This window comes from Rhodonellum sp. (genome assembly GCF_030656585.1).
GTDB classification, from domain to species: domain Bacteria; phylum Bacteroidota; class Bacteroidia; order Cytophagales; family Cyclobacteriaceae; genus Rhodonellum; species Rhodonellum psychrophilum.
In genome coordinates this window covers 115,344-173,014 of sequence record NZ_JAUSPP010000013.1, presented here as the reverse complement: position 1 = coordinate 173,014, position 57,671 = coordinate 115,344, and the positions used below count along the sequence as shown (strand labels likewise).

Genomic DNA, 57,671 nt, shown 5'->3' with positions numbered 1-57,671 from the left:
GGATGGGGCGATCATGTGATCCGATCCGCCATTTCGCCTTACATAGATATATCCTTCTGCGGTGATGTAATTGACAAACCAGCTGATCTCGTCGGCATGGGCTTCAATGACAACTTTAAATTCTGCCTCTGGATTGATCACTCCAACAGCAGTGCCATAGTTGTCAGTGAAATGGGTGTCCACGAAAGGTCTGATGTAATCCAGCCAAATCTGTTGCCCTGAAGCTTCAAATCCAGTTGGGGAGGCATTGTTTAGGTAAGTGTATAAAAACTCTTCGTTTTCTGTCATGGTTTTGAATAAATATGGGAAGTAGGTGAATTCGATTCATGACTGATTATAGGCTGAATCTTAATTCTTTTCCCAAAATTGAATTTTGATTGTATTATCTGTTTAACCGCTACACTTCTTTTTCGTTCAACAAATCTGTACAAGGCCCAACAAAAGACAATACTTCTGCATTATAAAGGGATATTCCCGTGCTTCTTCCTCGGCAGCTTATCGACCTTGTTTTCGAGCATTTTGAATCCCCTGATTAGTTTTTCACGGGTTTGGGAAGGCAAAATGACTTCATCGATAAATCCTCTATGTGCAGCGCGGTACGGATTGGCAAATTTGGAAGTATATTCCTCTACTTTCTCCTGTAGTTTAGCTTCAGGATCCACTGCTTCCGCAATTTCCCTTTTGAAAATGATTTCTGCAGCCCCTTTTGCCCCCATCACGGCTATTTCAGCAGTTGGCCAGGCAAAGTTCAAATCCGCTCCGATATGCTTGGAGTTCATCACATCGTAGGCTCCGCCATAGGCTTTCCTGGTGATTACTGTAATCCTTGGAACAGTAGCTTCAGAGAATGCATAGAGTAATTTGGCTCCATTGGTGATGATCCCATTCCATTCCTGATCCGTCCCTGGAAGGAAACCCGGCACATCCACCAATACCAACAAAGGGACGTTGAAGCAGTCACAAAACCTGACAAACCTCGCCGCTTTGACAGAGGCGTCATTGTCCAGGACCCCGGCCATGGATTGTGGCTGATTCCCAACCACTCCGATACTTCTTCCGGCTATCCTTGCGAATCCAACTACAATATTGTCCGCGAAATTTTTATGGACTTCCAAGAAAGATTGCTCATCCACAATCCCAGTGATTACTTCCCGGATGTCGTACGGTTGGTTTGGGTTTTCTGGAATAATCGTATCCAATGAAATCCTGCTTTCATCCTCTTTCATTTCATAAGGATAAACGGGAGCTGTATCCTCACAATTTTGAGGTACATAACTCAGCAATTGCTTGATATGCTGGATACATTCCAGTTCATTGGCACAGGCAAAATGGGTCACCCCGCTTTTAGAACTATGGGTACTGGCGCCCCCGAGTTCCTCTGCCGTCACATTTTCATGGGTGACGGTTTTGACGACATTAGGCCCTGTCACAAACATGTAGGATGTGTTTTCGACCATCAAGATGAAATCCGTAATGGCTGGTGAATAAACAGCTCCTCCCGCACAGGGTCCCATTATGGCGGAAAGCTGTGGAATCACTCCGGAGGCCAAGGTGTTCCTATAAAAAATATCTGCATAGCCACCCAAGGAAACCACGCCTTCTTGTATTCGAGCTCCTCCGGAGTCGTTAAGACCAATCACAGGAGCTCCGTTTTTCATGGCCATATCCATGATTTTGCATATTTTTTCGGCATGTGTTTCAGAAAGAGAACCCCCAAAAACGGTAAAATCCTGAGAATAAACATAGGTCAACCGGCCATTGATTTCTCCATATCCCGTAATTACCCCGTCTCCCAAGTAATGTTCTTTGTCCAATCCAAAATCCTTTGCACGGTGCATCACAAATTTGTCGATTTCCTGAAAACTGCCTTCATCCAAAAGGAAATGGATACGTTCCCTTGCAGTAAGCTTTCCCTTTTTATGTTGCGCCGCTATTCTGGCTTCGCCTCCGCCAAGAAGTGCTTCTTCATTTTTCTGATTGAGCAGCGCTATTTTATCCTTATTGCCTGGCAACGTATAAACACCTTTGATTTGGCTATCCATGATTCTAAAGTTATTTGGTTTTGTTCAAATATAAGGAGGGTATGATTATTGATGAAATATTTATTCATGAACCTAATATCATTTTTATAGAAAGCTGATTTTTAGTGATCTATTGATCTTCCTTTTTAAATAAACTTTCTATATTCGCACAACTAAATTTCAAGCCGTCATGGGTATAAGAAAGACAGCTATCATTGACATGGGGACCAATACATTTCATCTGTTATTGGTGCACTTGTCTGTGGACAATTTTGAAACAATTTTTAAGGAAAAGATACCCGTAAAAATTGGTCAAGGGGGAATAAGTCGAAACACTATCACACCTGATGCCCAAAAAAGGGCTATTCATACCCTTCAACATTTCAAAAATCTAATTGACGGGGAGGGTATCCAAGAAATATATGCCTTTGCTACCAGTGCTGTAAGAAATGCAGACAATGGTCAGGATTTTGTCCAAATAATAAAGGAGCTGATCGACATTGATGTGAAAGTAATCGACGGGGAGCAAGAAGCACATTTGATTTACGAAGGAATCCGATTCAGCGGCTCTCTCAACGGAGACACCAATCTGATGATGGATATCGGAGGAGGCTCTGTGGAATTCATCATTGGAAACGATCAAGAAGCTTTTTGGAAACAAAGTTTTGAAATTGGGGGGCAAAGAATGTTGGATCTGTTTCATTACCATGACCCAATTCTCCCGGAAGAAGTGGAAAAGCTCACCGATTTTTTGGGTGAAAAACTGATTGATCTGGTTTATGCCATTTCAAAATTCAAACCCACGGGTTTTGTAGGTGCATCTGGCACATTCGATACACTTTCGGATATGTATTACGCTGCGCTTCACCAATCAAAAACGAACCGTGAGAACGTCTTTCAGTTGCCAAAGGAAGAGTTTGAAATCATCGCAGAAAAACTCCTTACGCTAAACAAAGAAGCCCGCCTTAAAATACCCGGGATGATTCCCATGCGTGTGGACATGATCGTAGTGGCAAGCTGTCTGATCACGTACATACTGAGATTTGTCCCTGTAGAAACTTTGATTTGCTCCAATTATGCCTTGAAAGAAGGTGTTATTGCCCAGCTGATCAAAAAACACTCCCTTTGGGAAAATACTATCCTAAAGGAAAACCAATAAAAGACCGGGAAAAATCCGGTTTTCATCCATTGACTTTAATCATAGAATGAAATTCTCTTTCGAACAATTATTCAAATTCACCAAAAGCATTTTCATAAAAATCGGCTGCCCCGAAGAAGAAGCAGAAACAGCTGCAAAGGTATTGCTCTCTGCAGACCTTCGCGGGGTGGATTCCCATGGAGTGGCGCGTCTTTCTGGCTATGTCAGGTTGTGGGAAGCCAATAGAATCAATGCCAAACCCTCCATCAAAATCATACACGAAACCCCAAGCACTGCTGTGGTCGACGGTGACGGCGGATTGGGCCTGGTCGTTGCCCCTTTTGCCATGCAGGTGGCCATTGACAAAGCAAAAATAGCAGGGACAGGATGGGTCTCGGTAAAAAACTCCAACCATTACGGCATTGCCGGCCAGCATGCCATGATGGCATTGGAACATGACATGATCGGGATTTCCATGACGAATGCCAGCCCTCTGGTCAGCCCTACGTTTTCGACGGAGAGATTGCTCGGTACCAACCCCATAGCAGTGGCGATTCCGGCAAAATCCCAACCTCCATTCGTCGCTGACTTTGCCTCCACCACTGCCGCAAATGGCAAACTGGAAATATTGAAAAGAAAAAGTGAAGAAGCGCCTCTTGGCTGGATCCAGGATAAAAACGGAAATCCTACCACCAGTCCGGATGGTGTAAAGGATGGGGGGGCATTGTTGCCCCTTGGCGGAGATCGGGAACATGGTTCGCACAAAGGGTATGCCTTAGGCGCAATAGTGGATATATTCTCGGCAGTACTCTCCGGCGCGAATTATGGGCCTTGGGTTCCTCCTTTTGTAGCTTTTCTTCAGCCTGACCCCAACCCTGTAGGTGAAGGTCTTGGTCATTTTTTTGGTGCCATGCGCATAGATGCTTTTAGGCCAGCCGATGAATTCAAATCCAATATGGACATCTGGATCAATCGCTTCAGAAAAGCAGAGACCATTTCCGGCCAAGAAAAAGTCCTGATCCCTGGTGATCCTGAAAGGGAATTGGAAGCGGAAAGGAGATCAATTGGCATTCCTTTGTTGAAACCCGTTGAGGAGGATTTAAGGGCTTTGGGAGAAAAATTCGGAGTGGAGTTTTAGCAAAAAAACAATCAAAATTTTCACGGAGTCAAGGGCCAATGAATACAGTAGGATTCATTGGCTCTTGACTTTAGTAGCTTTATTTTTTATCCCCCCTTTATCAAGGGAGAAATATAAAAACGTTTTTACGCATAAAACCTTTGCAATATTCCATTTCTTTCAACCACCCATCAAATCCGATTTGTTTGGTTTTGACCTTTTTGTAAATTGAATGGTGTAATCTCAAATCCATGCCTAAATTAACCCAAAAACCTATGAATTCCACATCTCTGAATCGCCGTCAATTTTTGAAAGAAAGTTCCGCCGCCACACTTGTCTTGGCCAGTATGGGCATGATGAGCATGGATTTCATCAAGACGGAAAAGCCCCTTAGCGTAGCCTTAATCGGCACAGGCTGGTACGGCAAAAGCGACTTGTTTCGTCTGATACAAATTTCAGATGTTGAAGTGGAAGCGCTTTGCGACGTAGATAGCAATCTTTTGAAGGAAGCCGGAGAAATGGTCTCAAAACGACAAAAATCAGGAAAAACGCCAAAGCTTTATAAGGATTACAGAGAATTGCTCGCCAATCACAAATTGGATATTGTGGTTATCGGGACACCCGATCATTGGCATGCGTTACAAGCCATCGCCGCCATCCAATCTGGAGCGCATGTGTATCTTCAAAAGCCAATATCTGTTGATGTCATTGAAGGAGAGGCGGTAGTCGCTGCTGCAAGAAAATACAATAAAAAAGTACAGGTGGGTGTTCAGCGAAGAAGCACCCCCCATTTGATAGAATCCAAAAAGAAAGTAATCCAAGGAGGAATGCTGGGCAAAATCTCACACGTGGAAATATGCTGTTATTATCACATGAAGGCCAATGGAAATCCCCCTGAACAACCTGTACCGGATTTTTTGGATTATGAGCTCTGGACAGGACCGGCACCATTGCGGCCATACGATGGAATCCCGCATACCCGCTGGTGGAGAACTTTTATGGAATATGGAAATGGCATCATGGGAGATATGTGCGTGCACATGTTTGACTGTGTCCGCTGGATGCTGGACCTGGGTTGGCCGAACAAAATCAGCTCCACTGGCGGAATTTATGTCCAAAAAGAAGGGAAATCCAATATTTCAGATACCCAAACCGCCCTTTTTGAATACAATGAAATGAATGTGGTATGGCAACACAGAAGCTGGGGCAATCCTGTGGATCCTGACTATCCTTGGGCATTCAAGATTTTTGGCGAAAAAGGTATGCTGGCAGGAAGTCCGATGCGTGCAGATTTCACGCCTTACGGAGATGGGGAAAAGATCCACTGGGATGCTTTGTATGAAAAAGAAGAATATCCCGAAGATTTGAAAGAGGACCGAATTGAACTCCAAGCTGCTCCTGCGACCAGAAGGCAATTTCAAAACCTAATCCAGTCCATGGAATCCGGAGAAAAGCCTGTAGCAGATATCTTGGAAGGTCATATTTCATCCGCTTCTTGTATTCTCGCCAATATTTCCATGGAACTGGGGAGGCCACTGATCTATGACCCCGTGAAAATGGAAATTCCCGGTGATCCGGAAGCAACCGCTTTGTTGCGAAGACCTTATAGAAGCCCTTGGATACATCCAGAACCCAATAAAGTATGATCATAAATGCAGGAAGCAGCCCATATCAAGGGCTGCTTTTTTTACGGGCGCAATTTTTTAGATTGAATTCCCTACCTTATGTTCGTACACATTAATATTTTTTAACCCTTGACATCCACTACGATTCAATCCAAGGATGTATCTACCTGACAATCAATATATTGTTTATTTCTTCTAACTTCATCCTAATGTTGTCAGAAATTAGTCTCCCAATAGTCTGATTTTCTTGCAGTTTCAAAACCCCTAAAAAATCTATTGAATATTTCGGGTTAAACAGCATCTCCTGCTGTAGCATTTATGCATTTTGATACGTTATGGTACCATAAGGTTATTACATAAAAAAATGATCCACGCCAAATTCAACCAAACAATGAAGCCATTGCAAAAAATGATCCGCGCCAAAACCTGGAAGTTCTTTTCCTTGCTTTTTGTATTGGGAATTTCCACCCTCTTGACCGCTTGCCTGAATGATGATGATGACAATCCACTTCCTCCCGCTGCTTATGTATCCTTTTACCATGGTTCTCCAGATGCACCTGGATTGGATATTTTCGTTGATGGCAGAAAAATCAACAACAATCCCTTGAATTACAATGAAACATTACCCTATCAACCATTTTTTCTAGGAAAAAGGAATTTCAGGTTCACTCCCCCAAATGCAGTAAACAGCTTATTGGATTCTGAAATCACATTCGAAGCGGATAAAACTTATTCCATTTTCATCTCTGATTTGTCGAGCAACCTGAAAACATTGGTTTTGGAGGATGATTGGGAAACCCCCACCGCAAACAATGCAAAAATCAGATTTGTGCACCTTTCTCCCGATGCCGCGGATATTGAGGTCGAGATTTCTGGAACAGCAGGACCTTTTGGAGATACATCGGATTTCTTAAATGCGAGTGATTTTGTGAATTTCGAAAAAGGTGTCTTGGACATCACCGTCAAATCAAAAATTACCAATGAAATATTGGTAAGTGCAAATGATGTGGAAATCAAGGGAAAAAGAGTTTATACCCTGGTTCTTCGAGGACAAAAAAGCCAGGCAAGTGGTGACAAACAACTCAGTCTCCAATTGCTTACCAATTTCATTCAATTCTAGGGGATCTTGTTGTCCCTGAAAAAATCAAACCCCAGAAGACTGCTTGGTTTTTTGGGGTTTATTTTTTTATCCAAATAAATCGGAGCTCAAATATCGGTCTCCCCTGTCACAGGTAATACATACAATCAAGCCCGACTCCAGCTCTTCTGCTATTTTTAGCGCAGCGAACAAAGCTCCACCACTGCTCATACCAGCAAGAATTCCTTCTTCTTTCGCCATTCTTCTGGTCATCATGGTAGCCTCGAGCTCACTGACGTCTACGATTCTATCCACTCTTGTCGGGTCAAAAATCTTTGGCAAAAACTCGGGCGACCATCTTCTGATTCCTGGGATATTTGACCCATTGGTGGGCTGGGTTCCCACAATTTGGATATCGGGATTTTGTTCTTTCAGGAATTTTGAGACCCCCATAATGGTGCCGGTAGTACCCATCGCCGAAATAAAATGGGTGATTTTCCCTGCCGTATCTTTCCATATTTCCGGTCCTGTAGTCGAGTAATGTGCCAGATAATTGTCAGGGTTGGAAAATTGGTTAAGCATAAAATACCCTTCATTTTCGGCCATCTCTTCGGCCAATTCCCGGGAATATTCAATGGTTTTCGCTGCTGGGGTCAGAATGACCTTGGCACCATAAGCCTCCATCGAAATCACTCTCTCTTTGGTTGAATTATCAGGCATGATCAAGGTCATTTTCACGCCCAATATATTTGCCACCATAGCCAAAGCGATGCCTGTGTTTCCGCTGGTTGCCTCGACCAACTGATCTCCTTTTTTCACATCTCCTCTTTCAAGGGCTTTACTGATCATGTTGTAGGCTGCACGGTCTTTTACGCTGCCCGCTGGATTTTGTCCTTCAAGTTTGCAAAAAATAGAGACTTTGGGCTTGACTGGGATTTGGATCAACTCCACCAATGGCGTGTTGCCTATGAGTTCAAATAATTTCATTTCCGGTTTTTAAAATGTACATATCCGTTGAATCCGTTCCATCCACATACATTTTGGTTTGGTAATAGATCTTGCTGTTTGGGGGAATGCTCTTGGTCAGCCATACATTTCCACCCACAACAGATCCTTTTCCAATAATGGTTTCCCCCCCAAGAATGGTAGCTCCTGCATAGATCACAACATTATCTTCTATCGTGGGATGTCTTTTTTTATCAGCATCTTCTTTGTTTACACTGAGCGCTCCAAGGGTGACACCTTGGTAAATTTTAACGTGATTGCCAATGCGCGAAGTTTCCCCGATCACCACACCCGTCCCATGATCGATACAAAAGTGGTTTCCTATATTGGCACCAGGATGAATGTCAATGCCCGTCCTGCCATGGGCAAATTCCGTGATCATTCTTGGGATCATGAAGATTCCGGCTTTGAAAAGGAGATTGGCTATTCTGTAAGCTGCTATGGCATAAAAGCCCGGGTAACTCCTGAGTATTTCAGTACGTGATTTTGCCGCCGGATCTCCTGCAAACATCGCATCCACATCCTGATGGATCAAATCATAAACCTGACCAAGATCGTAAAAAAAGGTTTCTGCCAATTTTTGTCCCTCTCCTCTGTGAAGATGAGGGTTATTGGTCAAGATAGTTGAAAATCTGGCTTTAAGGTCCTCTAATCTGGACTCAATTTGCGTTTTTTCATGCAAAATTTCCACAGCATATTCCGGGAAAAGCACTCCCAGAAGTTCCTCGAAAAAATTATGAATCAATTTGGGAGATGGACATTTTGAACATTCCTGATGAGATTTGAAAATTTTATCGACAAGGGTTTTCATGATTACAAATAAAGGGGAAATTACAACACAAAACCCACCCTTATGACATAAGGTTCATTGTATGGAGATCTTTGGTTATCGTAAAGAAGATTGTAGAGGAAGGTGAAATTTGCACCACCTCTATTCCCAAAAGGGGCAAAATATCCCGCCCCAACAAATAAAGAAGGGACCCACTGCCTTTCAAAAACCTCCGTTCTCCTGTTGTAAAGGTCAAAATTCAGGGCTTCATATTCCGTATGGGCAAAAATATTGGGGAAAACATTGTATCTCAAAAAAGTCCTTCCACCATAAAGATTGCTGTTTCCCCCTGCAAATCTTTTGTCCTGGAAGTATTGGTAGGTCATGCCCACCCCTCCTGAGAATTTTTCAGTGAGCATTATTCCAACCAGTGGAGAAACATCAATAAAGGTAATGGTCCCGAATTGTGCGGCAAAATTTCCGCCATAGTACAACCGGTCCTTTATTGGAGGCTTCATTTCTGGGTCATATTCTCTTTGGGAAAATCCTTCACTGATCCCAAACAAAAAAAACATTCCTACAAATGCAATATTTAAAAATCCTTTATTCTTTGACAATGACATACAAATCTTCGGTTTTTCTTTTCATCAAATACCTTTCTCGTGCAAATTTCTCCAAAAGATCATTGTTACTCATCAGCTCCTCTCTGTCCGCTTTGATGACTTCCTTTTTATCTTGGTAGAATTCTTTCTGTTTTTTCAACTCGCTCAATTTGGACCCCAATCTAAACTGACTGACAAAGTCATTGGAATCAATAAATAGCATCCACAATATGAACAGTAGCGTAAAAACAAAATAAAAGTTCTTGGAGTATTTTAAAAACTTGCCCATGGGATTGGTAGATAATTTAAACAAATATAGAAAATTGAAATGAGATCGCGCAAAACAAGACAGTTTTTGGAGGATCTGATAACCCTACCTTTATAACGCCCTTTCCCCTACCATCCTCATTTAGCTCATTTTATCTAAATTTCAAACGAAATCATTCTGGTTTTATTTATATTCATCTCAAAATAAACCAAGAAATATGAATACAAATCTACGCCGATTAGGGGCATGGTTCATCTGCATGGGATTTGGCATGGGCATTCCCACCCTAAATGCCCAACAGATCAAACCATCCACCTCCAAGGCACTTCAGGAAGCCGTCAAAAAACATCAAGAATTAAATCTGGAAACACCTTTCTCCCAATTCCCAGTAAGAAATGTGGGACCTACCAATACCAGTGGTAGAATCGTGGACATTGAGGTCAGTCAGGATTTTAAAACCTACTATATCGCCGCCGCCTCGGGTGGAGTTTGGAAAACAGAAGACAACGGTCAATCCTTCCTTCCTATTTTTGACCATCAAGGTGCGCTTGGCATTGGGGACATGGCACTTTCTCCTTCCGATAATAATATTCTATGGGTGGGGACGGGAGAAAACAATTCCAGCAGATCCACCTATGCAGGTTCTGGCGTGTATAAATCCACAGATGCCGGCAAAAATTGGGAATTTATGGGCCTTCCCTTTTCCCAGCATATTGGTCAAATCCAGATCCATCCCAGTAATCCGGATATCGTTTGGGTCGGATCCATGGGCTCATTGTATTCCAAAAACGACGAAAGAGGACTTTACAAAACCACCGATGGTGGGAAATCCTGGGAAAAAACATTGTACATCGACGACAATACCGGGATCATTGATATCAAAATTGATCCTTCGAATCCCGACGTCATGTTGGCTTCCTCATGGGAGCGCATGCGCCAATCCCATGATTTTGTAGGCAATGGAAAAGGGTCTGCCATCTGGCGTTCGGTAGATGGTGGAGACACTTGGAAAAAAGCGATGGGCGGATTCCCCCAGGATGAATTCGTGGGTAGAATCGGTTTTGATTTCAGCCTTTCCAACCCAAAAATAGTGTATGCTTTGCACGATTATCAAAAAGCCAAAGAGAGTCAGGAAGGACCAAGAGCCCCCGCCGAAAAATCAGACGACCTCACCATGGAGAGCTTTTTGACGATTTCAAATTCGGGAATAGAGAACCTTGAGGATGAAAAACTGAACAAATTTTTGCGAAGCAACCGATTCGCGACAAAGTATAATGCATCGGAAATAAAAAGACTGGTGCGCCAGGGCAAAATAACACCGGCGCAGATCGCGAACTATAATGGTGAGCTAAAGGATGCAAACTCAATATTGTTGAGCAGCTCAGTGATCGGGGCTGAGGTTTATCGGTCTGAAGATTCTGGTATTTCTTGGAAAAAAGTCAACCAACCTGGGCTGGACCGTGTGTACAATTCGTATGGCTACTATTTTGGAGAAGTCCGAGTGAGCACGGAGGATGAAAATGAATTGTTTATTTTGGGTGTTCCATTGCTTGTCTCAAGGGATGGGGGCCAATCATTTGCCAATACGGATTCGATTGGGAACGTGCATTCCGATCATCAGTCCATGTGGATCAATCCAAAAGATGCAAAGCATATCCTTCTGGGAACAGATGGCGGTCTTTACAGTACTTTTGGAGGAGGTGCAAGATGGGACCATCTCAACAAACAGTTGACCATCAGCCAGTTTTACTCTGTGATGGTGGATGAAGCCAGTCCATACAACATTTATGGGGGCATGCAGGACAATGGCGTTTGGTACGGGAAATCGACAGATAAGCCTGAAATTCCATGGAAATCCCTTATGGGCGGAGATGGAATGGTGGTAGCCGTGGATACCAGGACAAATGATGTCGTTTACACGGGTTTTCAATTTGGCAATTATTTCAGAATCAATACTTCTACCAATGAACGTAAATCAGTAACCCCATCACATGACATCGGAAACAAACCAAATCGATGGAATTGGAGAACGCCCGCAACGCTGAGCAAGCACAATCAGGACATCTTGTATATGGGCTCGCAGTACGTGTACAGAAGCCTTGACCGTGGAGACACTTGGGAAACCATTTCACCTGACCTGACCAAAAACCAGAAAAGCGGTAATGTCCCCTTTGCTACACTCACTGTCTTGGAAGAATCGCCATTACAGTATGGGGTAATGTACGCTGGCTCAGACGATGGCAATCTGTGGATCACCAAAGACCATGGAATTACTTGGACCGATATTGCAAAAGGATTGCCTCAAAATCGTTGGGTGAGCAGTGTGACGCCATCCTCGCATGAAGAGGGTTTGGTTTATGTGACTTTGACAGGATACAGGTTTGATGAGTTCACTGCCTTTGTATATCAGAGTAGGGATTATGGAAAAACATGGACGTCCATCTCCGCAAGCCTGCCTGCAGAAGGTGCCAATATCATCAAGGAGGATCTTAAAGACCCAAACATCCTCTATTTGGGTACCGACCATGGCCTTTATGTTTCCTTGGATGGTGGCGTAAATTTCTCTTTGGTTCAAGGAACTATGCCAAACGTTTCCATTTATGACATGGTCATTCAGGAGAAAGAAAATCATCTGGTGGTGGCTACTCACGGAAGAAGCGTTTATGTGATGGACCTTTCACATTTCCATAAAATCGGGGAAAACACAAAGGAAATTCTCTCCTTGGAGATCCCTGAAATCCGGTTGAATTCGAGATGGTCAAATCCAGCTTATTCTGGAGCAAAACCTTCTCAGCAAATTCTGTATTATGTAAAAAATGCAGGAACTGTCCAATTTGTGATCAAAAATGACAAACAGGAAACCGTTAAGTCTTGGAGCCAATCGGCCAAAAAAGGAATCAACAAGACCGAGTGGGATTTGAAACTTGACAAAGAATTGATTCCAAAAGGTAAATACACACTGAATATTTCGAATTCTGGAGGCTCCGAGGAAAGCCTATTTGAAGTGAAGTAAAAATCAACACCATAAAAAAACCAGACCTTTAATTTCCCAGGTCTGGTTTTTTTTATGTTTTAACTTTTTTAGAAAAGCCTAAAACCAGCGGACAAAACAATTTGGTTTTGCCTTTGGTCGGTTTCAAAACCTGCTACGCTCTTGGAGTTTTTACCCAAGGAACTCTCGTATTTCAAATCCAGTATCAAATTGCCAATATCCAAGCCTACCCCAGCTTGATATCCAATGGTTGCATTTCTATAATCCACATCCTGAGCCACCTGAACGGCGTCCTCTATTTTGTAATCCAATAAAATACTTGCAATGGGGCCTGCTTGCAACCTGAAAAAATTCGCGACCTTAAATCCCAGCATCATGGGGATATCCAATCTATTGAAACTCGCATCAATATTGCGCTCTTCTCCAGCGTCATCTTTTTGAATTATTTGCCCCCCTGTGTTGGTGTAGAGAAATTCAGGTTGGATAAAGAACGAACTGCCACCCATCCTGACAAAAGCACCAACGTGATATCCAAGTTTACTGTCTCCTGATGAATATCCTTCCCCATTCACGGCAATATTCCCTTGGGAAACTCCCACTTTGGGACCAATTGAAAAATCCTGAGCCATTGCGGATCCCATCATGCCCAAAAACGAAACTACTAGAAAATATTTTTTCACAAACCTGATTTTTTTTTCCATTTAGAAAAGTAAATCTCCCCATTTTGGCAAGACAATAACACACTAACCAAACGACGGAAAATATAATTTCGTTTGGCTATGAGGGCTTTAATTTAGTGATTTATTTAAAAACCCTTTTGCAATGTCAAATAATTCATGAAAATCCATCGGTTTGGGTAAAAGCCGATCAAATGAAATTAAGCTCGATTTCCTGAAATAATCAATGTCCCCTGCCGTAAACCCAATAATCGGGATGTTGCTGACGGATTTATTCAATTTGATTTCAGCCAAAAGCTGAATGCCATCCATCTCTGGCATCATGATATCGGTTATGACAAGCTTAAACCCTGGCACACGCAACAATATCTCCATGGCTTCAATTCCGTTTTTAGCGGTGAAAACCAAATTGTTATCTTTTTCAAACAACTTTTGAAGTATCAATCTATTGATAGCATCATCGTCGACAACCAGTATTTTCATTAGATCTCCCTTTAAAACGCATTTGAATGCACGAATATCTAAATTTTATATTTAAAAAGCATATTTTTATATGTAAATAAAAAAAGAGACGATAAATCGTCTCTTTTTTTATTTACATATAACTCAAACAATTGATTTGATCATCCTCCTTCTTGTGGTTTTCCAAATACACCCAGCAAATCCATCAAAACAAGGGCAATAACGATAGGGCAAACCCATTTAATAAAGAATATCCATGTGGTCCTCAAAGCCCCTTTAAATACAGGTGATCCAAGGCTCAATTCATCTGCAAAATCCCCGATTTTCTTGGCCCAACCCGTATATAAGGCCAGCATCAAACAAATCACAACAACTGCAAATGTCCCAAACACAAAATCCATTATACTAAAGAAGCCTTTTTGGGGATCCCCCAAAAATGTCATCTCGAGATCCTGAAAATAATTTCCCTCAATCGAAGAAAGTGCAGACGGTATAGAAAGTGCAAACGCACCCAAACCGATGGTCCAAGCTGCCTTTTTCCTACTCCATTTTTTCTCATCAATCAGGAAGGATACCGGTACCTCCAACATGGAAATACTTGAAGTCAATGCTGCCACCAACAACAAAACAAAGAATAGCGCACCAATGAGGTTACCACCAGGCATGGCATCAAATACCAATGGAAGGACTTCAAAAACCAAAGCCGGTCCACCAGCAGGATCTTTCCCTGGCAGCAAGGCAAACAAGGCAGGGAAAACCATCAAGCCGCCCAACAAGGCAACTGAGGTATCCATCCCTGCTATCCAACCGGAAGAGGCTACGATATTGCCGCTTTTGGGTAGATAAGAACCGAATGTGATCATCAAACCCCAACCGACAGACATCGAGAAAAAAGCCTGACCTAAAGCTTGTAAAATTACTTTTGCATTGATTTTGGAAAAGTCAGGGTATAAATAATATTCGATACCTGCGCTAGCGCCTTCAAGCGTAACCGCTCTTCCTGCTATAAAAATAATGATGATGAACAAAACAGGCATCAAAAATTTAGCTGCTTTTTCAATCCCTCCAGAAATACCTCCCAATACCACCCCGATGGTCATCAAGATAAATAAAAGACATAGGGGAATGACATACATTGGTGTTTGTTGAAAATCCTCGAAATCAATAGGGATATTGATCAATTCCGTGAAAATATAACCAATCGTCCAGCCTGCAATGACTGAATAATAACTCAAAACACAGAAACAAACCAAAATACAAAGTACTCCGGCAAGTTGCCAAAATCGATTTCCTCCTGTTGCCCTGATGGCACCTACGGGATTTTTTCTCGAGATTCTTCCCAGAGCGATTTCATTAAGCAATAGTGGCAGTCCAATCAACAACACACAAAGGGCATAAACAAAAACGAAGGCTCCACCACCGTTTTCTCCGGTCAAGTAAGGAAACCTCCAAATATTACCCAATCCAACAGCCGAACCAGCTGCTGCCATAATAAAACCTAAGCTTGAGCCCCACTGGCCCCTACCTTCAGTATTTGAACTTACTGCCATACTTTACCGATTTGTTGATTTTATAAGAAATTTAAAATTTTAAGAATTGGCTAATTTAAGTGGTTTTGCTAAAATAGCAACTCCATACATATAACTTTTCAAAGTTTGTTCAGGCGAATAATACACGCCAAGATCTTTAAAACACGTTTTTTTTTGAGTACTAACATGTGGATTCAACCAACAATTCTGAAATAATCGAAATCAAACGTTAAAACTATTTGTATTCATTGCCGAATTCTTTGGTGATTTTGACTTTGGACATCTTTTCAACACTCACTTTCATATAGACAGGATTGATGGGCTTGTCCCGGTCTCCCGTACTTTCCGCTGCTATTTTATCGATCACATCAATGCCTTTGATCACTTTGCCGAATACAGTGTACTCACCATCCAAATGTGGAGTACCACCTATTGTAGTATAGGCTTTGATTTGCTCGGCGGTAAGCGGTTTTTCAAGTGAAATGCTATAGAAAGCTTCTAGGTCATCTTTCTTTCCGAGCATCAGTTGATTCAAGGCCTCGAACTCCCTTAATTCATAAAGCCTGATATACTCACTTTTCAAATCCAACTGGCTTTCCAATTGGATGTATTTATTGAAAGCATCCTGAAGCAATTTCATATCTGTTACCAACTCTGCCTTCTCGTACACTTTTCCCTGAATAATGTAGAATTGTGACCCGTTGGATTTGCGCTCTGGATTAATATTGTCACCCTGCCTTGCGGCTGCGATCATCCCTTTGCTGTGAAACAATCCAGGCTTGATTTCCGCAGGAATCGTGGGCCATTCGTTCGCCGGCAATTTCTCTTTCCCAAAAACATCTCCTCCCTGAAGCATAAAGGATTGGATCACGCGGTGAAATTCCGTAGAGTCAAATCTTCCCGCTGCTGCCAAGTCGATGAAACTTTGTTTGTGTAATGGCGTTTCGTCAAAAAATACCGCATACATGTCTCCATGTCTCGTCTCAATTTTGACCAAATAGTCCTTTTCTGAGGCACAACCAAAAAGCAAAAGGCCCAGAAGGCCCAAAGCAAAAGTCAAATTCAATTTCCTTTTCATTTTTTCAAAGTGGTTTTGATCTCCTTCAAAATTCTTTCCCCTCCGGATTGGAGTACTTTTTCTGCCAAGAGTTTCCCCAACTCCTCGGCTTGATTGTTTTCCCCCTCCACTTCATGGATGATCCTTTCGGTCCCATCCAAGCTCACAATTCCACCTCTAAGTCTCAGGACTCCATTCTCAACAACTGCCAAAGCAAATACAGGAATACTGCAGCCGCCTTCCAACACCTTCAAATAACTCCTCTCGGCGACCAATCGATATCCTGTTTCCGCATGATGCGTTGCAGCGATTATCTCCGCCCTGATTTTTGGATCAAGATTCACAGCCGCCTCGATCCCGACACTGCCCTGACCAACGGCGGGAGTAAATTCATCCAAGGAAAGCTCATGTCGGATTAGGGGATCAAAACCCATGCGGTGCGCACCAGCATACGCCAGCAAAAGACCATCGCATAGTCCTGCTTCCATCTTTGCTATCCGCGTCTGAAGATTCCCCCTTACCTCCACCGTTTGGATATGGGGATAATAATGCTTGAGGGTGGCAACTCTCCTTGTGGAAGAGGTCCCCAGAACCAAAGGGATACTTGGGTTTTTATAATCAATCCCTTCTCTGTGGCTGAGGATAATATCATTGACTTTCTCCCTTTCGGTAAAAGCAATCAACTCAAATTCCTCAGGAAGGGAGGATTGCATGTCCTTGGCGCTGTGCACCGCAATGTCGATATCACCTGAGGCCAATTGAACCTCAAGCTCTTCGGTAAAAACCCCCTTGCTTCCGATTTTGGCAATGGAAACATCAAGGATTTGGTCCCCCTTGGTGTCGATAGTGATGATTTCTGAGGCCAATCCTTTTGCTTTGAGCAAATCTGCCACATGATAGGCTTGCCAAAGGGCCAATTTACTTCCTCTTGTTCCTATTTTGATAGGTTGCATTATTCTTTGATTTTTCTTTTGACGGTTTTTCTAAGAACCGAATCCTCTATGAATTTGATGATTTCTCCGGCGACATCAATCCCAGTAGCCTTCTCAATGCCTTCCAGTCCAGGCGAACTGTTGACTTCTAGTATCAAAGGACCTCTGGCGGATTGTAACATGTCCACGCCGGCAATATCGAGCCCTAGGACTTTGGCCGCATCAAGCGCTGCTTTTTTCTCTAATCTTGAAAGTTTGATTACCGTCGCTTTTCCGCCACGGTGAAGATTGGATCGGAATTCACCTTCAGCCCCTTGTCTTTTCATGGCGCCTACTACTTTTCCATTGACCACAAAGGCCCTGATGTCGGCACCTTTGGCTTCCTTGATAAATTCCTGAACGATAATTCTGGCTTTTAAACCATGAAAGGCTTCGATTACTGATTGCCCGGCTTTTTTGGTTTCTGCCAAAACCACTCCTAATCCCTGAGTTCCTTCCAGAAGTTTGATGATCAATGGAGCGCCACCGACATGTTCAATCAGCGTTTTTTCTCCACCTTTGGAAAAATTGGTGAAAGCAGTCTTGGGCATGCCTAATCCTTCTTTGGAAAGGATCTGAAGACTCCTGAGTTTATCTCTACTTCTGACGATAGCCTGGGATTCCACGGCCGAAAACACCCCCATCAACTCAAACTGCCTAACCACTGCGGTACCATAAAAGGTAACGGAAGCGCCAATTCTCGGGATAATCGCATCTACGCCCAGCAATTTCTCACCTTTATAAATAATTGAAGGACCTTCCTGCTCAATGATGATGTCACAAAGTGCATGGTTTACGATCAAAGATTCATGACCTGCGGCATGAATCGCTTCGATCAACCTTTTGGTTGAATACAGGTGGGAATTCATGGACAATATAGCTATTCTCATTTCTGTGATTTTTTGGACAAATTGACTTGTTGTACGTCTACTAAAAATCTTCCGTAAAATAATTTTCTACCGAGGAGTATGGCATTCCTCATTTTTGACCGATCCGTGAGGGTGAATTCAGCTTCAAATTCCTCTCCAAACATGACGACCTTCGTGGACACTTTGTACCTAATTTCAGACTGCCCGAAGGAATTCTTCACCTTCTTTTGCGTATAGTCTTCCGTTTGGAGAAGTTGACCATTGTACTTTTTGTCATTCGGAGAAAGGACCTTAAAGAAAAGGATCTTTTTGCCATCAATGGTTTTTTCTTCCGCATATTCACAATGGATGGAGCTGGTGTATGCTCCAGTATCTACTTTTCCCGTCACCATCTTAAGCCCCCAATCGGGAAAGGAAATCCGTTCTCTTCTTCCTATTGTTCTTTTTTCCATCAGGAACCTGATTTGATTTTCATAATATTATACAGTCTGAAGGACAATTCAGCAAACAGTATCTTTGCATTTGCATTCCTTTCCAAATGGTAATGTGCTTCGTTCAAGACCTCATATATTTTGGACATCTTGATTTCATCCAATACATTCACCCCCAATTTTTCTATAAAATCCCTGTCTTCTGAAGCACTACGCATCAAACTGTCCAATTGGGCTTTTTTCAGCAAGACTTCCCGGATCACATTGAGCCCACTTAACAAATAAGCCTTTTGGGATTCTTTATCTGAAGCGGAAAATATTTCGGCGTGCTTGAAAATCTCGTTTATTTTCAATGAAAAACAAAGCCTGAACCAATCCCGCACAAATGAAGTGTTTTCATCCCGCACTTCATCCACAAGGCGGTAGGCTTCCCTCATATTCCCATCAGCCAACTGCGTGACTTGGTCGGCACCTTCCTTGGAACAAAGACCTTCAGTCAACAGATGGTCCCTGACTTCATCATCACTGAATCCCCGCACCATTATTTTTTGGGTTCGAGACAGGATGGTGGTCAACAATTGCTCAGGCTGTGTGGTCACCAACAAAAACAAGGTTTTCTGCGGTGGTTCTTCCAATACTTTGAGCAATGAATTGGCAGCAGAAGGGTGGAGATATTCCGGTGCCCAGATCAACATGATTTTATATCCGCCCTCAAAGGATTTCAAGGAAATTGTTTTGATGATCTGACGTGCGGCTCCCTTTGAGATATTGAGCTGCTTTTTTTCGATGTCGTTGTGGTGAATCCAATCCGAAACGTTTCCATAGGGACTTTCCAAGGCGAATTTCCTAAAAGAACCCACAAAATCGGTTTTCTTCTCCTTTTCTTTGTCCTCTTCCCCACTTTCTTTTCCCTCGCCGGGCATCGGGAAGACAAAATTCATGTCTGGATGAATCAGTTTCGCCATTTTTTGGCAAGCTGGACAGATTCCACAAGCATCGTTTTCTCCTGGCTGTGCACAATGCAGGTATGTTGAAAGTGCCAAAGCCATTTTCAGGTTGGGAGAACCTTCCTGACCATGGAACAAAAGGGCATGTGCTAGATGGTTGTCTTTGACTGCTTGGATGATTTTTTCCTTGGTTTCTTCCAGGCCGGGAATGGATGAAAATAACATAACTTTCTATTGTACTTCTTTGTCCCAAATACGGTAATGCTTGGTCAATTCAAAAACTTTTTGAAGGATTTCTTTTTCTGTCTCATCGTAGGCCAGGCCTCTTCTCTTCATCACGGCGGTAGCTACCTCATCAAATTTTTTCAATTGGAAAGTGGTAAAACCCGAGGCACCACCCCAGGAAAAGGAAGGGATGAAATTCCTTGGATATCCATCGCCAAAAACATTAGCGCCTACGCCTGTGACCGTTCCGGTGTTGAACATCGTGTTGATCCCACACTTGGAATGATCGCCCATCATCAATCCACAAAATTGGAGTCCTGTATTTGAAAAACCTCCCCGGGTATAATCCCAAAGTTTTACCGCGGCATAATTGTTCTTGAGATTGGAGGTATTGGTATCTGCTCCGAGATTGCACCATTCGCCTAACACAGAATTCCCCATAAAGCCATCATGACCTTTGTTGCTATACCCAAAAAGGACAGAATTGGAAACTTCCCCACCAATCTTGGAATGGGGCCCCACAGTAGTATCCCCTCTCATTTTTGCCCCCATATTCACCGTTGACCCCTCACAAAGCGCAAAAGGGCCTCGGATGATGGCTCCTTCTTGGATTTCGGTGTTCTTTCCGATATAAATCGGTCCAGCCTCAGCGTTGAGCACCGCTGCCTTTATATTGGCTCCTTTTTCTATGAAGATTTGACTGGCGTTATAGACAATGGTGTGTGGATCCATAATGGGTTCTGATGCTCTTCCTTTGGTGATGAGGTCAAAATCCTTCCTGATTTCACTGCCATTGAATTGAAAGATGTTCCAGCTTTTTTGGATGATCGTGATCGAACCGGTCATCATGATCAATTCCGTTTCTTTGGAATCATCCGTGTGAAAATCGATTGGGTTATCGGAAAAAATAGCCAAAAGTGTCTGGTTGTACCAAAGTGACTGGTTTGGCTTTAGCGTTTGGATCGTTTTCCACAAATCGGCATCGGGGCAAACTGCTCCGTTGACCAGAAGTGCGGGTTTGTTTTCAAACTGAAATTTCTTGCTGAGGTATTTTTGGGTATGAAAACCCGGCGTCAAACCGGAATACATCCCCCATTTCTCACTGATTTTCATAATCCCAACCCTGATATCAGCGATGGGTCTGGTAAAAGTAAAGGGCAAAAGAGAACCCCTGATCGCGGGGTCATCAAACAGAATCAGATTGTCCATGGCACAAAAATAAAAAAGTCTCCCGGAAAACAACTTTTCGGGAGACTTAACTTTAAGAAGTAAATTTTGACTACTCCTTTTTTGCGTATCTTCTGTTGAACTTCTCAACTCTACCTGCAGTATCCAACAACATTTTCTTGCCAGTATAGAAAGGGTGAGAGTTAGAGCTAACCTCTATTTTGTAAAGTGGATATTCTTTACCGTCTTCCATCTCGATTTTTTCAGTCGTTTCGATGGTAGATTTAGTGATAAACTTATATTCACTGGAAGTGTCATAAAAAACCACTTCTCTGTAGTTAGGATGAATGTCTTTTTTCATTGTATTGCTATTTATCTTTTGATCGCTTTTTCCAAATGAGGCACAAAGTTATCTTTTTTTTGAAAAGCATCCAAACCTCTGCTGGTAATAATTTTAAGTTTATTGTTTCATCAAATTTAACCTCGGGTGGAAAAAGAGCTTTTCAATAAAAAATACGGGCCAAAATCAAGTGCCAACCCTCCTCTTTTTTAAGGACGATAAAAGCGATTCGGATACAAAATTCAAGTTCATTCTCCTTCAATCTCAGCCAAATTCTTTATCAAGGCTACAATCTTCACTTTTATAATTTCTTTTCTATCCTCATGCCAAAATAAAGGACAATAACTTTCCCGCCAAAAAATTCTTCCGAAACACAATTAAAACATTCCCGATTTTTAATAACCCAATGGATCTTTTGTCTACCCCTAAATTCTTTAATCGTCGGTCAAATACTGACAAATGGAAGTTTCTTCCAAATCCCGTTACTTTTTTTAGCTTTACAACATTCTTGCTGGACATCATATGAAAAAAAATCTACTTCTCGCTTTCGCTCTGTTCTTGCTTTTTGAAGTACAATCTTTTGCACAAGGCGCCTATGCTCCCTTTGACAGGGATTATTACCACTTGATAGAGCGGTACGAAATTCGGCAGGGGACGATGAATCCAAGTTTTCATACAGGGTTCAAACCGTATCGGAGGGACCAAATCGCAGCGTTTTTGGATTCACTCAGTACTTCCTCAAAATTGACATCGAGATCGGACAGACAAAATCTTTCCTATTTGGGAAATGACAATTGGGAGTTTTTGAACGATGAGCCCGAAGATTCAAAAACCCCGATCCTAAAAACCTTCTACAGAAAACCAGCTGATTTTTTCCATTACAAAGACTCAATCTTTGACATTCATGTCAACCCAGTCCTTTATCTATCCGGCGGCATCGAACAGGGTTTTGAGGATGCTAGGTTTAGGAATGCCAGGGGAATAGAACTTCGTGGATCCGTAGACAACAAAGTGGCTTTTTACACCTATCTCACCACTACCCAGACCCTTCACCCATCTTGGGTCGGCCAATACGCCAGAAACAATGGAGCGGTGCCCGGCGAAGGTTTTTGGAAAGAATATGGCGCCCAAGGTTTTGGATATTTTTCCGCTAGGGGACATATCAGCTTTAACATCACCAAACATATAGAAGCTCAATTGGGCCATGACCGGAATTTTGTCGGTGAAGGCTATCGCTCGATGATCCTTTCGGATTTTTCAAACCCTTACCTATTTCTGAAACTGAACACCAAAATCTGGAAATTCAATTTCACGAATGTCTTTTCCCAAATGACCGCAGATGTGCGCTACAACAGGGGGAGGCCAACGGATGGCAGATATCCCCAAAAATGGTTTTCGCATCACCGATTGGGAATCAATCTCGGCAAGAAACTCAACATCGGGATATTTGAGTCCGTCATGGCCAATGAATTTGACTGGAATTACTTGAACCCGGTCATTTTTTATCGATGGATTGAGCATCAGTTGGGGACGCCAGATAAGGTCATGCTTGGATTTGACTCCAAGTGGAATTTTTCTCCCGGCATGCAGCTGTATGGCCAATTTGCCTTGGATGAATTTGTGTTCGGTGAATTTTTCGGCATTGACGGAAAAAATTCCCTTCGAAACAAACACAGCATTCAAGCAGGCTTCAAGTACATCGATGCTTTTAAAATCCACAATCTTGACCTGCAACTCGAATTCAACCAGGCAAGACCCTACACCTATCAAGAAAAATTTGAGCACCAGTCCTTTACCAATTATAGGACTCCGCTGACGCATCCCTCGGGTGCTAATTTTAGGGAGGCGATTGCCATCCTGAGATATCAACCCATTCCAAGGTTGTACCTGAATGCCACCGGCATCTATCAATTTTTTGGGACGGATCCAAATAATGAGACGAATTTTGGGGGAAATGTTCTCAAAAACAGGTTGGTCACCAATACAGGTATTGGTTTATTCGGAAATGTCATCGGCCAGGGAATCGAAAACAAAATCATGATGGGAACGCTAAACGCCAGTTATATGGTCAAACAGAATGTTTTTGTGGACTTGAGTCATTCATACAGGAGGCAAACCGCACAAAATTTGGATGCCGCCAGGATATCCAATGTCAGCCAATTGTCTTTGAGAATGAATATTTCAAGACAGGATTTCAATTATTGAGCAAAAGAACAAACTATAAAAAATGTTTAACTTGCCGGATTATTCCAAAGACCCCACATGAAGACCTATCTTAGGATTTTGGCATACGCCAAACCATACGGAAGATTTTTCCCTGTTTACATTGTCTACACGCTTCTTGCCATCATTTTTGGCTTGCTGAACTTCACCCTGCTCAAACCACTTTTCGATGTGATCTTTGAACAGTCCGGACCGGTGACGATGGACAAATATCTGGAAAAACCAGATTTCGCCCTCTCCATCGGCTACATGCTGGATCTCTTCAATTACTACTTTGTGCAGATTGCCACCGAATTCGGGAAATTCGGGACTTTGGTTTATGTCTGCATCATCATTGTGATTTCCGTATTTCTCGCCAACCTTTTTACCTACCTATCTGGTTTGGTTTTGGCAAAAGTAAGAGCGGAGGTCATCAAAAAAATGAGACTGAACATTTTTGACCAAGTCAGCCAGATGCACATTGGGTATTTCTCGAATGAGAGAAAGGGGGATCTCATATCCAAGATGACCAATGACATCCAGGAGGTGGAAAACAGCATTGTGCAATCCCTCAGGGTGGTTTTCAGGGAGCCTGTCACCATTATTCTCTATTTTTCAGTTTTGTTTTTCATGTCACCCAAACTGACACTTTTCACCATTCTGATCATCCCTATTTCGGGAGCCATCATCGGAGGGATCACCAAGCGCTTGAAAAAGACTGCTGTCCAAAGCCAGGAATCTTTGGGAAGGATCGTCAATATCCTTGACGAAACCATTGGGGGAATGCGTGTGATCAAAGCCTTTGGGGCACGGAAATTTATCGTGGACAAATTTGACAAAGAGACCGATTTTTATTCCGACGTGAATATTTCGATGGCCAGGAAAAACGAATTGGCCTCCCCCATTTCTCAATTCCTCGGCGTATCGGTTGTCGCAGGAATCTTGGTTTATGGCGGAAATTTGGTTTTGAACAACAACTCAGATCTGAGCGCCAGTGATTTTATTACCTACATCATCATTTTCACCCAAGTACTCAATCCTGCGAAAGAAATCTCAAGGGCAGCGAGCAGCATTCAGCGGGGCTTGGCTTCTGCGGATAGGATTTTTAAGATCATTGATACTGAAAGTGAAATTCAAAACAAGTCCAATCCGATTTTGACCAAAGAATTCAAAAATGCCATCGAATTCAATCAGGTCAGCTTTCGATATGAAAAAGACGAGGTTCTCAAGAATATCGCTTTTAGACTGGAAAAAGGAAAAACCATTGCGCTCGTAGGGACTTCAGGAGGCGGGAAGTCAACCATTTCCGATCTTTTGCCAAGGTTTTATGATCCAACATCTGGGAAAGTGACTCTGGATGGAGTGGACCTGCGGGAGATTGAGCTTTCCCATTTACGACAGCTCATGGGCGTAGTCACCCAAGAATCCATTTTATTCAACGATACCGTTTTTGACAATATCGCTTTTGGCTTGGAGGGGGTTTCGGAAGAAAAAGTTATTGAAGCCGCAAAAATCGCCAATGCGCATGAATTCATCGTTCAGATGGAAAATGGTTACCAGACTTTCATCGGTGAAAGGGGTTCAAAACTTTCAGGTGGACAAAGACAGCGGTTAAGTATTGCAAGGGCGGTTTTGAAAAACCCCCCAATCCTGATCCTGGACGAAGCAACTTCAGCGTTGGATTCAGAATCCGAAAAATTGGTACAGGAAGCCCTGACCAAATTGATGGCCAATAGAACCACTCTGGTCATTGCCCACCGATTGAGCACCATACAACATGCCGACGAGATTTTGGTGATCCACCAAGGGGAAATCGTCCAAAGGGGCAAACATCTTGAACTGATGATGGAAGAAGGACTTTATAAGAAACTTTCCACAATGCAGTCTGTTTAGTATATTCGGGTATTAATTCTTAAAATCTAAATTACCATGAAAAAATTCAATAGCATTCTTCAACTCCTGGTTGCGCTCTTTTTCGCAATATCTCTTGTTTTTTTTCTATCCTTTGATACCCTGAAGGGTTTGTTTGGTTTGGAAGATTTGACCCCCGGAACTGTTGTGACCCTCCTATTGATAGGACTTGTCCTTTTTTTAATCACTTGGGGAACAACTTCTTTGGTGAACAAAAATTACGAAAGTCAAATTTCAAAAATCGAATTGGAAAAGAAAGAGTTGAAAGCCAAGCTTTATGACTTGGAGCAGGCGCACAAACCTTTGGTTCCAGAAAGAAAACCATTCCAGCCTGAAGAGGAGAAAGAAAGTTCGGTGATCAGACCACGCCAGAATTTCAAGGAATAAAAACTAAGAAAATTTTATTATATCAGTATATTAGGAAATCTTTTGGATTTCCTTTTTTTGTTAAAATCATCTAGGATATGGTAGCGAAGACTTTTGGCAGTGCAGTTTCGGGAGTAAATGCAAAGTTGATTACAATTGAGGTCAATGTGGGACAAGGCACCAGTTTTTTCATGGTAGGACTGCCCGACAGCGCAGTCAAAGAAAGCCAACAGAGAGTTGAGTCAGCGCTAAAATATTTCGGGTACCGAATGCCGAGGCAGAAAGTCGTGATTAACCTTGCCCCTGCTGACATTCGGAAGGAAGGCTCCTCCTATGACCTGCCCATTGGCTTGGGAATCTTAAAAGCTTCCGAACAGGTCTCTTTTCCGGAATTGGAAGAATACGTGATCATGGGAGAACTTTCCCTCGATGGCAAACTCCGGCCCGTCAAAGGAGTACTTCCAATCGCCATAGAAGCACGAAAACAAGGGTTTAAAGGATTCATCTTGCCCCAAGAAAATGCTTTGGAGGCCTCCATTGTAAATAACCTGGATATTATCGGTGTGGAATCCTTGGAAGAAGCCATCGGTTTTTTGGAAGGCCAGATTGACATCAAGCCCACGGTCACCGATACCCGTGATATTTTTTACAATTCATTGGACCATTATGAATTTGACTTCACCGATGTCCAGGGCCAAGAAAACATCAAAAGGGCGATGGAAATCGCTGCCACAGGAGGCCACAATGTCATCATGATCGGTCCTCCAGGGGCGGGCAAGACCATGCTGGCCAAGCGACTTCCATCCATCCTCCCGCCGTTATCCCTTCAGGAGGCATTGGAAACCACCAAAATCCATTCCGTGGCAGGCAAGTTAAGCGGCAATTCTTCCCTGATCGCCCAAAGACCTTTCCGATCTCCGCATCATACCATTAGTGATGTGGCGCTGGTCGGAGGAGGAGGTAACCCGCAACCAGGAGAAATATCCCTTTCGCACAACGGGGTTCTTTTTCTTGACGAACTACCGGAATTCAAAAGGGCTGTTTTGGAGGTTTTGAGGCAACCTTTGGAGGAGCGAAAAGTCACCATTTCACGGGCAAAAATCTCAGTGGATTTTCCCGCCAACTTCATGTTGATCGCCAGCATGAATCCCTGCCCTTGTGGCTACTACAACCATCCAGACAAGGAATGTGTCTGTGGCCCGGGAATTGTCCAGCGGTATCTCAATAAAGTCAGTGGACCCTTGTTGGACAGAATTGATCTCCATGTGGAAGTCACGCCAGTCAAGTTCGAAGAAATGACTTCCACCAGAAAAACTGAATCCAGCAAATCCATCCGGGAACGCGTGATCAAAGGTAGAGATTTGCAAGTGGAAAGGTTTAAGGATTCTCCCGAAGTGTTTTGCAATGCCATGATGCCATCGCATATGGTGAAGGAAATTTGTCAAATTAGTCCAGCTGGAAAAATACTGCTGAAGACTGCTATGGAGCGTTTGGGCCTTTCCGCCAGGGCCTACGACAGGATTCTGAAAGTGGCCAGAACCATTGCGGATCTTGCCTTGAGTGATGACATCAAGGTAGAACATCTTGCTGAAGCCATTCAATACCGAAGTCTAGACAGAGAAGGATGGGCTGGATAAATAAAAATAATTGAAACAATAAAAAATAATTTTTTTTCGTTAAAATCATATAAAAAACAGATTAATTCAAGATTTTGGTGTAAAAAGTTGTCTGTCATCCCAGGATTAAAAAATTCAATTAACTAAAAGAAAAAAGGCTGTGTCAAACACAGCCTTTTTTCTTTTAGGAAAGTGCTTCATTCAAGTCTTCCAAGAGGTCATCCAAATGCTCTAAGCCAACCGAAACCCTGATCAGGTTCTGTGGGGTTTTGCTGTCTGGTCCTTCAGAAGCCGCACGTCTTTCGATAAGACTTTCAACTCCACCTAGGCTTGTGGCATTGGTGAAATATTTCAATTTGGAAATTACCCTGTCGGCTTCGGATGCTCCGCCTTCGACAAGAAAAGAAAGCATTCCACCGAAACCAGTCATTTGATTGGCGGCAATTTCATGTCCGGGATGATCCAGAAGACCAGGATAAAAGACACGCTCGACTTTGGGATGCTGGGCCAAAAAAGTAGCAATGACCCCAGCATGTTCGGCATGTCCCTTCATTCTGTAAGGCAATGTCTTGATGCTTCTCGTCAAATAATAACAATCAAAAGGTGAAGGAACTGCTCCTCCTGTTTTTTGGACATTCAAGATTTTTTTCCAAAAATCATCTTCTTCTTTTGCGATCAACGCACCTCCCAGAATGTCACTGTGTCCACCAAAGTATTTCGTACTGCTGTGCATCACGATATCTGCTCCCAGAAGCAAGGGATTTTGAAATACAGGCGTAGCAAAGGTATTGTCACAAACCACTTTGGCTCCTTTGGCTTTGGCCAGTTTGGAAAGTCTTGAAATGTCGGAGATTTTAAGCAGCGGATTAGAAGGCGTTTCTATCCAAAGCAATTTCGTTTCCGCTTCAAACGCATCTGCCACTTGAACAGGATCAGTCATGTCCACAAAAGTAACGCGAAGTGAATCGTCAAAAATCGTCAACAAGGCATTTCTCAATCCGTGATACATATCATCCGGGGCCACGATATGACTTCCAGCTGGCAATGCTTGGAATACAGCAACGCCCGCAGCATTTCCCGAAGAAAAAGCCGCTGCTGACTTACCCTTTTCCAATTTCGCGAGAAGGCTTTCCAAGGCAAAACGATTGGGATTCTGTGCGCGGGAATAAATCATGGAATCGGGTTGGTGCACAAAGGTGGTGGACAGCGTGATCGGTTGAACGACTGGCTTGTGGGAATCCGTGATGATGTTTCCGGCGTGTATAGCGAGTGTTTCTAATTTCATATCATGCTATTATCCCTAGGGAATGGATCTCAATAATTAAATTTATACTCCGAAATATAAGCATTATATTCTTTCTTGATTTCTCGGCGATAATCACAAAGAAGGTGGCTTTTAATATCCCAATGAAAGAAATTACCTGATTCTATCCACAGATCTTACTAGCAACTCATCCTTTCGGATAAACCTATTGGCAAGCAAATTCATGATCATCCCACCAAATATGGCATAGAAACCAAAAACAAAAGTCCCGTCCTCAGTTGGATTGAACACTTGATTGGCGCTATGGCTGGTCCAGATAATCAGTGCCAAATTCACCACCAAGGCAATGGAATTGATCATGTTCAAAAACATTTGCTTGGTTCTGTTTTTGTATTGGAAAATACTGAAAACCGCCAAGCCCGCCGATAGAATTGCAAGCAATGCAATAAATATTTTGTTTTCCGAAGCCAATACGGCGTTGGTTTGGACATCCAGCGTATCCAAACTCCATGCGGAAAGCACCATCATTTGGGTTTGATCCGCATTGAATTGCTCCCAAATCGGAAAAGAAACCTCAAGTACCATGGCCACAGCCACCAAAAACAGAAAAACAGTTTGAATTCTTTGTATCATTTTTATCTAAATTTCAACAAATAAACAGGGTTAATTGGTTAATCGCAAGGAATGGGAAGTTGAGGGTTTAAATTTAACGGGGAATAGTATCTTTGCACCCGTGAATATAAAAATGAAAAGATATTTTTTGGAACTTGCCTACAAAGGAACCCGTTATCATGGGTGGCAAATCCAGAAAAATGCAACCTCCATACAGGAGTTGTTGGAAAAGGCAATCTCACTTGTGTTGAGAACCCCTACTGCCACCATGGGAAGTGGAAGAACGGATACCGGAGTACATGCGAGTCAGCAGTTCCTTCACTTTGATACGGTGGAGGAATTGGACCCCAAAGATTTTCTGAAAAAGATAAATTCCATTTTGCCAAAAGACGTTGCCGTTTATGCCCTGAGAAGGGTCAGAAGCAATGGACACACGCGATTTGACGCAGAATGGCGAAGTTATGTTTATAAAATTTCACTTCGAAAAAATCCTTTTGAGCAAGACACTTCTTGGCTGTACATTTCCGATTTGGACTTCAAAAAAATGAACGAAGCCGCCAAGATGCTCCTTTCTTATGAGGATTTTCAATGCTTCAGCAAGATTAAGACAGATGTCAACCATTTCAGATGCATTTTAAAAGAAGCTTATTGGGAACAAAATGACCACCAATTGGTATTTCATATTACTTCCAATAGATTTTTGAGAGGAATGGTAAGATCCATTGTAGGAACCTTGATAGAAGTGGGAACCGGTAAGTGGAGTCTTGCAGATTTTAAAAAGATACTCGAAAACAAAGACAGAAACCAAGCGGGTTTTTCAGCCCCCCCACATGGTCTTTTTCTTTGCAAAGTAACTTACCCAGAAAAAATATTTATCTAAACCATTTGAATTTTGAGTCTGGAACAAGAGAATGTAAAAAGTGGTGAAATCATTGACACCAAGGTGCTCAAAAGGCTGTATGATTTTGTACGTCCCTACAAAGGGAAATTTTATTTTTTGATTTTCTTGACTTTGGCCTTGGCAATTCTGGCTCCAACCAGACCTTATTTTATACAGATTGCCATTGATGAGCATGTGGCTATCGGCGACAAACAAGGCTTGATCAATATCGTGTTGCTTTTGATCTTCCTGATGGTGGTCCAAGCAGGAGTGCAGTTTGCACACACCTATATATCAGGTTGGATTGGCCAAGCGATCATTCGGGATATCCGAATCAAGCTTTACAGGCATTTGCTTAAGATGCGCCTCAAATTCTTCGACAACACCCCTATCGGGAGATTGGTCACGCGAAACATTTCCGATGTAGAGACCTTGGCGGATGTTTTCAGTGAGGGATTGGCTGCTATTATTGGGGATTTACTCCAGTTGGTGACCATATTGGGCGTGATGTTTTACATTGATTGGAAACTTACTTTGGTCAGTTTATGCACCTTGCCCTTGTTGATCATCTCCACTTATGTCTTTAAGGAGAAAATAAAAATCACCTTCAATGACGTAAGGAATGCTGTGTCAAACCTGAATTCATTTCTCCAGGAACACATCACCGGAATGACCATCGTCCAGATCTTTAACCGGGAAAAAAAGGAGCATGAAAAATTCAAAGCCATCAACAAGGACCATAGAATAGCCCATGTGAAGTCGGTTTTGTATTATTCCATTTATTTCCCTGTGGCCGAGATTATCCAGGCAATGGGAATAGGATTAGTGGTTTGGTATGGAGCGACGGGCGTATTTGATTTGGAAATACAGATCGGGGTTTTGATTTCCTTTATCATGTACTTACAGCTTTTTTTCAGGCCGATCAGAATGATTGCTGACCGGTACAATACCCTTCAACTCGGAGTGGTCAGCTCTTCCAGAATTTTCAAATTATTGGAAAGCGAAGAAAACATCGCCAATGAAGGGGATTTTCAACCTGAAAAAATCCAGGGGAAAATTCAAATGGAGAACGTATGGTTTGCCTACAATGATGAGGATTGGGTATTGAAAAACATCAATTTGGATGTGAATCATGGGGACACCGTGGCTTTGGTCGGTGCAACAGGCGCCGGAAAATCCTCCATCATCAATCTGCTCAGTCGATTTTACGAAATCAACAAAGGATCGATTAAAATCGATGGTACAGATATAAAAGACTTTGAACTCGCCACCTTGAGAAGGCATATCGGTGTGGTGCATCAGGATGTGTTTTTGTTTTCCGAAACCATCTTTTACAACATCACCTTGGGGAATCCTGACATCACCAGGGAACAAGTCATGCATGCGGCGAAAATGGTCGGTGCAAAAAAATTCATAGAAAGGCTTCCTGGCGGATTGGATTACAATGTGATGGAAAGAGGCGCTACGCTTTCGGTAGGTCAGCGGCAACTGATCTCTTTTGTGAGGGCGATGGTTTACAATCCCGAAATCATTATTTTGGATGAAGCCACGTCTTCTGTGGATACGGAAACTGAGGAACTGATCCAGAAGGCAATCCATAAAATGATGAAAGGTCGAACCTCAATCATCATTGCACACCGACTTTCGACGATCCAAAAAGCAAACAAAATCATCGTTCTCCACCATGGCGAGATCAAGGAGGAAGGTACGCACGAGTCGTTGTTGGCACTGGAAGGCTATTATGCACAGCTCCACCACATGCAATTGAAATCAATGGCTATCTGATAGATAGCCTGTTCCCGCAGAAAAATGCCAAATATTATTCTGAAATTAGGCAATGTTTTCACAACGGGGCTTAATTTTGTTTCGTAGTATCTTTATTATTTAACCAAAAAATTATTAATCGTGAAAAAATTATTAATCCTTGCATTTGCAATGCTGCCACTTTTGACTTTTGGACAGGAAACCGGCATCGGCTTGCGACTCGGAGAACCTTTGTCCATCACTTACAAAACTTTCATCGATGACGTTTTTTCGATTGAGGCCATGGTCGGAAGTGCCGGAGCCAACAGTGCCCAGTATTACCAAAGGGCCTTCAACAACAATCTCCCCGCTCCCAATGCCTTTTATTCTGGACACAGCACCTCAAATTCATTTTCATTCAACTTACGGGGTGCCTATCATGAGGATTTCACAAGCGATCTGAACATTGAGTCAGGATATCTTTTGGGATATGCCGGTGCAGGGGTCCAATTGAGAAGTGTACGCGTAGACTATGCCTATACCAATCCCGTTTCTTCGGGCGCCCCAATATTGCGGGATAGAAGGACAAACATTGATTTCGGACCAGAAATCTTTGGTGGCGCTGAATATTATTTTGATGACCTTCCCATCAATGTCTTTGCGGAAATCGGCTTGTTTATGGAAGTCCTCAACCGGTTTGGACATGTCAGGCTTCAGGGAGCCATCGGAGCCAGATATCTTTTTTAGATTATGAAAAAATGGATCATTGGCGGTTATCTGCTCTTCCTGATTGCTTTGGGATTTTATCAATTTGACAGAATGGGAGGATTCAACGAGATCGTTATTGATATCCAAGAAATCGAAGCCATCGACCTTACAGGAATTTATTTCAAAGGAGTGCCAGAAGATGAAGCAATAGGACTGGCATTTCAAACGATGGGAGATCTTCAATCAAAAGCTTCTGGATCTACACTGCATACCATTTACTTCGTCGAACCTGCTGGTAAAAGAGACACCATGGAAGTCTTTGTGGGTTTGGAAGACCGGTTCATATTGGAAAGTGAAGGGTTTTCGAAGCAATCCTTTCCGGCCGGAACATCTGTTGTTGCCCATATCGAAGCGAATCGGTTCGTGATGCCCTCTCCCAACAAAATAAAACAGAAAATGGAAGCCTTTGCATTGGAGAATGGATTGAATAAACCTAAGGTGTTTATTGATATGCTTTTGGGACCGGATGAAGTGCGTGTAGTCGCACCGATCGTGAAATAAATTTCACGCCAGCCCCTTTTTCATACCCTTGGTACAGTTTTAGATAATAGTTTGAAACTACTTGGGCCGAAACAAACCTTCCCCTTAAGAAATTCGTGTATCCACTTACCTTTAAATTTCAACTCCTATGAAAAAAACACTTATAGCATTCTTGATTACAGGATTTGTAGCACTTCAATCTTGCGAGGGGCCACAAGGACCTGCAGGTTTACCCGGACAAGACGCAACCAATATTGTCAGTGAAGTTTTTGAACAGACTGTAAATTTCACACAGTCGAACAATTATGAGGAAGTGTTTAATTTCACCCCTCCAATCTTTACCAGTGATGTAGTTTTGGTTTTTCTGGAATGGGAAACGCAAAACAACAATTCCATTTGGAGAGCCCTTCCCCAGACCGTTTTCCTCGAAGAAGGAGTGCTTATTTACAACTTTGATTTCAGCAGGCAAGATTTCCGGTTGTTTTTGGAAACCACCTTTAATGCGGGATTATTGCCTGACGTTTTTACGCGAAACCAAAAATTCAGGGTCGTAATCGTTCCTGGAGAATTTGCAAATGCCCGAATCGATTTTTCCGATTATGAAGCGGTCATGAATCTAATAGGAGCTAAGGAAGGGAATGTCGTTGACTTGGACCTTAGAAAATAATTGAAAAAGAGCTTCCTTCGGGAGGCTTTTTTTATTTTTTATCACATCGCCTTGTTTGAATTTTTTGTCGTATATCCCAAAATAAAAATTCTAGCTTATCTTTGCCCCATGCAATTGAAAAACGATTTATTATTAAGGGCTGCCAAAGGTGAACCCGTGGAAAGAACCCCTGTATGGCTGATGCGCCAAGCGGGAAGGATTTTACCGGAGTACCGGGCAGTTAGAGATAGCGTAAGCGGTTTCATAGAACTGGCCCAAACCCCCGATTTGGCGGCCGAAGTGACCATTCAACCCGTGGATATCCTTGGCGTAGATGCGGCCATAATTTTTTCCGATATCTTGGTGATTCCCGAGGCCATGGGCTTGCCCTACGAAATGGTGGAGAAAAGAGGCCCCTACTTCCCAAACACGATCCAATCTGAAAGGGACTTAAAAAAACTCAAAATAGCGAATGGATCACATGACCTTAAATATGTGATCGATGCCATTCTCATTACAAAAAGAGCATTGAACGGAAGAGTTCCCTTGATTGGGTTTGCGGGAGCTCCTTGGACCATTTTTGCCTATATGATCGAAGGGTCTGGAAGCAAAACTTTCTCAAAGGCCAGGGCGATGCTGTACACACATCCCAAGCTTTCTCACCAGTTGCTGCAAATGATCACGGAAAGCACCATCAACTACCTGAAAGCACAGATCAATGCCGGTGTAAATCTCGTCCAGATTTTTGACAGTTGGGCAGGTATATTGCCGCCTAACCACTACGATGAGTTTTCGCTTCGGTACATTTCCCAAATCTGTGATGCCATCACGGAAGTCCCGAAAACGGTTTTTGCCAAAGGTGCTTTTTTTGCAAGGGAAAAAATGGGAGCGCTCAATTGCGAAACCATCGGACTAGATTGGAACATGGGCATTGCCGAATCCAGAAATATGATCGGCCCCAACAAAACCTTGCAGGGAAATTTGGATCCAGCGGCTTTGTATGGCAATGCGAATGAAGTCGAGGCGGCGACCATCGCCATGCTTGACCAATTCAAGGGAACCCGACACATCGCCAACTTAGGCCATGGTGTTTATCCTGACATTGATCCTGAAATGGTGAAGGTATTTGTGAATACGGTGAAAAATTACCGGTAACACAACCTGAATTAAAATAAGAATAAACGGTGGGCTATGGCTCACCGTTATTTTTTTAGGAAATTAGGGAAATCAAATTGCGGTAATCAAATCTCCAATTTGAACTTTTTCACCTCCGAGTAATAACATATTCTGTCCAAACATCACGTTATTTCCAACAGTTCTATATTTTGAGAGGGTCTTGAGGGGTTCTTTGTTTTTGATCCCAGAATTCTGATCTATGGTTGTCATCACACACCTGGCGCAAGGCTTTGTGATTTTGAATGTCGCCTCACCGATCCTGATTTTATCCCAACCGTCTTCTAGAAAAGCTTCTCCGCCCGAAAAGACAAGATTCGGCCGAAACCTATCCATAGGTACAGGAATATCCAATTTTTCATTCAAATCGTCAAGTGAGGATTGTCCAATGATCAAATAAGGCATTCCATCTGCAAAACTCACTTCCTCATTGTGGACTGCATATTTTGGTTTCAGTCTTCTATTGGCCTTTTTGTTCATGACCACAAGTCTACATTTTGTTCTCAATTGACCGGAAAACCATTCATTTATCGCGGCATCCAACACCTGGGCCACTACCTGATCCTCCCAGATTTCCACCCTAATTTCCTCTTCATTTGAATTCTCAAAGGGAATATGGATTTTTTGATTTGGATCCGTTTTAACATTTACCAGCAGCCCATTTGCTTCAAGCTGAACTTGCAAGAGCGCCATTTGAGGAAGGGTCCGCTGGCTGCAAAACAACCCATTTTCGTCCACCAACATCCAACGTCGATCATATTGAAAACCTTTCTCCTCAAGCATGGCTGATTCCAGCCTTATTCCACCCAATGATTTGATGGGGTAAATGTAAATATCCTTTAAAAACATGGCCTTGTATTTCCAGCCAATATAACCAAAAATCGAAAGTTATGACAAGGTTTACTTTGTTCAATCATTGTCCGGAATCTCCCGAATCCTCTCCAATATCCCCGGCGATAATTGAAGTAACGATTTTGTGGTTGGGCTGCACCCCTCTTAAAAAACTTTGGATAGGGAAAACATCAAAGACATTATTTTTTGGAGGAAAAACCAAAATCAAAACAACATTCAATAACACAACTATCCCCCATTTCCATCTTTCCTTGGCTAGCGTCTTTTTGAATTCCTTGTCCATTGCTCACAAGATGCTCCAATAGGGGAAAAGGTTGCGTTAGCTCTTTGATTTAAACCAGAATGCTAAGACAGCGGAAAAGAAACGTAAAGCATCTAACTGGAATTAAGTTAGATGGAATATGCAGTGGGATTTCAAATGGGATTGAAACTGCAAGAAAATCATACTATTGGGAGAAGGAGTCGTCTAACCGATATGACGAAGACAAAAACATTGGACAATTCACCACTTTTTAGGTAATTATAAACTCTATTAGAAATATTAATGCATAACACGGGCTAAAGAAACAACTCAAATCCAACGTCTTATAACCAAAGCCTTTTGGGGAAATTGAACTTGACCATTTTGGCACGACACCAATATCCAAAGGATTAATATCTAAGGTTTGACGGAAACAAAAGTGACAAATGATGAGAAACGGCTGTGAGGACTGACAAAAAATATGTCAATCTGACACAAAAAACTCTTAAAAAGCCCTTGGCACATCGCTTGTAAAACCCTTTCTACGAATAATAAAATTGTATTCAATAACCGAAAAAATATATAATCATGGGAAAAATCATAGGTATAGATCTTGGCACAACCAACTCTTGCGTAGCAGTAATGGAAGGAAATGAGCCAGTGGTTATCCAAAACAGTGAAGGAAGAAGAACCACTCCTTCCATAGTGGCATTTTTGGACAATGGCAACGGAGAAAGAAAAGTTGGGGATCCTGCAAAACGTCAGGCCATCACTAACCCAACCAACACCATTTCATCTGTAAAGAGATTTATGGGCAAAAGATTCTCCGAGGTTTCCGAAGAGAAAAAACATGCTTCCTACAAAATCGAACAAGGTCCAAACGATACCATCAGCGTGAAAATCGGGGACAGGTCTTATACTCCCCAAGAACTATCGGCCATGATTCTTCAAAAAATGAAGACGACAGCCGAGGATTTTTTGGGTCACGAAGTTACAGAAGCGGTGATTACCGTTCCTGCTTATTTCAATGATGCAGAACGTCAAGCCACCAAAGAAGCTGGTGTAATTGCTGGATTGGAAGTAAAAAGAATCATCAATGAGCCAACTGCTGCAGCTCTGGCTTACGGAATGGACAAGAAAAACCAGGACATGAAAATAGCGGTGTATGACCTTGGTGGTGGTACTTTCGATATTTCCATCCTTGAACTGGGAGATGGCGTTTTTGAAGTGAAATCCACCAATGGTGACGTACACTTGGGTGGTGATGACTTTGACCAAGTGATCATCAACTGGTTGGCGGATGAATTCAAAAGCGAGGAGCAAATCGATCTTAGAAATGATCCCATGGCTCTTCAAAGACTTAAAGAAGCTTCTGAAAAAGCAAAAATAGAGTTGTCAAGCTCTTCGACTACGGAGATCAATCTTCCTTACATCACCGCAACCCAAACCGGGCCAAAGCACTTGGTAAGAACTTTGACAAGAGCAAAATTCGAGCAACTTGCTGACAGTTTGGTCAAAAGATCAATGGAGCCGTGTAAGAAAGCCTTGGCAGATTCAGGATTTAGTGCCTCTGAGATTGACGAAGTCATCTTGGTAGGTGGATCGACCCGTATTCCTAAAATTCAGGAAGAAGTCGAGAAATTCTTTGGCAAGAAGCCTTCCAAAGGTGTAAACCCTGATGAAGTTGTCGCCATTGGTGCAGCGATACAAGGTGGTGTTTTGACTGGCGAGGTGAAAGATGTATTGCTTTTGGACGTAACCCCGCTTTCTTTGGGTATCGAAACGATGGGCGGTGTATTTACCAAACTGATCGAATCCAATACGACCATTCCGACCAAAAAATCGGAGGTGTTCTCGACTGCTGCTGACAATCAGCCAGCGGTGGATATCCACGTATTGCAAGGTGAGCGCCCCTTGGCGAAGGACAACAGGACCATTGGTAGATTCCAATTGTCAGACATCCCACCTTCCCAAAGAGGTGTTCCGCAAATCGAAGTAACCTTTGATATCGATGCCAATGGTATCCTTAATGTCTCCGCAAAAGACAAAGGCACCGGAAAAGAGCAAAAAATCAAAATCGAAGCTTCTTCAGGTTTGACACAGGAAGAAATCCAAAGAATGAAAAGTGAGGCAGAAGCAAATGCAGTAACTGATAAAGCTGAAAAAGAGAAAATCGAGAAGTTGAACCAAGCAGATAGCTTGATCTTCCAGACCGAGAAACAGTTGAAAGAATATGGTGACAAGCTTTCCGAAGGAAACAAAGCCAATGTTAGCGGTGCTCTCGAAGCATTAAAGACTGCGCATCAAACGCAAAACCTGGAGTCCATTGACAGTGCTACCGAAAACCTGAACAAGGCTTGGGAAGGTGCTTCCCAAGAAATGTACAATTCTACACAAGGTGGTCCAGGTGCACAGGATGCTGGCGGAGATGCTTCAGGTACCGGATCAGCTGATGCTGGTGATGGTGTATCGGATGTAGATTACGAAGAAGTGAGCGAAGACAAAAAATAATCGCTTGATAATAAAAAGAAAGAAGGCATCTGTATTTATATGGATGCCTTTCTTTGTTTCAAAACCCTAATCCAATATCAAACAGATGCACTTGACGAAAGATAATAAATTAAAAAAACTCATTATCGTGGGAGATCGGGTTTTGGTCAAATTGAAGAAATCCCAGGACAAAACCAGCAGCGGACTTTACCTGCCTCCGGGGGTTCAGGAAAAAGAAAAGATTCAACAGGGATACATCATCAAAGCAGGACCTGGATACCCAATCCCAATGCCCGCAGAGGATGATGCGCTCTGGAAAGAGCAGGAAGAAAATGTCAAATACCTCCCGCTTCAGGCAAAGGAGGGGGATTTGGCAATATTTTTATTGAATGGAGCCTTTGAGGTGGTTTATGAGGGGGAGAAATACTTCATCGTTCCACAAAGCAGCATCTTGATGCTGGAGAGAGAAACAAAAATGTAGCAATTAATCTCTTGATGAATTCTTAAGGAGAATGGGGAAGATTGTAACTGTAAAAAAGCAGGAATAGTGATAATCGAAAACATCTGATCCTTGCTTTTTTTTAATTTCTCAGAACCTTAATCAACCTTGTTTCCTGCCCCAATGCGCAAGGCTTAAAGAGTTATATTGAACTGGACTCAAACCGAAAGATGCATGCCGTTTCCTAATGGGATGAAACCGCATACAAATCAGACTATTTGGAGACTAAGGTGTAGCGCCGATTTGGTGAAGTCCAAAACTGGAAACAAAGACTGATTGTTAGGCAATTTCAGACTGAAGTGGAATTTGTAATGCACAAAACAGGTCCAACCTTTATTTAAAAGTAATCAAGCTGTATAAACTGATTATACTGGCCATTTAGTCTTCATTTTGTATGATGAAAATCTTCGAGCTGGCAATCTACATTCCTCCCACGGTTTGGGATGCCTATACTGAGGATGGATTTTGATAACGTAAAACTTTCAAGAGGAATTTTTTTATTTATTCGATTCCCATTTGTGTGTTTGAAAACGAGGCTGGAGATTTTTTAGATCTTTAAGCAGAATTAAATAATTCAATTTTAAAAAAAACGTGATATATGGGCCTTTTTTTGGCAGTGAAGATATAAAAAAAGCGAAACTTCCAAAAAATTCTTGGGAGTTTCGCCAGTATTTGAATTTCAATCTATGTTCAATTATTTTTCCAAGGCTTTCTGTTTTTTGCTTCAGGCCCCGTTACTCTTCTTTTCTCTCTTAATGTGGTATTGATCTCGACTTGATCAGCATCCGCTTTCCAAGCTTTTCTGTTTTTGAATGCAGGTCCCTTTTCGGTAGTATCCACTACCTTTGCCATCAAAACGCCTGTTCTTGCTTGTTCTTTCCAAGGTTTGTAGTTTTTGGCAGCTGGCCCTTTTAAATCACTGTGAGATTGCGCATAGGATACATTAAACGCAAGAAATAAAGCGGCTAATATAAATGTGAATCTGGTCATAATATAGTTAGTTTGTTTTTCGTTCGATTACAGTATTATATACGTAAATAGAAGAATATGTTTTCCAAAAACAGGGATTTACACATAAATAATCGAAAAAATAAGAAGAAAATACTGTTTAACGATTTTAAAAAATGAAAAAAAGGTTTGATTTTATACCGGTTTTTAGTGCCGGCTATGCATAAAACAGAAAATGAGCTGTAAGAACACCCAATTCTGACAAAATCATCAAAAAACAATAAAACCCTCGTCTTTTTTGGAAGACAGAGGGTTTTATTCAAAAAATTGACTGTAATTGTTCAATTAAAATGAAAATACCGCAGCAAGGATAAAAGAGGAGAGGTTTTTTGTAGGAGAAAGGGAAGGATTCACAAAGAAATCTTCTTTCATGGTATCCAACCTCAATTCAGGGATAATGGTAAGGTTTTTCGCTACCTTGGCATTTCCGGTAAGTGTCAAGGCAAACACACTGCCATCACCGGCTGCATTGGTACCTACTACACCGCCAAGCCCACCGTTAAACACTTTAAAATATTCCGCTCTTGTTCCGATTGAGAATTTTTCAGAAGTAGCTGCCTGTAAATAGCCGGCGATTCCATAAAAGCCTGCGCCGTCACCATCAACGTCACTAACTGAAGAGCCATTGAAAATTTCACCGGCTGCAGATGTATTGTAAGTGGCATTCAATCCTGCATAAATGGTTTCTGATAAATTGAATCCTGTAGTCAAATCGATCTGGAACGTTGATCCCATGGAAGATTGCCCACTTGTCAAAGGGAAATCCGTATCCAATCTTCCATCTTGGTCACCATAGATTAAATTCAAGTAGGTACTTCCCGCATCTGTTGCATATCCCAATTGTGCGCCAAAAGTATATGACCCGGCAAGATTAAACTCCGTCATGTCTGTAGGATTCATCACTGCCGCCATAAATGACCATTTGTCCGTCAATGCAAAATCAGCTTTCAAACCTGTATGGGAAAATGGACCGTAGGAAAACATGTAAGAAGTGGAGTAGTTGAAATTCCCAGTTGGAGAAATGACCTCATAACCGAGGAAGGTATTGAAATTACCCATGGTAAGCGTCACTGCATCATTTACAGACCAATAGACGTATAACTGGTTGACAATTTGAGAGCTTCCTGCAAGTCCTCCAGCATAAAGTGGGGATCCGAAAACCGCATCTTCCCCCCTTGGCCCAAAGACTAAATCGGCTACAAAACCCACTTTTTTACCTTCATAGGTTGCGATAAGATTCGCCATACCAAGAGAAAATCCTGGTAAGTTCCCAAAGGAAGTTGCAGGGGCCTGAGCAAACTCACCCTTGTTTGGGGCATTGAAATTTGCACGGTAATAGGCGTCAACAGACCCAGTGATGGCTACTTTTGGATCTTCTTCGGTTTCAACTTCTTGCGCAAAACCAGGCACTGCTACGAATATTAATAGTAAAACTATTAGTAGTTGAAAATTTTTCATTTTAATTTTAGTTGTTGGTTGAATATTTTATTTGACTGATAAGAACCCTGACCCAATCAGAAAGAGAGTCGCATTTTTTTCCTTGGGCAGGGTTCTGCTTTTTTTAAGATATTATGAGCATTGGACTATTCGTCATATACGATTGTGTATCCGCGGATACCATGCTCATGAGAATCAAGACCAGATCTTTCGTGTTCCTCAGAAACCCTGATTCCTACGGTTACTTTTAGGATGTAGAAGATCAGGAATGCCGACCCGAAGGCCATTGCTCCACAGACAGCCACACCAATCAACTGTGTCAAGAAGGAGTGATCAGGATTTGTTGAGAAGATCCCCACGGCCAATGTTCCCCATACACCACAGGTGAGGTGAACCGAGACAGCACCGACCACATCATCCAATTTCATTTTGTCCAAAAAGACTGCTGAAAGAACCACAAGGATGCCGGCAATGAAACCAATGAGGAGTGATGCTCCTGGTTTAAAAACATCAGCTCCTGCTGTAATCCCCACCAATCCGGCCAGAATACCATTGAGAACCATGCCTAAATCTAATCTTTTGAAAGCAAAATAGGCGGCTAAAAACCCCCCCATTCCACCAGCTGCAGCTCCAAGGCAAGTGATCACAAGAACCATAGAGACAAGTCCCGGGTCAGCAGAGAGTACGGAGCCTCCATTGAAACCAAACCAGCCGAACCAAAGCAAGAAAACCCCGATTACTGCCAAAGGAACACTGGCCCCTGGCTTATCGACAGTTTTTCCATTGACATACTTTCCGATACGCGGACCAACCAAAATTACACCTGCCAATGCCCCCCATCCCCCAACGGAATGGACCAACGTGGATCCAGCAAAATCATAGAAGCCCATGGCGTCCAATGCACCACCACCCCATTTCCAGCTTCCAATGAGCGGATAAACAATACCCACGAAAATCAGTGTAAAAACTAGATAAGCAGAGATCTTCACCCTTTCGGCAATGGCTCCAGATACAATAGTGGCGCAGGTCGCTGCGAACATTGCCTGGAATAAAAAGTCTGTCCAATAGGTATATCCTGCATCCGCATATTCTGCGGTGATATCGGCATTTTCCGGGTTCATCCAAAACATGGACCATCCTGCGGAATCAAAAGAAAACCATCCTGGGACTTCAAACCCTGGGTACATGAGAAAGAAACCACAGACAGCATACGTGAGGATACCGATAATTGGGGTCACTGTATTTTTAAAGAGAATGTTAACGGTATTCTTGGCCTGGCCAAATCCAGTCTCGACCCCTGCAAAACCCAGGTGCATGATAAATACCAGCGCGGTACAGAGCATCATCCAAACATTATTGGTAGTCAGAAGACCTTGAGTGATTTCGACAGAGTAGTCTATACTTGCCGCAACACTTTCGCTTCCTATTTGTGCGAGTAACGTAGAATTCCAATTCATAGGTTTAAATTTTAATTTTTAAGGATTATCAAAATTTTATATAGGTTTTAAAGAGAATAATTTTCATAAATCTAAATATATTTTTGGTAATAAAACAAACCTATGTTTACAGATTTTTTAATTTTTGAAACATTTACCGCCTTTATTTATATCATAAAATCGTTTTTTATTGTAATTTTTTATTTTTGAAGTGTTTTTTTAAACCTTTTTTTTAAAATTTGTAATTTCCAAAAAGCCAATATCCTTCTGCGAAATCGATTCCGTAAATTAGGATACCTTTATTTTTTACTTTCATAGAGATCAAATTCAAAATTAAATTTTGAATTACTGTAACTTTCAATACTTTACACTTAAAATTTTATGTATCATGGATTTATTCCAAAAATTATTCTAAAAAAAATTTATTTATTTTTCAAAAAAAATTAAAATCCTCATTAATAGACTCGAAAATTATCCAATAAATCAAAAAAATGAAGAAAACTGATATTAAGAGGTTGAATTAATACCCTGTTTTTTTAAATTAAACAGTTCAAAAAGAAAAAGCCCTTCATTCTACAACCTGTAGAATGAAGGGCTTCAAAATAAACTGTCTGATTTGTCTACTTTTCCATCATGGCAAACTCTTTTGCAAAATAACTCAGAATGACATTTGCCCCTGCTCTTTTTATGCTGGTCAGGGATTCCAACATTGCTTTTTCCCCGTCTATCCAACCCCTTTCGGCGGCAGCTTTGACCATGGAGTATTCTCCACTGACATTGTATGCCGCAATCGGCAAATTGGAATTATCCTTGAGCAATTTGATAATATCCAAATAAGCCAATGCCGGCTTCACCATCAAAAAATCCGCTCCTTCCTCAGTGTCGAGCTGCGCCTCAATCAAGGCCTCTGAATGGTTTGCGAAATCCATCTGGTATGTCTTTTTGTCACCCATTTTAGGCGCTGAATCCAGTGCATCCCTGAATGGACCATAAAATGCACTGGCATATTTGGCCGTGTACGACATGATAGAGACATCCGTGAAGCCATTTTCATCTAACACCTTCCGGATATAGCCCACACGGCCATCCATCATGTCCGAAGGTCCCAAAATGTCCGCTCCGGCCCTTGCCTGCGCCAATGACATTCTTCCGAGGATTTCTAGCGTCTCATCATTGAGGATCTTGCCCTTTTCGACAAGGCCGTCATGGCCATCTGAACTGTATGGATCCATAGCCACATCCGTCATCACGCATGCCTCAGGAAAGGTCGTCTTTATTTTATGAATTGCTTTCAGGTAAAAAGTTTCAGGATTATGGCTTTCTGTCGCAAATCGGTCCTTCTTGCTTTCTGGATAGGCCGGAAAGATATCAAATGCCATAATGCCGAGCTCCATGCAAATTTCTATTTCCTTCAACATCAAGTCCAAAGAATACCTGTAAATCCCCGGCATGGAAGAAACCTCCACTTTTTGATTGATTCCCTCTATCAAAAACATGGGGAAAATAAAATCCTTGACAGAAAGCCTGGTTTCTTCCACCATATTCCGAATGGCTTGGGACTTTCTGTTTCTTCTGGGTCTTTTTAACATATCGTTATAATATCATTTGATCACAAAGGTAAGGTAATGATAGTAAAATGGGTATCCGGACCGGAAAGTTTCAAATATCCGCTTTCTTTAAAATGAAAAAGGAGGTCAACTGAAAAACGATCAGGTAAATCACAAGCACCAAAATCAATCCCTTCGGAAATCCCCCCAAATTATACAAATCATTCATCAGCTCCATGGGACGGAAATACTTGAGGTGATCCACTCCATTTTGCGCCTCATTCAATTTCCCCATCAAACCAAGGATCATTTCCACAAAAACCAAGGCAAAATAGATCAGGATTGGCCACAAAGCTCTCCCAAATAAATTGACCAAAAACACCGCGAAAAAACCCCAGGCAAACAGACTGAGGAAAAATCCCAAGAACGAAACAGCATTGATTCCAATAAAAAATGAAAAGTCACCCGTGGTGATCAGGGAAAGACCTGTGAGAGAAACAAAAGCCAGAATCAACATCGAAAGCACATAAAGCGCCACCAGGACAACCTGCGAAATGAAAAGCTCATGTCTTTTGTATCCATTCAACAAGCGCTTTCTGTTCACATTGTTGTCAAACTCCCTCGAGGCAGCGACGATCACTCCCCAAAAAACGAATTTCGTCGCTACGGAATGATAAAAGCCGAGCAAAGTCTGACCATTCAAATTCTGCAACAAAAGGTCCCCCACAACCAAGGGCAATACGAAATTCGTCAACACAAACAGCCCCGTGAAAATATAATAATCCGTTCGGGCCAATTTATAAACCTCTATTTTTACCAGTCTATCGAAATGCATCTTACTTAAAGTTTGTTGGTGAGCGCGGATTCCAAGCTGTCAAATTTACCTAAAACGGCTTCTTGGGAGCCATGAAAAACCAATTCCCCTTTCTTTAATATCAGAAAATGGGTACATACCTTTTGGATTTCCTCGAGGTAATGGCTAGAGAGCACGATCGTTTTTCCCTGTCTTTTCAACTCCATAATCAATTCCCTGATAAAAATAACTCCTTCAGGATCCAAGCCGTTCGTCGGCTCATCCATGATGACCAATTCCGGATCAGAAAGCAATGCGTCAGCGATTTCCAACCGCTTTTTCATGCCGTAGGAAAAACTTTTGAAGGGCTTACTCCCTACTTCACCAAGTCCTACCTTTTCCAGTAATTCGTCCACTTTGGCAAGCGGTATATTTTTGGTCATCGCAGAGATGGTCAGGTTTTTTTTCGCAGAAATGCCTGCATAAAAATTCCCTTGGTCCAGAATTACTCCCACTTTGGCCCTGACATCCTCGGGATTGGTCTGCCCAAAAATTGAAAAAGAACCTGAGTTGGGCTTCCTTAATCCCAACAAAATACTGAACAGCGTGGTCTTCCCACTCCCATTTGGACCAACCACACCCAAGACCTGTCCTTTTTCAACAACAAAGGACACCTCATTTAGCGCCAGCTGTTTGCCGTACCTTTTCCTGAGATGCTCAACCGAAATAATTCTTTCTGTCATAAAACAAACTTTTCATATCCGAAAGCTAAAAATTTATCGGGAATGCATTTCTAAGGTTCATACATTAGTTTTCCCCCAATGGGAAAATTCTGACTTAATATTGAAATAAAGCTGATTCCAACACCCTCGGCAACATGGCAATTAGCGCTTTCCCCAAACAAAAAAAGCAGGCCTTCGAAAGGACCTGCTTTTTTTTGTTTGGGAGAAATATTCTTTAAAAATTGATTTGCGCCTGAAGCCTGAGCAAACTGCCTTTTTGGCGATTGTCTGGATTTAGGGAGTTTTCAAAGGTCCTGTCTGAAATCGTGTACATCGCCACCAGCTCAAACGCTTTGTGTGGCTGCCATTCCACGCCGATTTCGAGTTCATTCACCCGATGTTTGGCCGCATCCAATTCATGCTTTTTCCCACCTTTATAATAGTGGTAGCGGGAAAAAGGAATGAAGATATCGTTTCCTTTTTTGAGAAAATATGAAGCCATCACATACCCGCCACGAAGCGGGGCATCCTTCACAGTATTGCTCTCAGGATCATATTCGGGCCCCCTTCCCCAATTGAATTCTGCCTGCAAGCCAAAGGGCTGCGGATAAACGATAATGGAAGTCCCATATCTGTATTCCGAAAATTCAGTCTGGACAAAATCTGTTGCGGGATTTCTATTGATCACAAACTTCCCGGTATATCCTTGAAGGGAGCCTTCGATGATTTGCCCGGAGGGCAATTCAAAAGGATAAGTCAATCTGGACACCACATGTAGGGAATTGTTTTTGTCGGGCATATTGGCCGTTTGCCCATTGTATACACCGATTCCAAAAACGCCATAGTCGCCTGATCCTTTCAAACCTGAGGAAACAAGATAGCTGAATCTTTTCCTGATTTCGGAAGGCGCATAATAGAACATGACGCCAATATCCCGTTCATTGGCTACGGCAGAGTTCAGCCCGTCATTTCGATCAAGTGGGATTCTGTTTTGGCTGGATTGAAGGTTTTCGAATCCAAAAGGAACTTTGCTCTGCCCGATTCTCAGCCTGAATTCCTGTTTTGCATCCAAGCCCAAGTCAAAATAAGCATCCCTAATCTGGGCAAAATTATTTCCCCCAGAGGCAAGGTCCGGTTGAATATAGAAATACACCCTTTCGTGGATCTGACCATAAAAGACCAAACGGATTCTGCGAAAGAAAAAACCCCCGTTTTCTCCCCAGGACTTATCGCATTGGTCGCATTTGAGATCGGGATTTGTTTCGAGAAGTCGGTTGTACCTCAACTGTGCATATCCGCGAAGTTGGATGGTTTCGTACCAAGGCTTCTTGACAATTTGAACAGGGGATTCTTTTTTCAATGAGTCTTCACCAGCGTCTCTTGCAAAAACGTCAGTGAAAGCCAATACCATGCAAGCAAAGGCAATAGCGAACTTAAATCGCATATAGGAAAGGAATTAAAATAAATGATTTTTTATACAGCGCTGCAAAATTGCAAATCAAATATTTCTTTATAATGAATCAAATATTACCAATTTGTTATGGGCAAAAGCCTCAAAAATCAAAACGAAAACCCAACCCTCCTATCCAGCAGTGCTTAACATTAAAATATTGCGTTTCTAAGGTGTTTTATATGTTACGCAATTGTTAAACCCTCGATAAATGTTAAGAAATTTTTATCCGAAAGTTACCAAAATCAGCCAGCTGCGATCAGATTTTGTACATCAACAGCGGTAATTTCCGTATAATCGTTGATGTAAAGGTCGCAAATCGGAAGTTCTTCCACAGTGTGTGAGGACAAGACACCGACCACTTTCATGCCCGCATTTTTGGCGGCCGAAACACCTGAAAAAGAATCCTCGAATACCACGCAGGAAGCAATATCGACTTTGAGATTGCTGGCAGACTTGAGATAAACCTCTGGATCAGGCTTGTGTTTGGTGACATTCTCACTTGCCATTACAGATTCCATCCTGGTAAACAAGTCCAAATGTCCTCCGATCAACTCCATGTTTGCAAACGGCGCAGAAGTGGCAACAGCAGTCAAAAACTGATGGGTTCTCAAAGAATCAAAAAACTCCAAAAAGCCGGCAATCGGATTCACTTGGTCCTTGTAGATTTCCCTGAAAAGGCTTTCTTTTTCATCCTCCAATTCCAAAAGCTCCTGACCTTCGATTTTCCTTCCAAAAAAGTGGCTCATGATATAGGAATTGCTTTTTCCGTACATGTGTTGGGCAAATTCCGCTTCGGTGGGATGCATATTCCTTTTTGCAAAAAAGGATTGGAAAGCCAATGAATGGAAGGGATTTGTATGACAAATGACACCGTCCATGTCGAAGATTACTGCTTTTTTCATTTTTCAATAGGTTTTAAAGAATGCACAAAGCTAGGGAATGAAATGAAAAAAACCCTCCAAGTCTTAAAACTCTTGGAGGGCTCCCTTTCAATTTGGGATCAAACAAACATCCAAATCCTATTTATTTTTCAAACGCCTTCACCACCTTCTCGATGATGTCACAGCATTCGTGCAACTGCTCTTCGGTCATCACCAATGGCGGAGCGAAGCGGATAATATTGCCATGGGTAGGTTTGGCGAGTAGACCATTGTCCTTTAGGGCCACACACATGTCCCAAGCCGTGCTGCTGTCTTCGGAATCATTGACCACGACAGCGTTGAGCAAACCTTTGCCTCTGACCAATTTGAGGATAGTGAATTTATCCACCAAAATCTGCATTCTTTCTCTAAAAATTTTACCGAGCTTTCGTGCGTTTTGGGCGAGTTTTTCATCTTTTACTACTTCCAATGCGGCGATTGCGACCTTTGCTCCCAATGGATTTCCTCCGAAAGTGGAGCCGTGCTGGCCCGGCTTGATGACTTCCATGATGTGGTTGTCTGCCAATACTGCCGACACCGGATAAAAGCCGCCGGAAATCGCCTTTCCCAAGATCAGCATGTCGGGCTGGGTATACGTCTCTTGCTTTTCGCAATGTCCTTCACAGGTACAGTTGCCACAGACAGCCAGTAGTGATCCTGTACGTGCTATTCCTGTCTGGATCTCATCCGCTATAAAAAGTACGTTTTTGGCCTTGCAGGCATCCGCTGCTTTTCGGAGATAATCCTGGGCAGGTGTGTACACCCCTGCCTCTCCCTGAATGGGCTCTACAAGGAATGCAACAATATTTTTATCTTCCAACGCCGATTCCAGCGCCGCGATATCATCATAAGGAATCTTGACAAATCCGGGGGTAAAGGGTCCGAAATTTTTTCTGGCATTCTCATCATTCGAAAAAGAGATGACGGTGGTGGTCCTACCATGGAAATTATTCTCGGCCACGATAATCACGGCTTCATGGGCTTCGACACCCTTTTTCTCATAGCCCCATTTTCTGGCAATTTTGAGAGCGGTTTCCACGCCTTCCGCACCGGTATTCATGGGAAGCACTTTGTCAAAGCCAAAATATTCGGTGATATATTTTTCAAATGGACCCAACACATCGTTGTAGAATGCCCTTGACGTCAAAGTGAGTGTTCCCGCTTGCTCCACAAGTGCTTGCAAAATCCGAGGATGGCAATGTCCCTGATTCACAGCGGAATAGGCAGAAAGGAAATCATAATATCGCTTGCCTTCCACATCCCAAAGAAAAACGCCTTCGCCTTTTTTCAACACCACTGGCAAGGGATGATAATTGTGCGCACCGTATTTGTCCTCCAGCACGATGGCTTGTTCACTCGAATTTATGGTTTCCATCATAAAATTTGTATTTTTAAAGTTCGAAAGGGAAACATCAATAATCGAATCCCTTTGTACAAATATAGCAAAAGCCCTTTAGGATAAAGAATGCAGCACAAAAAGAAACCAAATCAGCCACTTACGTTGATCCCAGGTGATTATTACCTCAACGAAAACGGCATGATGGTCTTCACCGCAGCCTATCATCTGAGAAGGGGGACATGCTGCGGAAGCGGGTGCAAGCATTGCCCATATCCAGTGGCGAAAGAAGAATCTCACGATTTAGGCAAATAATTTCGACGCCTCTCTTGGTAATTGCCGAAAACTTCCGATATTTGCAAACTCAATTGTAAAAACGTCTTAAATAATACGATCATATATCATGGCAAGAGTTTGTGACATCACCGGAAAAAGACCTCAATCAGGTAACAACGTATCACATGCGAACAATAAAACCAAGCGTAAATTTTATCCAAATTTGCATAAGAAAAGTTTTTACGTTCCCGAAGAAGATTCTTGGATTACGCTGAAAGTTTGTTCAAAAGCCTTGAGAACCATCAATAAGAATGGGATCAGTGCCGTTTTGAAAAAAGCTCAGGAAAAGGGTTTCATTATCATCAAATAAGAAATAAGATATACTCTTACTAATAAAAAGACAGAGCGATGGCTAAGAAAGGTAATAGAGTACAAGTGATTATGGAATGCACAGAGCATAAAACTTCTGGTCTTCCAGGTACTTCAAGATACATCACAACCAAAAACCGTAAGAATACTACCGAGAGATTGGAATTGAAGAAATTCAACCCGATCATGAAGAAAGTAACGGTTCACAAAGAAATTAAATAATTTTAGGACATAGTACTGCAACTTCGCAGGATATTTAACCTCAAAAAAATGGCTAAGAAAGTAGTAGCAACCCTGAAAAAAGAAGGTGGCGTAACTTATGCTAAGGTGATCAGAGCCGTAAGGTCTGAAAAAACCGGAGCTTATACCTTCAGAGAAGAAATGGTTCCGGCCGCATTGGTTCAGGAAACATTGAAGAAATAATTGCAAGACCAAGGTTTTTCCTTGTTTTGTAAAATATAAAGTCCCCCCGGGTAAGTCTCAGGAGGGACTTTTTTGTTATATTCGGGCTCAAATTGACATAAATTATGGGAATTTTCGGTTTCTTTTCGAAAGAAAAAAAGGAAAGTCTTGACCAAGGCCTACAAAAATCCAGTGAGAATATTTTTTCTAAGTTAAGCAAGGCTGTCATTGGCAAATCCAAAGTGGATGAGGATGTCCTCGATCAACTTGAAGAGATCCTCATCACGGCAGATGTGGGGGTAGACACCACCATCAAGGTCATTCGCAGAATCGAAGAAAGGGTGGCAAAGGACAAATACCTCAGCACGGGAGAACTCGACGTCATCCTTAAGGAAGAAATCGCTGCACTTTTAGAGGAAAACAATACGGAAGATCTTTCCAACTTTGACCTACCCAAAGACAAAAAACCTTATGTGATCATGGTCGTCGGCGTCAACGGAGTGGGCAAAACCACCACCATTGGCAAACTGGCCCACCAGTTTAAGCAAGCGGGGAAATCCGTGGTCTTGGGCGCAGCGGATACTTTTAGGGCGGCCGCTGTCGATCAATTGATCCTGTGGGGAGAGCGTGTAGATGTACCGGTAATCTCCCATGGCATGAATACAGATCCTGCCGCGGTGGCTTTTGACACGGTGAAAAAAGCCGTGGAAATGAATGCCGACGTGGTGATCATCGATACGGCCGGCAGGCTGCACACCAAAGTCAACCTGATGAACGAATTGACCAAAATCAAAAGGGTCATGCAGAAATTCATTGACGATGCCCCACACGAGGTGCTCCTCGTCTTAGATGGATCCACGGGGCAAAACGCCTTTCTTCAAGCGAAGGAATTCACCAGAGCGACAGACATCACTGCACTGGCCATCACCAAACTGGACGGGACGGCCAAAGGTGGCGTCGTGATCGGCATCTCCGACCAATTCAAAATCCCTGTAAAATACATAGGTGTGGGTGAAAAAATGACGGATTTACAGGTTTTCAACAGAAAGGAATTTGTGGATTCTCTATTCAAGAAGAAGTAGATAAAATTTCAATTCAATACAAAAGGCACAAAGGATTCATTCTTTTGTGCCTTTTTTCGTTACAATTGAATTCTCAAATACGCTTCCCTATCATCGCTGTCCTGTCCTGCCAGTTTCAGATAAAACCCATTGGGGGTTGAAAAGCCAGTAGGCAGGATCTTTCTGTTGTCGAAAAACAATTCAGCAACCTTTTTGAAATCTTGGTCCAGCATAATAAAACTGCTTTCGTTTTTGAATTTGTCTTCCTCCAGTTTATATGTCTGAATATCCACATATCTCCAAAATCTTTTTCGATAGGGATCAAATTGTGTCCTTTTGTACCTGCTGGTTTCCATACTCGGAAGAAAAACCGTCCATTCACCTCTTGGTTCTGTTTTCCCCTTTTGGAAAGTCAAGGATCGAGTGCTTCCCCCATCTACCCAAAGGGTTTGGTCAGTATCCAACAGCAGCAAGGAATCATTTGCGGCAAAACTGATAACGAAAAGACCTTTATCTTCCAGATAAGTATGCGAAAAGACCCCTAGTTCGGGATCATCATAGTATTCCTTATAGATTTCGGGATATCCAAAACCCACAGTTACAAAATTTCCCGTCCGGGTATCAAGTTTCCATAACCAATCCCGATAGGACATGTTGGCTGCTTTCAGGACAAAAGGCACATCCGCCAATACCAATACTTTGCTCTCCGTATTATAGGACATCTCATTGCCGTTCATGGTGGAAAAATTAGCCCCAAGCCTTTCTCCCGGCACAACAGGCAAAGGATATCTACGCACTACTTTCCCTCCAAGATCTGTCTGAACAATCTCTTTTTGATCTGAAATGAAAAACAATCCATCATCCGTAATCAGGGTTCCTGAAATATAAGCGCCTATTCCATCAGGGCCTTCGGCAAAGAAATTGGTGCTCGAAATCAATTTTCCTGAGGGGTATGCGTATTGCAGAAGCCTATTGGCCGACCAGCAATAAAGTAAACTGCTGTCACTTTTTTCAAAAAAGCTAAATTTTGTCGGGAGATTTTTTGTGAATTCATCCTTTTCAAAGTAGAGCGTATCGGTAATGAATTCGGTCAATTCCCGAGATATAAATTCAGGTGATTTGGGTTCCCTAGAACTGCAGGAAAAAATAAAAAACGAAAGAAACCAGAAATACTTACCCATATCCTATTATAGTTCTTAAAATGGTTTTTCAACTATTGACAGTAAACTCAGTTTTTATAATGAGGCCAATTTAACCATAATGGCTTGAAATGAAATAGCTAAAGTGTCTCCTCCGATCGGAAAAGTCTCCTGACCACCCTAAACAAAAAACATCTGCGTGGCGACAATGTCCTCACAGTCTATCAGCAATCCTTTACTTAATTTGGGCCTAAGCATACGCTTTATTTCTAAGGTAAAAACTTCAAGCTTATACTCCAATTCCAAATCAATTTCTGCACCTGCCGCTGTCTTGATATACCAATAATACGCTTCTTTCGGCAGGCAAGAAAACATGTTCTCAATAACAAAACCTTCCCAGCTAGCAGCTGCAACAGGATGACTCAGGAGCGCATCAAAATTTGAAATATTGAGCAAGACATGAAACAGTCCCGAATCCCGAATGAAAACTTTTGGGGATTTAACGAGTCTTTTACCAATATTCTTAAACCAGAGTCTGATATTCATTACCAACAAAAGATCCTCCAACAAGCCAATATAATTGGCAACAGTCAGTGAACTGAAATCCAGACTGGCACCCAGTTGACTCCTATTTAACTATATCCCTTGTTGATGGGAAAGCATGGTCCATAGCCTTCTCAGCTTATTTACCAGAATAAATTGGGCCAGTTGGGGTATATCTCTTACTAAATAGATTTACGCTTTTGGATAGAAATAATCCCTATTAATATCTGTGTTTCAAAGCGGGATTTATTCAATATTATCATCTATTTACCAGCGTTAAGAGATCTTAACTGTTTGTCAAAATGCTCCGGCATTCCTATAGCTGCGTAATCAACAACTTTGTTCCCCACAACTAAGAATGCTATAAGATTTTTGAATTGTAAATCAACAGTATCTAAGTTATTTGCCTTATAAAAGCTAAATTCTGGATCATGAAAAACCGAAATTGGAAATTCATATTCGGTGAGTTTATTGGTCACATATTTTATGTCATCACCTGAGGCATATATTAAAAAGGAGATATCCGGATATTTTTCAACATGCTCTTTCCACATAAAAACCTGCTTAAAGGGTACCAATTGGGATTCATTAAAATTATGGAAAACAACCACCTTATTCTCACAATCAAGGCAGGGTTTTATTTTCCCTCCATCTAACTCAATAATTCCCAGTCCCTGCGGCCATATCAATGGCTCAGCAGATTTAGGCTGACAGCCAACAGCAAAGACAGCTATGGCCAAATAAAGAATCTTCCTTACATCAAACATCAAGGGAAACTTTTAAAATCACCGGATAATCCAACTCTTCCTTTGGCAAAATGATATGTTTATTCAGCCCTGGATTTTTGGTCAAATAATCTTGCAATAGAGAGGCATAGGTCACAAACATTGCCCTTCCCTTTTCATCTACCCCAATGGGGTAATAATATAACATTTCATCAGAAAGATTTCCCTTCATTTTATATCTTTTACCTGATTGCTCGTCGATAAAAAGTATATTTTTATAAACATCTCTGCCCTTTTGATACATAATATCAGCTACATAAATATTATTGCCAAAAAACACATTCCTGAAATTGGCGAAGCCATTTTGACTGATCATCTGAAATCCATCCATCAAGTCCATTTCCCAAAACTTATCCGGAATGGAATATTTCTCAAAATCCGCCTGTATCACAGATTTAATTTCTCCATCCTCATATTTATATATCTTGTTGTTGAAGGACTCTAAAATAAAAATGTGTTCTTGAGATTGGAAAAAATTACGTTCGGTCATTGGTAGCATATTGTTGTTATAGTCATTTTTCAAATGTTTTCCGACTATTTCCCCTTTATCAACCTCTATTATCCTATATTCTATAAAAGGAAGGTTATAACCTCCATATAGCAAGTAACGGCCATTAGCCAATGCTATAAAAGAACTGGCGGAATAATCAACTGAAAACATTTCCTTTAAACCCTCTTGCTGAGAATATTTCAAAATTCTTGATGCCGATCCTACACTTGATAAAATTGTTAGGTCACCCTTATTATCCACATGAAAATCATTTATGGACCGAAGCTGGCCAGGTCCTTCTCCTAATAGATTATGGGTTACTTCGTATGCTCCATTTTTATCAAAAACATGAATACCATTCTTTAAGGACTGATCCATAATAAAAATTCCTGAATCAGAAAGCAGAACCTTTAAATCAAAACCCATTAGATTATTTTGGTTTGTTTCTAAAAAAACCGCCTCCTCTATTCTCATTTGGCTTTTGTTTAGTTCTTGGAAACCATCCAAATGAATAAAAAAAACACCCTCCTCAAAATCTTTTTGGGACGAATCACATCCCATAATTAAACAGCAAATAGAGAACACAATTAACAAAATGTAGTCTTTCATAGATTAACGTTTTAAAGTAAACTGGTCCAACTTTATTTTCAAAAGCCAAGACCAGTTTTACAGAAGCTATTTTAAATAATAATTACATTCAATTAAGATCAACAATTGAAACAATCCTTGTAAAATTTACTACAAGACGACCCTGTTTGCTGCATATCACAATGGTAAACAGTATATTCCCCTCCGCAGATGACCATACGCTGGTAACAACCACCTTCAGTATCCCCATCTCCTGGTTCTACCGATTCCTGAGATATAGCCGGACTAACATAAAACCCCATAGCACATACAAATACCAAACTTAATATTAACTTTTTCATAATTTTTAAAAATTTAATAATTTACTAAAAACTTTGGCCAAAGCTGGCTTTTACCTAAAAGCTGTCTAAATATAATTTTTTTTTAATCCAAATATTTAGTTGATTTTTTAAATCATTAAAGAACCAGAATTCGATTAGTCCCTTACGCAAAAAGGTGTGGAACAAGCCTGAATACGGCGAAAGGAAATGTAGATGGCAGAGAACCATTGAACAATAAAAAAATCGTCAACGAATTAAAATGCAAGCTGTATGCTGATAAGGGCTAAATCCCCAAAAACTTGCCTGAGTTTTTGTTTATGGATGGGCTGCATTTGATCACCAGTATCATAACAATATGGAGAATACACGCATGAAGCTTAAAGACAAGATATTGCTTGGAAAAAGATCAGTAATCGAAACGGTCAATGATGAATTAGAAAACATCTATCAGATTGAGTATTCCATACATAATCATTTGGAAATTTCATCGCCAACCTGATCCCAGGCTTTATAACCAACTCTATCTTCCCAAAAAACCAAGTATCAAATATGATCAGGTTATTTCTACCCTAATTGACCTTTTTTAAAATCAAACTCAGGTTGGTAAATTTAAAATCAGATTTTAAATTTATGAGGATGACCAACATCAGCTAAGGAGACTTTGTGATTTATCAATCCATCCCTTAATACCAATGGTGCTTAAAAGTTAAAAAAAGGTGGATTCCACGCAAAAAAGCCTTTATTCCGAATTATCCAATGCCGCTATCTTCAGGTAAATTTCTGAGTCATATTTGACCAATCTCAGTGTATTCCCATGATTGTCCAGATTCAAAATAGTGTAGGGAAGTAGCATTTCGGTCATTTCACCATTCTCACGCTGCAGGGTGATCAGCTCTATGAAATTCAGCCCCTTGTCATTTCTCTTCAAAACCCTATGGTGAAAAAGAATATCATCTCCCGTAACCACAAGACTCTTGTATCCATCATTCTGGTAATTCACTCTTTCGGCCTGCGGAATAGAAAAAAAGGCTTCCGTATCCCCATTATACGGTAGGAAATATTGAAAACTTCTATTCTTTGACTGATTTAAAGGAAGGGAGTCAATTGATTTTGATTCCAAATTCAGGATGGACAAATGAGTGCTTAAGTTTTCTACATAATATATTTTCCCAGCATGGGCACCAATCTTTATTTCAAGAGGGAAATCCATTTCTTTAGAAAACACGAGTTCCAACTCCTTGGATTTCAAATTATAGGTATGCACGGATGACATTCTACTGTCGTTTAAGGCCCTGTCAACGGTTCCAATAACAAGCCCATGCTCCGAATAAGAAACAACATCAACAACGCTTTCATCTTTTGAAATTGGAATTTTATGCTCGCTTAAAAGATTTCCGTCCAAATCGAATAATTTCAGGGTATTATCAGCTTGATAAAAAAACAAGTCATCTCCATGGAATCCGAAAAAATCCGTTGCATTGCGGATTTGAAAAATGCCACTTGGATCTCCGCTTGTTTCACTTAAATTAATTTCCCAGAGAATCTCCCCATTCGAATTGACGGCATAGCAATCTCCAATCATTTTGGCAAAAAGAAAAAACACCCCCTCTTTGTACAAAGCCATAAAATTAAACCGATCATATTTTGGCAGGGAAACAAGGGGAGTGACATTCACCGAATCCTTTTGAATCAGATAGTCATTTTCAACGTAAACAACTTTTTCCATACAGGAAATAGCGGCCATCGTAATCAACAGAAAAATACATGCTTTATTCAGTAATCGCGTTTTCATCAGCAAAGTCAGTGGGTTCAAGTTCGGTAATCATCCAATGGCCATCTTGGTCTTTGGAGATCAGCTGCGGCAAAGAAACATAAACCTCCAGCGCAAGCAATTCCTGCGAAGAGATATAATAAAGTTGTTCGTGGTTTATTAATGTACCAATTTTCTTCCTTTGATTGGAAATGATAAAGATATCGATATCCCCAACTTCCAAATAGCGAGTCACCATCTCT

Annotated in this window: 57 protein-coding genes (2 of these 57 cut by a window edge); 23 read left to right on the top strand and 34 right to left on the bottom strand. The window is 41.8% G+C overall.

All coding sequences use genetic code 11. The annotated features are described in order from the left end of the window. A protein-coding gene (locus Q7J63_RS02450) for a M20/M25/M40 family metallo-hydrolase (protein ID WP_304883813.1) crosses the window boundary here: on the bottom strand, window positions 1-288 show its start. 780 nt of this gene lie to the left of the window's left edge; the window shows 288 of its 1,068 coding nt (coding positions 1-288); its start codon is at window positions 286-288; its stop codon lies off the left edge, out of view. A gap of 170 nt (window positions 289-458) precedes the next feature. Next, entirely contained in the window at window positions 459-2,042 is a 1,584-nt protein-coding gene (locus tag Q7J63_RS02445) for an acyl-CoA carboxylase subunit beta (protein ID WP_019597591.1), read from the bottom strand. Window positions 2,043-2,211: 169 nt separating this feature from the next. On the opposite strand from Q7J63_RS02445, the gene Q7J63_RS02440 reads away from it, so the two are divergent. From Q7J63_RS02440 to Q7J63_RS02425, 4 genes are all read left to right on the top strand, one after another. Then, on the top strand, window positions 2,212-3,180 hold the full coding sequence (locus Q7J63_RS02440) for a hypothetical protein (RefSeq protein WP_019597590.1): 969 nt from the start codon (window positions 2,212-2,214) through the stop codon (window positions 3,178-3,180). 46 nt (window positions 3,181-3,226) lie between these two features. Further along, window positions 3,227-4,297: an Ldh family oxidoreductase gene (locus Q7J63_RS02435; protein ID WP_304883812.1), complete on the top strand. Its 1,071-nt coding sequence runs from the start codon at window positions 3,227-3,229 to the stop codon at window positions 4,295-4,297. Window positions 4,298-4,551: 254 nt separating this feature from the next. After that, entirely contained in the window at window positions 4,552-5,922 is a 1,371-nt protein-coding gene (locus tag Q7J63_RS02430; RefSeq protein WP_304883811.1) for a Gfo/Idh/MocA family protein, read from the top strand. 370 nt (window positions 5,923-6,292) lie between these two features. Beyond that, window positions 6,293-7,021 carry a DUF4397 domain-containing protein gene (locus Q7J63_RS02425; RefSeq protein ID WP_304883810.1) on the top strand — a complete coding sequence of 243 codons (729 nt, stop codon included), beginning with the start codon at window positions 6,293-6,295 and terminating at the stop codon, window positions 7,019-7,021. A gap of 66 nt (window positions 7,022-7,087) precedes the next feature. Here the strand turns inward: Q7J63_RS02425 and cysM are convergent, their stop codons facing one another. The 4 genes from cysM to Q7J63_RS02405 are packed head-to-tail and all read right to left on the bottom strand — an operon-like array spanning window position 7,088 to window position 9,644. After that, entirely contained in the window at window positions 7,088-7,966 is an 879-nt protein-coding gene (gene cysM, locus Q7J63_RS02420; protein ID WP_019597584.1) for a cysteine synthase CysM, read from the bottom strand. Further along, entirely contained in the window at window positions 7,953-8,795 is an 843-nt protein-coding gene (gene epsC, locus Q7J63_RS02415) for a serine O-acetyltransferase EpsC (RefSeq protein WP_304883809.1), read from the bottom strand. Before epsC ends, cysM begins: the two co-directional genes overlap by 14 nt. A gap of 20 nt (window positions 8,796-8,815) precedes the next feature. Next, window positions 8,816-9,376, bottom strand: coding sequence for a hypothetical protein (locus Q7J63_RS02410; RefSeq protein WP_304883808.1), 561 nt, complete (start codon window positions 9,374-9,376; stop codon window positions 8,816-8,818). Further along, complete coding sequence (locus tag Q7J63_RS02405) at window positions 9,357-9,644, bottom strand: septum formation initiator family protein (protein ID WP_019597581.1); 288 nt, start codon at window positions 9,642-9,644, stop codon at window positions 9,357-9,359. Before Q7J63_RS02405 ends, Q7J63_RS02410 begins: the two co-directional genes overlap by 20 nt. Window positions 9,645-9,840: 196 nt before the next feature. Between Q7J63_RS02405 and Q7J63_RS02400 the strand changes: the two genes are divergently transcribed. After that, complete coding sequence (locus tag Q7J63_RS02400) at window positions 9,841-12,636, top strand: glycosyl hydrolase (protein ID WP_304883807.1); 2,796 nt, start codon at window positions 9,841-9,843, stop codon at window positions 12,634-12,636. A gap of 68 nt (window positions 12,637-12,704) precedes the next feature. Here Q7J63_RS02400 and Q7J63_RS02395 read toward each other — a convergent pair whose 3' ends face one another. From Q7J63_RS02395 to Q7J63_RS02350, 10 genes are all read right to left on the bottom strand, one after another. Further along, the gene (locus Q7J63_RS02395; protein WP_304883820.1) at window positions 12,705-13,259 is read right to left on the bottom strand and encodes a porin family protein; all 555 of its coding nucleotides are present in this window, start codon (window positions 13,257-13,259) and stop codon (window positions 12,705-12,707) included. A 144-nt stretch (window positions 13,260-13,403) separates the two neighbouring features. After that, window positions 13,404-13,775, bottom strand: a complete 372-nt coding sequence (locus Q7J63_RS02390; protein ID WP_304883806.1) for a response regulator — start codon at window positions 13,773-13,775, stop codon at window positions 13,404-13,406. A gap of 140 nt (window positions 13,776-13,915) precedes the next feature. Then, window positions 13,916-15,304 (bottom strand): sodium-dependent transporter, encoded by a 1,389-nt coding sequence (locus Q7J63_RS02385; RefSeq protein ID WP_019597577.1) that lies wholly within the window; start codon window positions 15,302-15,304, stop codon window positions 13,916-13,918. Window positions 15,305-15,518: 214 nt separating this feature from the next. Then, a complete protein-coding gene (locus tag Q7J63_RS02380) occupies window positions 15,519-16,361 on the bottom strand; it encodes a peptidylprolyl isomerase (protein WP_304883805.1) in 843 nt (280 codons plus the stop codon). Further along, window positions 16,358-17,293, bottom strand: a complete 936-nt coding sequence (hemC, locus tag Q7J63_RS02375) for a hydroxymethylbilane synthase (RefSeq protein WP_304883804.1) — start codon at window positions 17,291-17,293, stop codon at window positions 16,358-16,360. Before hemC ends, Q7J63_RS02380 begins: the two co-directional genes overlap by 4 nt. Next, window positions 17,293-18,201, bottom strand: coding sequence for a 30S ribosomal protein S6--L-glutamate ligase (rimK, locus tag Q7J63_RS02370; RefSeq protein WP_019597574.1), 909 nt, complete (start codon window positions 18,199-18,201; stop codon window positions 17,293-17,295). The genes hemC and rimK overlap by 1 nt, the downstream gene beginning before the upstream one ends. Beyond that, complete coding sequence (locus Q7J63_RS02365; protein WP_019597573.1) at window positions 18,198-18,632, bottom strand: RimK/LysX family protein; 435 nt, start codon at window positions 18,630-18,632, stop codon at window positions 18,198-18,200. The genes rimK and Q7J63_RS02365 overlap by 4 nt, the downstream gene beginning before the upstream one ends. Next, on the bottom strand, window positions 18,632-19,783 hold the full coding sequence (locus Q7J63_RS02360; protein WP_304883803.1) for an ATP-binding protein: 1,152 nt from the start codon (window positions 19,781-19,783) through the stop codon (window positions 18,632-18,634). Before Q7J63_RS02360 ends, Q7J63_RS02365 begins: the two co-directional genes overlap by 1 nt. Window positions 19,784-19,789: 6 nt before the next feature. Beyond that, window positions 19,790-20,992 (bottom strand): GlmU family protein, encoded by a 1,203-nt coding sequence (locus Q7J63_RS02355; protein WP_026333600.1) that lies wholly within the window; start codon window positions 20,990-20,992, stop codon window positions 19,790-19,792. 70 nt (window positions 20,993-21,062) lie between these two features. Continuing rightward, on the bottom strand, window positions 21,063-21,311 hold the full coding sequence (locus tag Q7J63_RS02350; protein ID WP_019597570.1) for a type B 50S ribosomal protein L31: 249 nt from the start codon (window positions 21,309-21,311) through the stop codon (window positions 21,063-21,065). Between the two features lie 501 nt (window positions 21,312-21,812). Between Q7J63_RS02350 and Q7J63_RS02345 the strand changes: the two genes are divergently transcribed. The 4 genes from Q7J63_RS02345 to Q7J63_RS02330 all read left to right on the top strand — a co-directional run bounded on the left by Q7J63_RS02345 (window position 21,813) and on the right by Q7J63_RS02330 (window position 27,406). Then, entirely contained in the window at window positions 21,813-23,495 is a 1,683-nt protein-coding gene (locus Q7J63_RS02345; protein ID WP_304883802.1) for a hypothetical protein, read from the top strand. A gap of 57 nt (window positions 23,496-23,552) precedes the next feature. After that, entirely contained in the window at window positions 23,553-25,385 is a 1,833-nt protein-coding gene (locus Q7J63_RS02340) for an ABC transporter ATP-binding protein (protein WP_304883801.1), read from the top strand. Window positions 25,386-25,421: 36 nt separating this feature from the next. After that, window positions 25,422-25,790, top strand: a complete 369-nt coding sequence (locus Q7J63_RS02335) for a hypothetical protein (protein ID WP_019597564.1) — start codon at window positions 25,422-25,424, stop codon at window positions 25,788-25,790. Window positions 25,791-25,867: 77 nt separating this feature from the next. Then, a complete protein-coding gene (locus Q7J63_RS02330; protein ID WP_304883800.1) occupies window positions 25,868-27,406 on the top strand; it encodes a YifB family Mg chelatase-like AAA ATPase in 1,539 nt (512 codons plus the stop codon). 163 nt (window positions 27,407-27,569) lie between these two features. Here Q7J63_RS02330 and Q7J63_RS02325 read toward each other — a convergent pair whose 3' ends face one another. Next, a complete protein-coding gene (locus Q7J63_RS02325; RefSeq protein WP_019597562.1) occupies window positions 27,570-28,670 on the bottom strand; it encodes a PLP-dependent aspartate aminotransferase family protein in 1,101 nt (366 codons plus the stop codon). Between the two features lie 132 nt (window positions 28,671-28,802). Further along, window positions 28,803-29,282, bottom strand: a complete 480-nt coding sequence (locus Q7J63_RS02320) for a DUF4293 domain-containing protein (RefSeq protein WP_019597561.1) — start codon at window positions 29,280-29,282, stop codon at window positions 28,803-28,805. Window positions 29,283-29,394: 112 nt separating this feature from the next. Between Q7J63_RS02320 and truA the strand changes: the two genes are divergently transcribed. The 6 genes from truA (at window position 29,395) to hemE (ending at window position 34,933) form a co-directional block, all read left to right on the top strand. Next, window positions 29,395-30,141: a tRNA pseudouridine(38-40) synthase TruA gene (truA, locus tag Q7J63_RS02315; protein ID WP_019597560.1), complete on the top strand. Its 747-nt coding sequence runs from the start codon at window positions 29,395-29,397 to the stop codon at window positions 30,139-30,141. A 12-nt stretch (window positions 30,142-30,153) separates the two neighbouring features. Further along, window positions 30,154-31,926 carry an ABC transporter ATP-binding protein gene (locus tag Q7J63_RS02310; RefSeq protein ID WP_304883799.1) on the top strand — a complete coding sequence of 591 codons (1,773 nt, stop codon included), beginning with the start codon at window positions 30,154-30,156 and terminating at the stop codon, window positions 31,924-31,926. 120 nt (window positions 31,927-32,046) lie between these two features. Beyond that, window positions 32,047-32,631 (top strand): hypothetical protein, encoded by a 585-nt coding sequence (locus Q7J63_RS02305; RefSeq protein ID WP_304883798.1) that lies wholly within the window; start codon window positions 32,047-32,049, stop codon window positions 32,629-32,631. Between the two features lie 3 nt (window positions 32,632-32,634). Continuing rightward, on the top strand, window positions 32,635-33,153 hold the full coding sequence (locus Q7J63_RS02300; protein WP_304883797.1) for a hypothetical protein: 519 nt from the start codon (window positions 32,635-32,637) through the stop codon (window positions 33,151-33,153). A 127-nt stretch (window positions 33,154-33,280) separates the two neighbouring features. Further along, window positions 33,281-33,799, top strand: a complete 519-nt coding sequence (locus Q7J63_RS02295; protein WP_019597556.1) for a hypothetical protein — start codon at window positions 33,281-33,283, stop codon at window positions 33,797-33,799. Between the two features lie 108 nt (window positions 33,800-33,907). Beyond that, window positions 33,908-34,933, top strand: coding sequence for a uroporphyrinogen decarboxylase (gene hemE / locus Q7J63_RS02290; protein WP_026333597.1), 1,026 nt, complete (start codon window positions 33,908-33,910; stop codon window positions 34,931-34,933). A gap of 72 nt (window positions 34,934-35,005) precedes the next feature. Here the strand turns inward: hemE and Q7J63_RS02285 are convergent, their stop codons facing one another. Next, entirely contained in the window at window positions 35,006-35,800 is a 795-nt protein-coding gene (locus Q7J63_RS02285) for an MOSC domain-containing protein (protein ID WP_304883796.1), read from the bottom strand. A gap of 832 nt (window positions 35,801-36,632) precedes the next feature. Here Q7J63_RS02285 and dnaK point away from each other — a divergent pair. Both dnaK and Q7J63_RS02275 read left to right on the top strand, forming a co-directional pair. After that, entirely contained in the window at window positions 36,633-38,555 is a 1,923-nt protein-coding gene (dnaK, locus tag Q7J63_RS02280; RefSeq protein ID WP_019597551.1) for a molecular chaperone DnaK, read from the top strand. A gap of 85 nt (window positions 38,556-38,640) precedes the next feature. Continuing rightward, entirely contained in the window at window positions 38,641-39,015 is a 375-nt protein-coding gene (locus tag Q7J63_RS02275) for a co-chaperone GroES family protein (protein WP_304883795.1), read from the top strand. Window positions 39,016-39,723: 708 nt separating this feature from the next. On the opposite strand, the gene Q7J63_RS02270 is transcribed toward Q7J63_RS02275, so the two are convergent. The 9 genes from Q7J63_RS02270 to rocD form a co-directional block, all read right to left on the bottom strand. Further along, complete coding sequence (locus Q7J63_RS02270; protein WP_019597549.1) at window positions 39,724-40,023, bottom strand: hypothetical protein; 300 nt, start codon at window positions 40,021-40,023, stop codon at window positions 39,724-39,726. Window positions 40,024-40,326: 303 nt separating this feature from the next. Continuing rightward, window positions 40,327-41,499 (bottom strand): porin, encoded by a 1,173-nt coding sequence (locus Q7J63_RS02265; protein WP_026333596.1) that lies wholly within the window; start codon window positions 41,497-41,499, stop codon window positions 40,327-40,329. Between the two features lie 125 nt (window positions 41,500-41,624). Beyond that, window positions 41,625-42,935, bottom strand: a complete 1,311-nt coding sequence (locus Q7J63_RS02260) for an ammonium transporter (RefSeq protein ID WP_304883794.1) — start codon at window positions 42,933-42,935, stop codon at window positions 41,625-41,627. A 599-nt stretch (window positions 42,936-43,534) separates the two neighbouring features. Continuing rightward, window positions 43,535-44,503 (bottom strand): porphobilinogen synthase, encoded by a 969-nt coding sequence (gene hemB / locus Q7J63_RS02255; RefSeq protein ID WP_019597546.1) that lies wholly within the window; start codon window positions 44,501-44,503, stop codon window positions 43,535-43,537. Between the two features lie 70 nt (window positions 44,504-44,573). Next, a complete protein-coding gene (locus Q7J63_RS02250; protein WP_304883793.1) occupies window positions 44,574-45,296 on the bottom strand; it encodes a hypothetical protein in 723 nt (240 codons plus the stop codon). A 5-nt stretch (window positions 45,297-45,301) separates the two neighbouring features. Next, window positions 45,302-45,997 (bottom strand): ABC transporter ATP-binding protein, encoded by a 696-nt coding sequence (locus tag Q7J63_RS02245; protein ID WP_304883792.1) that lies wholly within the window; start codon window positions 45,995-45,997, stop codon window positions 45,302-45,304. Window positions 45,998-46,211: 214 nt separating this feature from the next. Further along, window positions 46,212-47,420 carry a porin gene (locus Q7J63_RS02240; protein ID WP_026333595.1) on the bottom strand — a complete coding sequence of 403 codons (1,209 nt, stop codon included), beginning with the start codon at window positions 47,418-47,420 and terminating at the stop codon, window positions 46,212-46,214. A 251-nt stretch (window positions 47,421-47,671) separates the two neighbouring features. Beyond that, a complete protein-coding gene (locus Q7J63_RS02235) occupies window positions 47,672-48,331 on the bottom strand; it encodes an HAD family phosphatase (protein ID WP_304883791.1) in 660 nt (219 codons plus the stop codon). A gap of 121 nt (window positions 48,332-48,452) precedes the next feature. Further along, on the bottom strand, window positions 48,453-49,727 hold the full coding sequence (gene rocD, locus Q7J63_RS02230) for an ornithine--oxo-acid transaminase (RefSeq protein WP_304883790.1): 1,275 nt from the start codon (window positions 49,725-49,727) through the stop codon (window positions 48,453-48,455). Between the two features lie 87 nt (window positions 49,728-49,814). Here rocD and Q7J63_RS02225 point away from each other — a divergent pair, with 87 nt between their 5' ends. From Q7J63_RS02225 to ftsY, 5 genes are all read left to right on the top strand, one after another. Further along, on the top strand, window positions 49,815-50,000 hold the full coding sequence (locus tag Q7J63_RS02225; RefSeq protein ID WP_081624985.1) for a DUF5522 domain-containing protein: 186 nt from the start codon (window positions 49,815-49,817) through the stop codon (window positions 49,998-50,000). A gap of 88 nt (window positions 50,001-50,088) precedes the next feature. Further along, window positions 50,089-50,331, top strand: a complete 243-nt coding sequence (rpmB, locus tag Q7J63_RS02220) for a 50S ribosomal protein L28 (protein ID WP_019597540.1) — start codon at window positions 50,089-50,091, stop codon at window positions 50,329-50,331. A gap of 38 nt (window positions 50,332-50,369) precedes the next feature. Next, window positions 50,370-50,552, top strand: a complete 183-nt coding sequence (rpmG, locus tag Q7J63_RS02215) for a 50S ribosomal protein L33 (protein WP_035075268.1) — start codon at window positions 50,370-50,372, stop codon at window positions 50,550-50,552. Window positions 50,553-50,600: 48 nt separating this feature from the next. Further along, window positions 50,601-50,753, top strand: coding sequence for a DUF4295 domain-containing protein (locus Q7J63_RS02210; protein WP_019597539.1), 153 nt, complete (start codon window positions 50,601-50,603; stop codon window positions 50,751-50,753). A gap of 104 nt (window positions 50,754-50,857) precedes the next feature. Further along, the gene (ftsY, locus tag Q7J63_RS02205) at window positions 50,858-51,814 is read left to right on the top strand and encodes a signal recognition particle-docking protein FtsY (protein ID WP_019597538.1); all 957 of its coding nucleotides are present in this window, start codon (window positions 50,858-50,860) and stop codon (window positions 51,812-51,814) included. Between the two features lie 59 nt (window positions 51,815-51,873). On the opposite strand, the gene Q7J63_RS02200 is transcribed toward ftsY, so the two are convergent. From Q7J63_RS02200 to Q7J63_RS02185, 4 genes are all read right to left on the bottom strand, one after another. Beyond that, on the bottom strand, window positions 51,874-52,887 hold the full coding sequence (locus tag Q7J63_RS02200; protein ID WP_304883789.1) for a DUF4221 family protein: 1,014 nt from the start codon (window positions 52,885-52,887) through the stop codon (window positions 51,874-51,876). 225 nt (window positions 52,888-53,112) lie between these two features. Next, window positions 53,113-53,499: a DUF4143 domain-containing protein gene (locus tag Q7J63_RS02195; RefSeq protein ID WP_370691858.1), complete on the bottom strand. Its 387-nt coding sequence runs from the start codon at window positions 53,497-53,499 to the stop codon at window positions 53,113-53,115. Window positions 53,500-53,738: 239 nt separating this feature from the next. Beyond that, the gene (locus Q7J63_RS02190) at window positions 53,739-54,242 is read right to left on the bottom strand and encodes a hypothetical protein (protein WP_304883788.1); all 504 of its coding nucleotides are present in this window, start codon (window positions 54,240-54,242) and stop codon (window positions 53,739-53,741) included. Next, window positions 54,235-55,359 (bottom strand): 6-bladed beta-propeller, encoded by a 1,125-nt coding sequence (locus Q7J63_RS02185; protein ID WP_304883787.1) that lies wholly within the window; start codon window positions 55,357-55,359, stop codon window positions 54,235-54,237. The genes Q7J63_RS02190 and Q7J63_RS02185 overlap by 8 nt, the downstream gene beginning before the upstream one ends. A 654-nt stretch (window positions 55,360-56,013) precedes the next feature. On the opposite strand from Q7J63_RS02185, the gene Q7J63_RS02180 reads away from it, so the two are divergent. Then, window positions 56,014-56,157 carry a transposase gene (locus Q7J63_RS02180; protein WP_370691857.1) on the top strand — a complete coding sequence of 48 codons (144 nt, stop codon included), beginning with the start codon at window positions 56,014-56,016 and terminating at the stop codon, window positions 56,155-56,157. A 240-nt stretch (window positions 56,158-56,397) separates the two neighbouring features. Here the strand turns inward: Q7J63_RS02180 and Q7J63_RS02175 are convergent, their stop codons facing one another. Both Q7J63_RS02175 and Q7J63_RS02170 read right to left on the bottom strand, forming a co-directional pair. Next, a complete protein-coding gene (locus Q7J63_RS02175; protein WP_304883786.1) occupies window positions 56,398-57,450 on the bottom strand; it encodes a hypothetical protein in 1,053 nt (350 codons plus the stop codon). Then, window positions 57,428-57,671, bottom strand: the 3' portion of a protein-coding gene (locus Q7J63_RS02170) for a hypothetical protein (protein WP_304883785.1). The gene runs 170 nt beyond the window's last position; only the last 244 of its 414 coding nucleotides appear in the window; the start codon falls outside the window, past its right edge — the gene reads right to left on this strand; its stop codon occupies window positions 57,428-57,430. Before Q7J63_RS02170 ends, Q7J63_RS02175 begins: the two co-directional genes overlap by 23 nt.

Excerpts from the sequence above, each read along its gene's own strand:
- Q7J63_RS02440 (WP_019597590.1), top strand. The coding sequence starts at position 2,212 with ATGGGTATAAGAAAGACAGCTATCATTGACATGGGGACCAATACATTT.
- ftsY (WP_019597538.1), top strand. The coding sequence starts at position 50,858 with ATGGGAATTTTCGGTTTCTTTTCGAAAGAAAAAAAGGAAAGTCTTGAC.
- Q7J63_RS02355 (WP_026333600.1), bottom strand. The coding sequence starts at position 20,992 with ATGGACAATCTGATTCTGTTTGATGACCCCGCGATCAGGGGTTCTCTT.
- Q7J63_RS02300 (WP_304883797.1), top strand. The coding sequence starts at position 32,635 with ATGAAAAAATGGATCATTGGCGGTTATCTGCTCTTCCTGATTGCTTTG.
- epsC (WP_304883809.1), bottom strand. The coding sequence starts at position 8,795 with ATGAAAACCCTTGTCGATAAAATTTTCAAATCTCATCAGGAATGTTCA.
- Q7J63_RS02445 (WP_019597591.1), bottom strand. The coding sequence starts at position 2,042 with ATGGATAGCCAAATCAAAGGTGTTTATACGTTGCCAGGCAATAAGGAT.
- Q7J63_RS02270 (WP_019597549.1), bottom strand. The coding sequence starts at position 40,023 with ATGACCAGATTCACATTTATATTAGCCGCTTTATTTCTTGCGTTTAAT.
- Q7J63_RS02340 (WP_304883801.1), top strand. The coding sequence starts at position 23,553 with ATGAAGACCTATCTTAGGATTTTGGCATACGCCAAACCATACGGAAGA.
- cysM (WP_019597584.1), bottom strand. The coding sequence starts at position 7,966 with ATGAAATTATTTGAACTCATAGGCAACACGCCATTGGTGGAGTTGATC.
- Q7J63_RS02320 (WP_019597561.1), bottom strand. The coding sequence starts at position 29,282 with ATGATACAAAGAATTCAAACTGTTTTTCTGTTTTTGGTGGCTGTGGCC.
- Q7J63_RS02365 (WP_019597573.1), bottom strand. The coding sequence starts at position 18,632 with ATGGAAAAAAGAACAATAGGAAGAAGAGAACGGATTTCCTTTCCCGAT.
- Q7J63_RS02245 (WP_304883792.1), bottom strand. The coding sequence starts at position 45,997 with ATGACAGAAAGAATTATTTCGGTTGAGCATCTCAGGAAAAGGTACGGC.
- Q7J63_RS02265 (WP_026333596.1), bottom strand. The coding sequence starts at position 41,499 with ATGAAAAATTTTCAACTACTAATAGTTTTACTATTAATATTCGTAGCA.
- Q7J63_RS02175 (WP_304883786.1), bottom strand. The coding sequence starts at position 57,450 with ATGAAAACGCGATTACTGAATAAAGCATGTATTTTTCTGTTGATTACG.
- rocD (WP_304883790.1), bottom strand. The coding sequence starts at position 49,727 with ATGATGGAAACCATAAATTCGAGTGAACAAGCCATCGTGCTGGAGGAC.
- Q7J63_RS02345 (WP_304883802.1), top strand. The coding sequence starts at position 21,813 with ATGAAAAAAAATCTACTTCTCGCTTTCGCTCTGTTCTTGCTTTTTGAA.
- Q7J63_RS02260 (WP_304883794.1), bottom strand. The coding sequence starts at position 42,935 with ATGAATTGGAATTCTACGTTACTCGCACAAATAGGAAGCGAAAGTGTT.
- Q7J63_RS02250 (WP_304883793.1), bottom strand. The coding sequence starts at position 45,296 with ATGCATTTCGATAGACTGGTAAAAATAGAGGTTTATAAATTGGCCCGA.
- Q7J63_RS02180 (WP_370691857.1), top strand. The coding sequence starts at position 56,014 with ATGGAGAATACACGCATGAAGCTTAAAGACAAGATATTGCTTGGAAAA.
- Q7J63_RS02295 (WP_019597556.1), top strand. The coding sequence starts at position 33,281 with ATGAAAAAAACACTTATAGCATTCTTGATTACAGGATTTGTAGCACTT.
- Q7J63_RS02390 (WP_304883806.1), bottom strand. The coding sequence starts at position 13,775 with ATGAAAATACTGGTTGTCGACGATGATGCTATCAATAGATTGATACTT.
- Q7J63_RS02405 (WP_019597581.1), bottom strand. The coding sequence starts at position 9,644 with ATGGGCAAGTTTTTAAAATACTCCAAGAACTTTTATTTTGTTTTTACG.
- Q7J63_RS02240 (WP_026333595.1), bottom strand. The coding sequence starts at position 47,420 with ATGCGATTTAAGTTCGCTATTGCCTTTGCTTGCATGGTATTGGCTTTC.
- Q7J63_RS02350 (WP_019597570.1), bottom strand. The coding sequence starts at position 21,311 with ATGAAAAAAGACATTCATCCTAACTACAGAGAAGTGGTTTTTTATGAC.
- dnaK (WP_019597551.1), top strand. The coding sequence starts at position 36,633 with ATGGGAAAAATCATAGGTATAGATCTTGGCACAACCAACTCTTGCGTA.
- Q7J63_RS02325 (WP_019597562.1), bottom strand. The coding sequence starts at position 28,670 with ATGAAATTAGAAACACTCGCTATACACGCCGGAAACATCATCACGGAT.
- Q7J63_RS02400 (WP_304883807.1), top strand. The coding sequence starts at position 9,841 with ATGAATACAAATCTACGCCGATTAGGGGCATGGTTCATCTGCATGGGA.
- hemC (WP_304883804.1), bottom strand. The coding sequence starts at position 17,293 with ATGCAACCTATCAAAATAGGAACAAGAGGAAGTAAATTGGCCCTTTGG.
- Q7J63_RS02410 (WP_304883808.1), bottom strand. The coding sequence starts at position 9,376 with ATGTCATTGTCAAAGAATAAAGGATTTTTAAATATTGCATTTGTAGGA.
- Q7J63_RS02285 (WP_304883796.1), bottom strand. The coding sequence starts at position 35,800 with ATGTTTTTAAAGGATATTTACATTTACCCCATCAAATCATTGGGTGGA.
- Q7J63_RS02380 (WP_304883805.1), bottom strand. The coding sequence starts at position 16,361 with ATGAAAAGGAAATTGAATTTGACTTTTGCTTTGGGCCTTCTGGGCCTT.
- Q7J63_RS02330 (WP_304883800.1), top strand. The coding sequence starts at position 25,868 with ATGGTAGCGAAGACTTTTGGCAGTGCAGTTTCGGGAGTAAATGCAAAG.
- Q7J63_RS02190 (WP_304883788.1), bottom strand. The coding sequence starts at position 54,242 with ATGTTTGATGTAAGGAAGATTCTTTATTTGGCCATAGCTGTCTTTGCT.
- Q7J63_RS02235 (WP_304883791.1), bottom strand. The coding sequence starts at position 48,331 with ATGAAAAAAGCAGTAATCTTCGACATGGACGGTGTCATTTGTCATACA.
- Q7J63_RS02425 (WP_304883810.1), top strand. The coding sequence starts at position 6,293 with ATGAAGCCATTGCAAAAAATGATCCGCGCCAAAACCTGGAAGTTCTTT.
- Q7J63_RS02360 (WP_304883803.1), bottom strand. The coding sequence starts at position 19,783 with ATGTTATTTTCATCCATTCCCGGCCTGGAAGAAACCAAGGAAAAAATC.
- Q7J63_RS02225 (WP_081624985.1), top strand. The coding sequence starts at position 49,815 with ATGCAGCACAAAAAGAAACCAAATCAGCCACTTACGTTGATCCCAGGT.
- Q7J63_RS02435 (WP_304883812.1), top strand. The coding sequence starts at position 3,227 with ATGAAATTCTCTTTCGAACAATTATTCAAATTCACCAAAAGCATTTTC.
- truA (WP_019597560.1), top strand. The coding sequence starts at position 29,395 with ATGAAAAGATATTTTTTGGAACTTGCCTACAAAGGAACCCGTTATCAT.
- rimK (WP_019597574.1), bottom strand. The coding sequence starts at position 18,201 with ATGAGAATAGCTATATTGTCCATGAATTCCCACCTGTATTCAACCAAA.
- rpmB (WP_019597540.1), top strand. The coding sequence starts at position 50,089 with ATGGCAAGAGTTTGTGACATCACCGGAAAAAGACCTCAATCAGGTAAC.
- Q7J63_RS02335 (WP_019597564.1), top strand. The coding sequence starts at position 25,422 with ATGAAAAAATTCAATAGCATTCTTCAACTCCTGGTTGCGCTCTTTTTC.
- Q7J63_RS02210 (WP_019597539.1), top strand. The coding sequence starts at position 50,601 with ATGGCTAAGAAAGTAGTAGCAACCCTGAAAAAAGAAGGTGGCGTAACT.
- rpmG (WP_035075268.1), top strand. The coding sequence starts at position 50,370 with ATGGCTAAGAAAGGTAATAGAGTACAAGTGATTATGGAATGCACAGAG.
- Q7J63_RS02430 (WP_304883811.1), top strand. The coding sequence starts at position 4,552 with ATGAATTCCACATCTCTGAATCGCCGTCAATTTTTGAAAGAAAGTTCC.
- Q7J63_RS02385 (WP_019597577.1), bottom strand. The coding sequence starts at position 15,304 with ATGGCAGTAAGTTCAAATACTGAAGGTAGGGGCCAGTGGGGCTCAAGC.
- Q7J63_RS02275 (WP_304883795.1), top strand. The coding sequence starts at position 38,641 with ATGCACTTGACGAAAGATAATAAATTAAAAAAACTCATTATCGTGGGA.
- hemB (WP_019597546.1), bottom strand. The coding sequence starts at position 44,503 with ATGTTAAAAAGACCCAGAAGAAACAGAAAGTCCCAAGCCATTCGGAAT.
- Q7J63_RS02395 (WP_304883820.1), bottom strand. The coding sequence starts at position 13,259 with ATGATGGGATCCGCAATGGCTCAGGATTTTTCAATTGGTCCCAAAGTG.
- hemE (WP_026333597.1), top strand. The coding sequence starts at position 33,908 with ATGCAATTGAAAAACGATTTATTATTAAGGGCTGCCAAAGGTGAACCC.
- Q7J63_RS02185 (WP_304883787.1), bottom strand. The coding sequence starts at position 55,359 with ATGAAAGACTACATTTTGTTAATTGTGTTCTCTATTTGCTGTTTAATT.